At 69.1% G+C, this 54775-nt stretch carries 55 protein-coding genes (2 of these 55 running past the window's edge); 15 read left to right on the top strand and 40 right to left on the bottom strand.

Going from position 1 to position 54775, the window contains the following annotated elements; genetic code table 11:
• The 15 genes from rpsD to rplN form a co-directional block, all read right to left on the bottom strand.
• Window positions 1-147, bottom strand: partial view of a 30S ribosomal protein S4 gene (gene rpsD / locus PGB34_RS21540; protein ID WP_271430156.1) — the start only. Its footprint begins 477 nt before the window's first position; only the first 147 of its 624 coding nucleotides appear in the window; its start codon is at window positions 145-147; its stop codon lies beyond the left edge, outside the window.
• Between the two features lie 141 nt (window positions 148-288).
• The gene (gene rpsK / locus PGB34_RS21535) at window positions 289-693 is read right to left on the bottom strand and encodes a 30S ribosomal protein S11 (RefSeq protein WP_038201952.1); all 405 of its coding nucleotides are present in this window, start codon (window positions 691-693) and stop codon (window positions 289-291) included.
• Between the two features lie 10 nt (window positions 694-703).
• On the bottom strand, window positions 704-1069 hold the full coding sequence (gene rpsM, locus PGB34_RS21530) for a 30S ribosomal protein S13 (protein ID WP_225782625.1): 366 nt from the start codon (window positions 1067-1069) through the stop codon (window positions 704-706).
• A gap of 23 nt (window positions 1070-1092) precedes the next feature.
• A complete protein-coding gene (gene rpmJ, locus PGB34_RS21525) occupies window positions 1093-1206 on the bottom strand; it encodes a 50S ribosomal protein L36 (RefSeq protein WP_038201958.1) in 114 nt (37 codons plus the stop codon).
• A gap of 153 nt (window positions 1207-1359) precedes the next feature.
• Window positions 1360-2697: a preprotein translocase subunit SecY gene (gene secY / locus PGB34_RS21520; protein ID WP_271430155.1), complete on the bottom strand. Its 1338-nt coding sequence runs from the start codon at window positions 2695-2697 to the stop codon at window positions 1360-1362.
• 40 nt (window positions 2698-2737) lie between these two features.
• The gene (gene rplO, locus PGB34_RS21515; protein ID WP_271430154.1) at window positions 2738-3169 is read right to left on the bottom strand and encodes a 50S ribosomal protein L15; all 432 of its coding nucleotides are present in this window, start codon (window positions 3167-3169) and stop codon (window positions 2738-2740) included.
• Window position 3170: 1 nt separating this feature from the next.
• The gene (gene rpmD, locus PGB34_RS21510) at window positions 3171-3356 is read right to left on the bottom strand and encodes a 50S ribosomal protein L30 (RefSeq protein WP_271430153.1); all 186 of its coding nucleotides are present in this window, start codon (window positions 3354-3356) and stop codon (window positions 3171-3173) included.
• Between the two features lie 17 nt (window positions 3357-3373).
• Window positions 3374-3892 carry a 30S ribosomal protein S5 gene (gene rpsE, locus PGB34_RS21505; RefSeq protein ID WP_271430152.1) on the bottom strand — a complete coding sequence of 173 codons (519 nt, stop codon included), beginning with the start codon at window positions 3890-3892 and terminating at the stop codon, window positions 3374-3376.
• Window positions 3893-3918: 26 nt separating this feature from the next.
• The gene (gene rplR, locus PGB34_RS21500; RefSeq protein WP_271430171.1) at window positions 3919-4284 is read right to left on the bottom strand and encodes a 50S ribosomal protein L18; all 366 of its coding nucleotides are present in this window, start codon (window positions 4282-4284) and stop codon (window positions 3919-3921) included.
• A gap of 11 nt (window positions 4285-4295) precedes the next feature.
• A complete protein-coding gene (rplF, locus tag PGB34_RS21495; protein WP_271430151.1) occupies window positions 4296-4829 on the bottom strand; it encodes a 50S ribosomal protein L6 in 534 nt (177 codons plus the stop codon).
• Between the two features lie 16 nt (window positions 4830-4845).
• Window positions 4846-5241: a 30S ribosomal protein S8 gene (gene rpsH / locus PGB34_RS21490; RefSeq protein WP_271430150.1), complete on the bottom strand. Its 396-nt coding sequence runs from the start codon at window positions 5239-5241 to the stop codon at window positions 4846-4848.
• Between the two features lie 20 nt (window positions 5242-5261).
• Entirely contained in the window at window positions 5262-5567 is a 306-nt protein-coding gene (gene rpsN, locus PGB34_RS21485; protein ID WP_271430149.1) for a 30S ribosomal protein S14, read from the bottom strand.
• A gap of 10 nt (window positions 5568-5577) precedes the next feature.
• The gene (rplE, locus tag PGB34_RS21480; protein ID WP_271430148.1) at window positions 5578-6117 is read right to left on the bottom strand and encodes a 50S ribosomal protein L5; all 540 of its coding nucleotides are present in this window, start codon (window positions 6115-6117) and stop codon (window positions 5578-5580) included.
• A gap of 8 nt (window positions 6118-6125) precedes the next feature.
• The gene (gene rplX / locus PGB34_RS21475; RefSeq protein ID WP_271430147.1) at window positions 6126-6443 is read right to left on the bottom strand and encodes a 50S ribosomal protein L24; all 318 of its coding nucleotides are present in this window, start codon (window positions 6441-6443) and stop codon (window positions 6126-6128) included.
• A 12-nt stretch (window positions 6444-6455) separates the two neighbouring features.
• Entirely contained in the window at window positions 6456-6824 is a 369-nt protein-coding gene (gene rplN, locus PGB34_RS21470; protein WP_017760917.1) for a 50S ribosomal protein L14, read from the bottom strand.
• Window positions 6825-7158: 334 nt separating this feature from the next.
• On the opposite strand from rplN, the gene proC reads away from it, so the two are divergent.
• Window positions 7159-8004 carry a pyrroline-5-carboxylate reductase gene (gene proC, locus PGB34_RS21465; RefSeq protein ID WP_271430146.1) on the top strand — a complete coding sequence of 282 codons (846 nt, stop codon included), beginning with the start codon at window positions 7159-7161 and terminating at the stop codon, window positions 8002-8004.
• 23 nt (window positions 8005-8027) lie between these two features.
• Here the strand turns inward: proC and ubiA are convergent, their stop codons facing one another.
• The 3 genes from ubiA to PGB34_RS21450 form a co-directional block, all read right to left on the bottom strand.
• Window positions 8028-8900 (bottom strand): 4-hydroxybenzoate octaprenyltransferase, encoded by an 873-nt coding sequence (ubiA, locus tag PGB34_RS21460; protein WP_271430145.1) that lies wholly within the window; start codon window positions 8898-8900, stop codon window positions 8028-8030.
• 43 nt (window positions 8901-8943) lie between these two features.
• The gene (locus PGB34_RS21455) at window positions 8944-9516 is read right to left on the bottom strand and encodes a Dps family protein (protein ID WP_271430144.1); all 573 of its coding nucleotides are present in this window, start codon (window positions 9514-9516) and stop codon (window positions 8944-8946) included.
• Window positions 9517-9678: 162 nt separating this feature from the next.
• The gene (locus tag PGB34_RS21450; RefSeq protein ID WP_271430143.1) at window positions 9679-10659 is read right to left on the bottom strand and encodes a LysR substrate-binding domain-containing protein; all 981 of its coding nucleotides are present in this window, start codon (window positions 10657-10659) and stop codon (window positions 9679-9681) included.
• Window positions 10660-10778: 119 nt separating this feature from the next.
• On the opposite strand from PGB34_RS21450, the gene PGB34_RS21445 reads away from it, so the two are divergent.
• Window positions 10779-11411, top strand: a complete 633-nt coding sequence (locus PGB34_RS21445; RefSeq protein WP_271430142.1) for a LysE family translocator — start codon at window positions 10779-10781, stop codon at window positions 11409-11411.
• Window positions 11412-11423: 12 nt separating this feature from the next.
• Here PGB34_RS21445 and recG read toward each other — a convergent pair whose 3' ends face one another.
• Window positions 11424-13571: an ATP-dependent DNA helicase RecG gene (gene recG / locus PGB34_RS21440; RefSeq protein WP_271430141.1), complete on the bottom strand. Its 2148-nt coding sequence runs from the start codon at window positions 13569-13571 to the stop codon at window positions 11424-11426.
• Window positions 13572-13621: 50 nt separating this feature from the next.
• Here recG and queA point away from each other — a divergent pair, with 50 nt between their 5' ends.
• Together queA and tgt are read left to right on the top strand one after the other, a co-directional pair.
• Entirely contained in the window at window positions 13622-14677 is a 1056-nt protein-coding gene (queA, locus tag PGB34_RS21435; RefSeq protein ID WP_271430140.1) for a tRNA preQ1(34) S-adenosylmethionine ribosyltransferase-isomerase QueA, read from the top strand.
• 7 nt (window positions 14678-14684) lie between these two features.
• On the top strand, window positions 14685-15857 hold the full coding sequence (gene tgt, locus PGB34_RS21430; RefSeq protein ID WP_271430139.1) for a tRNA guanosine(34) transglycosylase Tgt: 1173 nt from the start codon (window positions 14685-14687) through the stop codon (window positions 15855-15857).
• 86 nt (window positions 15858-15943) lie between these two features.
• Here the strand turns inward: tgt and PGB34_RS21425 are convergent, their stop codons facing one another.
• From PGB34_RS21425 to PGB34_RS21410, 4 genes are all read right to left on the bottom strand, one after another.
• Window positions 15944-16327 carry a DUF3597 domain-containing protein gene (locus PGB34_RS21425; RefSeq protein WP_271430138.1) on the bottom strand — a complete coding sequence of 128 codons (384 nt, stop codon included), beginning with the start codon at window positions 16325-16327 and terminating at the stop codon, window positions 15944-15946.
• Window positions 16328-16450: 123 nt separating this feature from the next.
• Window positions 16451-17575 (bottom strand): serine endopeptidase, encoded by a 1125-nt coding sequence (locus PGB34_RS21420; protein WP_271430137.1) that lies wholly within the window; start codon window positions 17573-17575, stop codon window positions 16451-16453.
• 18 nt (window positions 17576-17593) lie between these two features.
• Window positions 17594-19543, bottom strand: a complete 1950-nt coding sequence (locus PGB34_RS21415; protein ID WP_271430136.1) for an MFS transporter — start codon at window positions 19541-19543, stop codon at window positions 17594-17596.
• A gap of 92 nt (window positions 19544-19635) precedes the next feature.
• Window positions 19636-20496 carry a hypothetical protein gene (locus tag PGB34_RS21410; RefSeq protein WP_271430135.1) on the bottom strand — a complete coding sequence of 287 codons (861 nt, stop codon included), beginning with the start codon at window positions 20494-20496 and terminating at the stop codon, window positions 19636-19638.
• A gap of 121 nt (window positions 20497-20617) precedes the next feature.
• On the opposite strand from PGB34_RS21410, the gene PGB34_RS21405 reads away from it, so the two are divergent.
• On the top strand, window positions 20618-21388 hold the full coding sequence (locus PGB34_RS21405) for a helix-turn-helix domain-containing protein (RefSeq protein ID WP_271430134.1): 771 nt from the start codon (window positions 20618-20620) through the stop codon (window positions 21386-21388).
• Between the two features lie 12 nt (window positions 21389-21400).
• Here the strand turns inward: PGB34_RS21405 and PGB34_RS21400 are convergent, their stop codons facing one another.
• The 3 genes from PGB34_RS21400 to PGB34_RS21390 form a co-directional block, all read right to left on the bottom strand.
• Window positions 21401-22024 carry a glutathione S-transferase family protein gene (locus tag PGB34_RS21400; RefSeq protein WP_271430170.1) on the bottom strand — a complete coding sequence of 208 codons (624 nt, stop codon included), beginning with the start codon at window positions 22022-22024 and terminating at the stop codon, window positions 21401-21403.
• A gap of 100 nt (window positions 22025-22124) precedes the next feature.
• The gene (locus tag PGB34_RS21395) at window positions 22125-23408 is read right to left on the bottom strand and encodes an FIST signal transduction protein (RefSeq protein WP_271430133.1); all 1284 of its coding nucleotides are present in this window, start codon (window positions 23406-23408) and stop codon (window positions 22125-22127) included.
• Window positions 23409-23475: 67 nt separating this feature from the next.
• Window positions 23476-24282, bottom strand: a complete 807-nt coding sequence (locus tag PGB34_RS21390) for a PhaM family polyhydroxyalkanoate granule multifunctional regulatory protein (RefSeq protein WP_271430132.1) — start codon at window positions 24280-24282, stop codon at window positions 23476-23478.
• A gap of 287 nt (window positions 24283-24569) precedes the next feature.
• Here PGB34_RS21390 and gltS point away from each other — a divergent pair, with 287 nt between their 5' ends.
• Complete coding sequence (gene gltS / locus PGB34_RS21385; protein ID WP_271430131.1) at window positions 24570-25775, top strand: sodium/glutamate symporter; 1206 nt, start codon at window positions 24570-24572, stop codon at window positions 25773-25775.
• A gap of 6 nt (window positions 25776-25781) precedes the next feature.
• Here the strand turns inward: gltS and PGB34_RS21380 are convergent, their stop codons facing one another.
• The gene (locus PGB34_RS21380) at window positions 25782-26798 is read right to left on the bottom strand and encodes a TraB/GumN family protein (protein WP_271430130.1); all 1017 of its coding nucleotides are present in this window, start codon (window positions 26796-26798) and stop codon (window positions 25782-25784) included.
• 41 nt (window positions 26799-26839) lie between these two features.
• Here PGB34_RS21380 and PGB34_RS21375 point away from each other — a divergent pair, with 41 nt between their 5' ends.
• Window positions 26840-27256, top strand: a complete 417-nt coding sequence (locus tag PGB34_RS21375; protein ID WP_271430129.1) for a VOC family protein — start codon at window positions 26840-26842, stop codon at window positions 27254-27256.
• Window positions 27257-27542: 286 nt separating this feature from the next.
• Here the strand turns inward: PGB34_RS21375 and PGB34_RS21370 are convergent, their stop codons facing one another.
• The 4 genes from PGB34_RS21370 to PGB34_RS21355 form a co-directional block, all read right to left on the bottom strand.
• The gene (locus PGB34_RS21370) at window positions 27543-30803 is read right to left on the bottom strand and encodes a bifunctional cytochrome P450/NADPH--P450 reductase (protein WP_271430128.1); all 3261 of its coding nucleotides are present in this window, start codon (window positions 30801-30803) and stop codon (window positions 27543-27545) included.
• Between the two features lie 92 nt (window positions 30804-30895).
• Window positions 30896-32143 (bottom strand): branched-chain amino acid ABC transporter substrate-binding protein, encoded by a 1248-nt coding sequence (locus PGB34_RS21365; RefSeq protein WP_271430127.1) that lies wholly within the window; start codon window positions 32141-32143, stop codon window positions 30896-30898.
• A 57-nt stretch (window positions 32144-32200) separates the two neighbouring features.
• Entirely contained in the window at window positions 32201-33178 is a 978-nt protein-coding gene (locus PGB34_RS21360) for a Bug family tripartite tricarboxylate transporter substrate binding protein (protein ID WP_271430126.1), read from the bottom strand.
• A 95-nt stretch (window positions 33179-33273) separates the two neighbouring features.
• Window positions 33274-33969 (bottom strand): TetR/AcrR family transcriptional regulator, encoded by a 696-nt coding sequence (locus PGB34_RS21355; protein ID WP_271430125.1) that lies wholly within the window; start codon window positions 33967-33969, stop codon window positions 33274-33276.
• A gap of 97 nt (window positions 33970-34066) precedes the next feature.
• Here PGB34_RS21355 and PGB34_RS21350 point away from each other — a divergent pair, with 97 nt between their 5' ends.
• From PGB34_RS21350 to PGB34_RS21335, 4 genes are all read left to right on the top strand, one after another.
• Window positions 34067-35689 (top strand): AMP-binding protein, encoded by a 1623-nt coding sequence (locus tag PGB34_RS21350; protein WP_271430124.1) that lies wholly within the window; start codon window positions 34067-34069, stop codon window positions 35687-35689.
• An 8-nt stretch (window positions 35690-35697) separates the two neighbouring features.
• On the top strand, window positions 35698-39006 hold the full coding sequence (locus tag PGB34_RS21345; protein WP_271430123.1) for a carboxyl transferase domain-containing protein: 3309 nt from the start codon (window positions 35698-35700) through the stop codon (window positions 39004-39006).
• Between the two features lie 140 nt (window positions 39007-39146).
• A complete protein-coding gene (locus PGB34_RS21340) occupies window positions 39147-40466 on the top strand; it encodes a GDSL-type esterase/lipase family protein (RefSeq protein WP_271430122.1) in 1320 nt (439 codons plus the stop codon).
• Window positions 40467-40636: 170 nt separating this feature from the next.
• Window positions 40637-41080 (top strand): YXWGXW repeat-containing protein, encoded by a 444-nt coding sequence (locus PGB34_RS21335; RefSeq protein ID WP_271430121.1) that lies wholly within the window; start codon window positions 40637-40639, stop codon window positions 41078-41080.
• A 10-nt stretch (window positions 41081-41090) separates the two neighbouring features.
• Here PGB34_RS21335 and PGB34_RS21330 read toward each other — a convergent pair whose 3' ends face one another.
• The 6 genes from PGB34_RS21330 to PGB34_RS21305 form a co-directional block, all read right to left on the bottom strand.
• Window positions 41091-43286, bottom strand: coding sequence for a TonB-dependent siderophore receptor (locus tag PGB34_RS21330; protein WP_271430120.1), 2196 nt, complete (start codon window positions 43284-43286; stop codon window positions 41091-41093).
• A gap of 230 nt (window positions 43287-43516) precedes the next feature.
• Window positions 43517-44242, bottom strand: a complete 726-nt coding sequence (locus tag PGB34_RS21325; RefSeq protein ID WP_271430119.1) for an LrgB family protein — start codon at window positions 44240-44242, stop codon at window positions 43517-43519.
• Window positions 44235-44609 (bottom strand): CidA/LrgA family protein, encoded by a 375-nt coding sequence (locus tag PGB34_RS21320; RefSeq protein WP_271430118.1) that lies wholly within the window; start codon window positions 44607-44609, stop codon window positions 44235-44237. Before PGB34_RS21320 ends, PGB34_RS21325 begins: the two co-directional genes overlap by 8 nt.
• A gap of 7 nt (window positions 44610-44616) precedes the next feature.
• Window positions 44617-45462, bottom strand: a complete 846-nt coding sequence (purU, locus tag PGB34_RS21315; RefSeq protein ID WP_271430117.1) for a formyltetrahydrofolate deformylase — start codon at window positions 45460-45462, stop codon at window positions 44617-44619.
• A 78-nt stretch (window positions 45463-45540) separates the two neighbouring features.
• Window positions 45541-46302, bottom strand: a complete 762-nt coding sequence (gene lldR, locus PGB34_RS21310) for a transcriptional regulator LldR (protein WP_271430116.1) — start codon at window positions 46300-46302, stop codon at window positions 45541-45543.
• Between the two features lie 55 nt (window positions 46303-46357).
• The gene (locus PGB34_RS21305; RefSeq protein WP_271430115.1) at window positions 46358-48124 is read right to left on the bottom strand and encodes an L-lactate permease; all 1767 of its coding nucleotides are present in this window, start codon (window positions 48122-48124) and stop codon (window positions 46358-46360) included.
• Between the two features lie 289 nt (window positions 48125-48413).
• On the opposite strand from PGB34_RS21305, the gene PGB34_RS21300 reads away from it, so the two are divergent.
• Entirely contained in the window at window positions 48414-49580 is a 1167-nt protein-coding gene (locus PGB34_RS21300) for an alpha-hydroxy acid oxidase (protein ID WP_271430114.1), read from the top strand.
• A 10-nt stretch (window positions 49581-49590) separates the two neighbouring features.
• Here the strand turns inward: PGB34_RS21300 and PGB34_RS21295 are convergent, their stop codons facing one another.
• Entirely contained in the window at window positions 49591-50433 is an 843-nt protein-coding gene (locus PGB34_RS21295; RefSeq protein WP_271430113.1) for a ChaN family lipoprotein, read from the bottom strand.
• 67 nt (window positions 50434-50500) lie between these two features.
• Here PGB34_RS21295 and PGB34_RS21290 point away from each other — a divergent pair, with 67 nt between their 5' ends.
• The gene (locus PGB34_RS21290) at window positions 50501-51622 is read left to right on the top strand and encodes an AbrB family transcriptional regulator (RefSeq protein WP_271430112.1); all 1122 of its coding nucleotides are present in this window, start codon (window positions 50501-50503) and stop codon (window positions 51620-51622) included.
• Between the two features lie 76 nt (window positions 51623-51698).
• Here the strand turns inward: PGB34_RS21290 and PGB34_RS21285 are convergent, their stop codons facing one another.
• Together PGB34_RS21285 and PGB34_RS21280 are read right to left on the bottom strand one after the other, a co-directional pair.
• Window positions 51699-51977, bottom strand: coding sequence for a BTH_I0359 family protein (locus tag PGB34_RS21285; protein ID WP_271430169.1), 279 nt, complete (start codon window positions 51975-51977; stop codon window positions 51699-51701).
• 135 nt (window positions 51978-52112) lie between these two features.
• Window positions 52113-53333: a DUF3108 domain-containing protein gene (locus tag PGB34_RS21280; RefSeq protein WP_271430111.1), complete on the bottom strand. Its 1221-nt coding sequence runs from the start codon at window positions 53331-53333 to the stop codon at window positions 52113-52115.
• Window positions 53334-53502: 169 nt separating this feature from the next.
• Between PGB34_RS21280 and PGB34_RS21275 the strand changes: the two genes are divergently transcribed.
• Together PGB34_RS21275 and loiP are read left to right on the top strand one after the other, a co-directional pair.
• Window positions 53503-54573 (top strand): fumarylacetoacetate hydrolase family protein, encoded by a 1071-nt coding sequence (locus PGB34_RS21275; protein ID WP_271430110.1) that lies wholly within the window; start codon window positions 53503-53505, stop codon window positions 54571-54573.
• A 152-nt stretch (window positions 54574-54725) separates the two neighbouring features.
• Window positions 54726-54775: the 5' portion of a metalloprotease LoiP gene (gene loiP, locus PGB34_RS21270; protein WP_271430109.1), read on the top strand. 721 nt of this gene lie beyond the right edge of the window; 50 of the gene's 771 nt are visible here — the first part of the coding sequence; it begins with the start codon at window positions 54726-54728; its stop codon lies beyond the right edge, outside the window.

Raw genomic sequence — 54775 nt, 5'->3', positions numbered from 1 at the left:
CGTGCGCTGACCCGAGGTGCGGCCATGCTGGCCGGGCTTGGAGTCGAACTTGGCCTTGTCCGCGATGGAGCGACGTGCGCTCTTCAGGAACAGGTCTGTGCCTTCACGGCGGGAGAGCTTGGCCTTGGGGCCGAGATAGCGTGCCACGGTATTTTCCTTGTGTTGCGTCTGCCGCAGCGCCTACTGGCATTGCGGGAGCCATCAGTCCTCGGACGATGGCGGTGGGCTTGAGTGAAAAGCAAAAACGCGCAGCAACCCGCAAAGGGCGCTGCGCTGTCGTGAAGCGCCTTAGATGCGACGGCGCTTCTGGGGACGGCAGCCGTTGTGCGGGACCGGCGTCACGTCGGAGATGGACGTGATGCGGATGCCCAGCGCAGCCAGCGCGCGCACCGACGACTCGCGACCCGGGCCGGGGCCCTTGATCTCGACGTCGAGGTTCTTGATGCCTTGCTCGACCGCTGCACGGCCGGCGACTTCGGATGCCACCTGGGCGGCGAAGGGCGTCGACTTGCGCGAACCCTTGAAGCCCTGACCACCCGACGAGGCCCACGACAGTGCGTTGCCCTGACGGTCGGTGATGGTGATGATGGTGTTGTTGAACGACGCGTGCACGTGCGCGATGCCGTCCGCAACGTTCTTGCGGACCTTCTTGCGAACGCGTTGCGCGGCGTTGTTGGCGGGAGACTTGGCCATGCTTTATTCCTTACTTCTTCAGGGCTTGCGCGGCGCGACGCGGACCCTTGCGGGTACGGGCGTTCGTGCGGGTGCGCTGGCCACGCATCGGCAGGCCGCGACGGTGACGGAAACCGCGGTAGCAACCGATGTCCATCAGACGCTTGATGTTCATCGTCGTTTCGCGACGCAGGTCGCCTTCGATCGTGAACTGGGCGATCTGGTCGCGGATCTTTTCCAGATCGGCGTCCGTCAGGTCCTTGACCTTCTTCGCGTAGTCGATGCCGCAGGCTTCGCAGATCTTGCGAGCGCGCGTGCGGCCGATGCCGAAGATCGCCGTCAGGCCGATCTCGGCGTGCTTGTGCGGCGGAATGTTGATGCCAGCGATACGTGCCATGTTCGTCCTCTAGAACTCTCGATTCAACCCTGGCGCTGCTTGTGGCGCGGGTCGGTGCAGATCACGCGAACCACACCTTTGCGGCGGATGATCTTGCAATTGCGGCAGATGGTTTTGACCGAAGCCGAAACTCTCATTTGATTTCTCCTGAAACTCTGTGGGCTGAACTACCTGCCCCAAAACACAATGTGCGCCAGGCACAGGCCTTTGGCGTCAACTCCACTTTCCAAATCTTCTGATCCGAAGCTCTGAGGGGCCCGGCTCTCGCCCGGCCACCCGATCAGTCCGCATCAACCACCCAGAGACGTCTTGAAATTCGCCTTCTTGAGCAGCGACTCATACTGCTGCGACATCATGTAGTTCTGCACCTGGGCCATGAAGTCCATGGTGACCACCACGATGATCAGCAGCGAGGTCCCTCCGAAGTAGAACGGCACGTTGTATCTGAGGATCAGAAACTCCGGCAGCAAACACACGAAGGTGATGTAGATCGCACCCGCCAAGGTCAGGCGCAACAGGATCTTGTCGATGTAGCGTGCCGTCTGGTCACCGGGACGGATCCCGGGAATGAAGGCACCGCTCTTCTTCAGGTTGTCGGCGGTCTCGCGGCTGTTGAACACGAGGGCCGTGTAGAAGAAGCAGAAGAACACGATCGCACCGGCGTACAGCAGGGTATAGATCGGCTGACCCGGGGCCAGGGTGGACGCTGCGTCGCGCATGAAGCGCGCGAACCAGCCTTCACCGCCGGTGCCCATCCAGCCAACCACCGTTGCCGGCAGCAGGATGATCGAGCTGGCGAAGATCGGCGGGATCACACCGGCCATGTTCAGCTTCAGCGGCAGGTGCGAGGCTTGGCCTCCATACACCTTGTTGCCGACCTGCCGCCGCGCATAGTTGACCAGGATCTTGCGCTGACCGCGTTCCACGAACACCACGAACCAGGTCACCAGGCCAACCAGCACCACGATGAACAGCGCGATCAGCACACTCATCGCACCCGTGCGCACCAGCTCCAGCAGCCCGCCAATGGCGGTGGGGAGACCGGCCACGATGCCCGCGAAGATGATGATCGAGATGCCGTTGCCCAGACCACGCTCGGTGATCTGCTCACCCAGCCACATCAGGAACATGGAACCAGCCGTCAGGCTGAACATGGCCGTGATGCGGAAGCCGAAGCCAGGGTTGTTCACCAGGCCTGCCGAAGACTCCAGCATGGTGGCAATGCTCACCGACTGCACCAGCGCCAGCGCCAGCGCGCCATAGCGCGTGTACTGGGTGATCCTGCGCCGACCCGCCTCGCCTTCCTTCTTCATCTGCTCGAAGGTCGGCACGACGTAGGTCATCAGCTGCATGATGATCGATGCCGAGATGTACGGCATGATCCCCAGCGCAAACACCGTGAAACGCGACAGGGCCCCACCCGAGAACATGTTGAACAGGTTCAGGATGCCGCCCTGCTGGCCCTGGAACAGCTGAGCCAGCTGGTCCGGGTTGATGCCGGGCACGGGGATGTGTGCGCCGATGCGGTAGACCACAAGCGCGAGCAGCAGGAAGACCAGCCGGCGACGCAGGTCGCCGAACTTGCCCGTCTTTGCCAGCCCTGGCTTGGTCAACGCGTTGGTTGCCACGTTCTGGAACTTCCTTGAGTGAGGAAAAGCGGAATGCCGATCAGGCCAGGCTGCCGCCGGCTGCCTCGATGGCCGCCTTGGCACCTTCGGTCGCGCCGATGCCCGTCAGCTTCACAGCCTTGGTCAGTTCGCCCGACTTGATGACCTTCACGACCTTGGCCAGCTGGCCCACGAGGCCGGCTTGCTTGAGCGCGAGCAGATCCACTTCGGCCAGGCCGAGCTTGTCCAGAGCGGTCAGCGAGACCTCGGCGTTGAACTTCAGGCTTTGCGACTTGAAGCCACGCTTGGGCAGGCGACGCTGCAGCGGCATCTGACCGCCTTCGAAGCCCACCTTGTGGAAGCCACCGGCGCGCGACTTCTGGCCCTTGTGGCCACGACCCGCGGTCTTGCCCAGGCCGGAGCCGATACCGCGGCCGACGCGACGCTTGGCGTGCTTGGCGCCCTCTGCGGGCTTGATGGTATTGAGTTCCATGTCAGAGCACCTTCACCAGATAGGCGATCTTGTTGATCATGCCGCGCACGGCGGGCGTGTCCTGCAGCTCGCTCACGCTGTTGAGCTTGCGCAGGCCCAGGCCACGCACGGTGGCGCGGTGCGACTGCTTCGTGCCGATCGGGCTGCGAACCAGCTGGATCTTCACGGTCTGTTGTTGCGTCGTCATTGCAAATGCTCCCGGTCTCAGGCGAAGATGTCTTCGACCGTCAGACCACGCTTGGCTGCGACTTCGGCCGGGGTGGTCGAGTTCTTCAGTGCGTCGAGCGTGGCGCGAACCATGTTGTAGGGGTTCGACGAACCGTGGCTCTTGGCCACGATGTCGGTGATGCCCATCACTTCGAACACGGCGCGCATCGGGCCGCCAGCGATGATGCCGGTACCCTTGGGGGCCGGCGACATCATCACGGTGGAAGCACCGTGGTGACCCGTCACCTGGTGATGCAGCGTGCCGTTCTTGATCGACACCTTCATGAGATTGCGGCGGGCCTCTTCCATGGCCTTCTGCACGGCTGCGGGCACTTCCTTCGACTTGCCCTTGCCCATGCCGACGCGGCCATCGCCGTCACCCACCACGGTGAGTGCTGCGAAACCCAGGATACGACCACCCTTCACCACCTTGGTGACACGGTTGATCGAAATCATCTTCTCGCGCAGACCGTCCTCGGGACCCTCGGCGCTCGTTCTTGCCTGAATCTTTGCCATCTTGAATTCCTGATTCGTGCGCGTTCTTAGAACTGCAGGCCGGCTTCACGCGCGGCTTCTGCCAACGCCTTGACGCGGCCGTGGTATGCGAAGCCGGCGCGATCGAACGCAACCTTCTCCACGCCGGCAGCCTTGGCCCTTTCGGCGATGCGCTTGCCGATCAGTGCGGCGGCGGTGGCATTGCCACCCTTGCCAGCACCACCGAGCGAGCTGCGCACTTCGGCTTCGGCCGTCGAGGCCGAGGCCAGCACCTTGGCGCCGTCGCCGGAAATGACGGTGGCGTAGATGTGCAGGTTGGTACGGTTCACCGTCAGACGGGCAACGCCTTGCGTGGCAATGCGGATACGGGTCTGACGGGCGCGGCGCAGGCGCTGTTCCTTTTTGGTCAACATCATGCAGCCTCTTACTTCTTCTTGGTTTCCTTGATCACGATCTTCTCGTCCGAATAACGGATCCCCTTGCCCTTGTAGGGCTCGGGCGGACGAATAGCGCGGATCTCGGCAGCCACCTGGCCGACACGTTGACGGTCGGCACCCTTGATGACGATTTCGGTCGGGGCCGGAGTGGCCACCGTGATGCCCGCAGGCATTTCCTTGTTGACGGGGTGCGAGTAGCCGACCGCGAGGTTCAGCTTCGTGCCTTGAGCCTGGGCTTTGTAGCCCACGCCGACCAGCGTCAGCTTCTTCTCGAAGCCCTTGCTCACGCCCAGCACCATGTTGTTGACCAGCTGGCGCACGGTGCCGCTCATCGCGTTCGCTTCACGCGACTCGTTGACCGGCTCGAAGCTCAGCTTGCCATCCTTGTTCGACACCTTCACCAGCGCGTTGGCGGTGATGGCCAGCTGGCCACCTGCGCCCTTGACGCTGATCTGGTCGTCCTTGATCGACACGTCCACACCTGCGGGGACGGTGACCGGCATTTTTCCGACTCGGGACATTGCTATTTCCTCCGCGTCAGGCCACGTAGCACAGCACTTCGCCGCCCACGCCATTGGCGCGTGCCTTGCGGTCCGTCATCACGCCCTTGGGGGTGGTGACGATGGCCACGCCCAGGCCGTTCTGGACCTTGGGAATGGAAGTGGCGCCCTTGTAGACGCGCAGGCCGGGACGGCTCACGCGCTCGATGCGCTCGATCACCGGACGGCCGGCGTAGTACTTCAGCGAGATTTCGAGTTCGCTCTTGCCGGCTTCGGTCTTGACCTGGAAGCCGTCGATGTAGCCCTCGTCCTTCAGCACCTGGGCGATGGCGATCTTCACCTTGGAAGACGGCACCGACACGGTGGGTTTCGCGACCATCTGCGCATTGCGGATGCGCGTCAGCAGGTCGGCGATGGGATCACTCATGCTCATAATTCTTGCTCCTGCTGCGCTTACCAGCTGGCCTTGGTCACGCCGGGGATGTCGCCGGCGAAGGCCAGTTCACGCACCTTGGCACGCGCCAGACCGAACTGGCGGAAGGTGCCGCGAGGACGGCCAGTGATTTCGCAGCGGTTGCGCTGACGGGTGGGGTTCGCGTTGCGCGGCAGCTTCTGCAGCGCCAGGCGTGCAACAGCACGCTCTTCGTCGCTCTTCTTGGCGTCGTTCGCGGTCGCCTTCAGCTCTTCGTATTTCTTCGCGTACTTGGCGACCAGCTTGTCGCGCTTGAGTTCGCGCTGGATCAAAGCAACTTTTGCCACAGGGTCACCTTTAGTTCTTGAAGGGGAAACGGAAGCCTTGCAGCAGCGCCTTGGCTTCTTCGTCGGTCTTGGCCGTCGTCGTGATGCTGATATTCAGACCACGCAGCGCATCCACCTTGTCGTACTCGATTTCCGGGAAGATGATCTGTTCCTTGACGCCGATGTTGTAGTTGCCACGGCCGTCGAAGGCGCGACCCGAGATACCACGGAAGTCACGCACGCGGGGCAGGGCCACGGTGACGAAACGGTCCAGGAATTCGTACATCTGCACGCCGCGCAGCGTGACCATGCAGCCGATGGCCTGGCCTTCGCGGATCTTGAAACCGGCGATGGCCTTGCGAGCCTTGGTCACAACAGGCTTCTGGCCGGCGATCTTGGTCAGGTCGCCCACGGCGTTGTCCATGACCTTCTTGTCGGCAACAGCTTCGCTCACGCCCATGTTCAGCGTGATCTTCGTCAGACGGGGAACCTGCATCGGCGACTTGTAGCCGAACTTCTCCGTCAGTTCCTTCGCGATCTTTTCGCGGTAGATTTCTTGCAGTCGAGCCATGGTGTACCTCAGGCAACCTTGATTTCTTCGCCGCTGGACTTGAACACGCGCACGCGCTTGCCGTCCACCAGCTTGATGCCCACGCGGTCGGCCTTGCCGGTTGCCGCGTTGAAGATCGCCACATTCGATTGGTGAATCGGCATGGCCTTTTCCACGATGCCGCCGGTGGTGCCCTTCAGGGGGTTCGGCTTGGCGTGCTTCTTGACGAGGTTGATGCCCTCGATCACCAGATGCGAGTCGTCGGCGCGCAGCGAGACCGTGCCGCGCTTGCCCTTGTCACGGCCCGACAGCACGATGACCTGATCGCCCTTGCGAATCTTGTTCATGACAGCGTGTCCTTAGAGAACTTCGGGAGCCAGCGAGACGATCTTCATGAACTTCTCGGTACGCAGTTCACGCGTCACGGGTCCGAAGATGCGGGTGCCGATCGGCTCCAGCTTGGCGTTGAGCAGCACGGCGGCATTGCCGTCGAACTTGACGAGCGAGCCGTCGCCACGACGGATGCCCTTGGCGGTGCGCACGACGACGGCGTTGTAGATCTCGCCCTTCTTGACGCGACCACGCGGCGCAGCTTCCTTGACGCTGACCTTGATCACGTCACCGACGCTGGCATAGCGACGCTTGGAGCCACCGAGCACCTTGATGCACAGGACGGACTTCGCGCCTGTGTTGTCGGCCACTTCGAGCCGGGATTCAGTCTGGATCATTGCTAGTAGTTCCCAACTTGTATCGTTGCAATCCGCCAGGCGGGCCGCGCCGATCAGTCTTGGGCCCGTCGTCCGAACACCCGGCATCAATCTGTCAAAAGATCGGGGCCTGGCGCCATCCGTCTGGGCGGAATTCCGCTTTAAATTAAAGCGAAGCCCGCGATTGTGGCACCGACTGTCGGCGCTGTCAAACGCCTGCTGTGTGCGGGAATCCAACAGCCGTGGCCGCAAGGGGCGGTCCGGGGCCGGCATGCCGGCCGCCTCATGCCGTGGCCGGACCTGTGTGGACAATCGCCCCGCACGCCATTGCGCAACACCTCTGCCTCCTGCCCCCATGACCCTCTCCTCCACTGCCCACCCCCTTCCTCCCATCGCCTTCATCGGTGGCGGCAACATGGCCGGTGCCATCCTGGGCGGGCTGCGGCGCGCCGGGCTGCCGGCCAGCCAGTTCGAGGTGGTGGAGCCCTTTGCCGCCACGCGCGAACGCCTGGCCGCCGAGCAGGGCGTGCAGGCGCAGGCCACTGCCGGCACCGCCCTGCAGCGCTGCGCGCTGGTGGTCTGGGCCGTGAAGCCGCAGGTGTTTGCGCAGGCCGCGGCGGACACCCGCGCCTTCCTGGCCCCGGGCGCGCTGCACCTGAGCGTGGCCGCCGGCATCCCATCGGACAGCATCGCCCGCTGGCTGGGCAGTGAGCACGTCGTGCGCGCCATGCCCAACACGCCCGCGCTGGTGGGCCAGGGCATGACCGGGCTGTACGCACGCCCCGCGGTCGATGCGCCCGGCCGCGCGCAGGTCGAACAGCTGCTGCAACCCACGGGCCGGCTGCTGTGGGTGGAGGCCGAAAGCGCGCTCGACGCCGTCACGGCCCTGTCCGGTTCTGGGCCGGCCTACGTCTTCTATTTCATTGAATCGATGGTGGCGGCGGGCATCGACATGGGGCTGACGCCCGAGCAGGCCCATGCGCTGGCCGTGGGCACTTTCACGGGCGCCTCGGCGCTGGCAGCGGCCAGCCAGGAGCCCCCGGCCACGCTGCGCGAGCGCGTCACCTCCAAGGGCGGCACCACCCATGCGGCCATCAGCGCGCTGGAAGCAGCCCAGGTCAAGGCCTTGTTCGGCCAGGCCATCCGCGCCGCCGAGCAGCGGGCGCGCGAACTGGCCCAGGAGTTTGGTCAGGCCAGCTAGATAAAGGGAAGCAAGCGCTGCGCTCAGCGCAGCGCGTAGTCCGCCGCCACGCCGGCGAAGACGGCGAAGCCCAGCCAGTGGTTCAGGCGGAAGGCGCGGAAGCAGCCTTCGCGCGTGCGGCCGCGGATCATCTGCCAGTGCCAGACGGCCTGCGCTGCTGCCGCTGCCAGCCCCAGGCCATAGAGCCAGCCAAGGCCGGCGACGCGCAACCCGACCACGGCCCAGATGGCGATGAACAGCGCATAGCAGGCCATGACGATGCCCACATCGGCACGCCCGAAGGTGATGGCCGAGGTCTTCATGCCGATCCTCAGGTCGTCGTCACGGTCGACCATGGCGTACTCGGTGTCGTAGGCCAGCACCCAGAACAGGTTGCCGGCCAGCAGCACCCAGGCCACCGCCGGCACGGCGCCCTGCACGGCCGAGAAGGCCATCGGAATGCCGAAACTGAAGGCGACGCCCAGCACCGCCTGCGGGACCGAGACGATGCGCTTGGCAAAGGGGTAGATGAGCGCGATGGCCAGGGCCGCGAAGGACCACAGCACGGTCGGCCGGTTGGTCGTGAGCACCAGGCAGAAGGCGGCCAGCGCCAGCGCGGCGCCCAGCCACAGGGCCTCGCGCGGCGACACCGCGCCGCTGGTGATGGGGCGCTGGGCCGTGCGCTTGACATGCCGGTCGAAGTCCCGGTCCGCCACGTCGTTGACGCAGCAGCCGGCACTGCGCATGAGGATGGTGCCGAGCGTGAACACCACCAGCAGATGCCAGCCCGGGAAGCCGCCGGCCGCCATCCACAGCGCGGCCAGCGTGGGCCACAGCAGCAGCAGCCAGCCCGCCGGCCGGTCCCAGCGGATCAGGTCCAGGTACAGGGCCAGCCGCCCGCGAGGGGCTTTGGGCATGCCCTGGGGCGCCGGGGGCAAGGTGCTGCTGCTCAAGGCCGGCTCAATCTTCCAGCAGCGAACGCAGCATCCACGCCGTCTGGTCGTGAACCGTGCAGCGGGCCGTCAGCATGTCGGCCGTGGGGGCGTCGCTGGCCTCCTCGGCCACGGGGATGAACTCGCGCGCGATGCGCGAGACCGTTTCGTGGCCCTTGACCAGGATGCGCACCATCTCCAGCGCCTTGGGCGGCGTCTGCGGCACGTCGGGCACGGTCGCGATCTTGCTGAACTCGGCATAGGAGCCGGGCGCATAGTGGCCCAGCGCGCGGATGCGCTCGGCGATCACGTCGGTGGCGTTCCACAGTTCCGTGTACTGCTCCATGAACATGGCATGCAGCGAGTTGAAGTGCGGACCCGTCACGTTCCAGTGGAAGTTGTGGGTGGTCAGGTACAGGGTGTAGGTATCGGCCAGCACGCGCGACAGGCCTTCGGCGATGGCTTCGCGGTCGGCGCGGTCGATACCGATGTTGATCAAGGGCGCGGCACGGCCGCCGGACTCGGGCGCGACCAGCTCGCCGCCCTTGGCGGGCACGGTGCCCTTGCTGCTCTTCTTGATGTCCTTGATCGACTTGGCCATAAGTTACCTCTTGGAAATGACAAACACGATGGGTCCTGATGAGCTGGTGGCGCGCCGCGCCGGCTCAAGCCAATGAACTCTATCGCAGCGATGCGCCATGGCAATGGCACCCGCGTAGGGCGAGACCGCAAAGCGACGCGACCTGGACGCCGCGCCTTCACCTCACGACAGCCGCGCCACACCGGGCAGCTCGCAGGCATAGATGGCGTTGCGCAGCGCTGCGATGGCCTCGTAGCGCGTGAAGCTGCGCCGCCAGGCCAGCACCACGCGCCGCGTGGGCGGCTGGCCGTCCTGCGTGTCGCGGATGGGCAGATAGCGCACGATGGGCTCGAGCTCCCGCGCGCGGCCGCGCGCCGGCTTGCCCTCGCGGGGCGCCAGCGCCTCCTCGGGCACCGACAGGCGCGGCACCAGCGTCACACCCATGCCTGCGGCCACCATGTGCTTGATGGTCTCGAGCGAGGAGCCTTCGAAGCTCTTGCGGATGCCTTCGGCGCTGCTGGAAAAGCGTGCGAACTCGGGGCACACCTCCAGCACATGGTCGCGGAAGCAGTGGCCCGTGCCCAGCAGCAGCATGGTTTCGTTCTTGAGCTCTTCGGTGCTCAGCCACTCGCGGGCGGCCAGCGGGTGGCTGGCCGGCACGGCCGCCAGGAAGGGCTCGTCATACAGCGGTGCCATGGCCAGTCCGGTGTCGGGGAAGGGCTCGGCCATGATCGCGCAGTCGATCTCGCCCGCACGCAGCATTTCCAGCAGCCGCACGGTGAAGTTCTCGTGCAGCATCAGCGGCATCTGGGGCGTGCGCGCGATGTTCTGACGCACCAGGTCGGGCAGCAGATAGGGCCCGATGGTGTAGATCACGCCCAGGTTCAGCGGGCCGGCCAGCGGGTCCTTGCCGCGCTTGGCGATCTCCTTGATGCTGGCCGCCTGGTCCAGCACGGTCTGCGCCTGCTGCACGATCTGCTCGCCCAGCGGCGTCACCGTGACTTCGCCCGCGCTGCGCTCGAAGAGCTTGACTTCCAGTTCGTCTTCCAGCTTCTTGATGGCCACCGACAGCGTGGGCTGCGAGACGTAGCAGGCCTCGGCCGCCTTGCCGAAATGACGTTCGCGCGCGACGGCGACGATGTATTTGAGTTCGGTCAGGGTCATAGCTTTCATCAATTATGAGCCGGTGGCCGGTCGAACGCAGCCTTTTGACCGCGCCGGCGGTCCAGGCAATGCGCGCGCAGCAGGCGCGAGAATCCGCCGATCCCCTCGAAAAGACCGCCATGAGCCTGGCCACCTACCTGCTGTTCCTGCCCGCCTGCTTCGCGCTGAACCTGGCCTTCGGCCCCAACAACCTGCTGTCGGTGGGCAACGGCGCGCGCTGGGGCGTGGGCCCGGCCGTGCTGGCGGCCAGCGGGCGGCTGCTGGCCTTCGCGCTCATGATCGCGGTGGCGGGTGTGGGCATGGGCGCGCTGCTGGCGGCCTCGGCGCTGGCCTTCAACATCGTCAAGTGGCTGGGCGCCGCCTACCTGATCTGGCTGGGCATCAAGCTGCTGCGCGCACCCGCGCCGCAGGGCCTGGCCGAAGCGACCGACGCCGCACGGGCCCCCGACCTGCGCGCGCTGGCGCGCCAGGAGTTCGCCGTCGCCATCGGCAATCCCAAGGCGATTCTGGTCTTCACGGCCTTCTTTCCGCAGTTCGTGGCGCCCGACGCCTATGCGACGAGCTATCTGCTGCTGGGCCTGAGCTTCCTGCTGCTGGAGGTGGTGGCCATCGTGCTGTATGCGCTGCTGGGCGCGCGCGTGCGCCGGCTGGCCAGCGGCGGCGCCGCCATGCGCTGGTTCAACCGCGCCAGCGGCAGCATGATGATCGGCTTCGGCCTGCTGCTGGCGGCCACGCGCCGGCCCGGCACCTGAACCGCGCGCAGATCAGGCCTTGAGGTATTCGGCGCGCGTGCCCAGCCAGCGGTCCACCTGCCGCTGCGCGGCCTGCGGGTGGCGGTCCAGCAGTTGCGGTGCCACGTCGCGCGCCCACTCCAGCAGGCGCGCATCGGTGCTCAGGTCGGCAAAGCGAAGCAGCGGGGCGCCCGACTGCCGCGCGCCCAGGAACTCGCCCGGGCCGCGGATCTCCAGGTCGCGCCGCGCGATCTCGAAGCCGTCGGCCGTCTCCACCATGGCCGTGAGCCGTGCGCGCGCGGCCTCGCCCACGCGCCCGCTGTCGCCGGTGGCATAGAGCAGCACGCAGGCCGAGGCCGCCGCGCCGCGTCCCACGCGCCCGCGCAGCTGGTGCAGTTGCGACAGGCCGAAGCGCTCGGCGTGCTCGATCACCATCAGCGAGGCATTGGGCACGTCCACGCCCACCTCGATCACCGTGGTGCTCACCAGCACATGCAGGGTGCCGGCGCTGAAGTCGGCCATCACGGCCTGCTTCTCGGCCGTGGGCATGCGGGAGTGCAGCAAGCCGACCCTGACCGCGTCCCCCAATGCATCGGCCAGTTCGTCGCGCGTGGCGGTGGCGTTGCGCAGGTCCACGGCCTCGCTTTCCTCGATCAGCGGGCACACCCAGTACATCTGCCGCCCCTGCGCGAGCTGGCCCTGGATGCGGTCGATGACCTCGTCGCGCCGGTGCTCGGCCACCAGCTTGGTCACGATGGGCGTGCGCCCGGGCGGCAGCTCGTCGAGCGTGGACACGTCCAGATCCGCGTAGTAGCTCATGGCCAGGGTGCGCGGGATGGGTGTGGCGCTCATCATCAGCAGATGCGGCTCCAGGGCCTGGCCGGGCTGCGCGGCTTCGCCGGCCTTGCCGCGCAGGGCCAGCCTCTGTGCCACGCCAAAGCGGTGCTGCTCGTCCACGATGGCCAGCGCCAGCCGCGCGAAGCGCACCTTGTCCGAGATCACGGCATGGGTGCCGATGACCAGCGCCGCCTCGCCGCTTTCCACGGCCGCCGTCATGGCCTCGCGCTCCTTCTTCTTCTGGCTGCCGGTGAGCCAGGCCACGCGCAGGCCCTGCGCGGCCAGCAGCGGATCGAGCCAGCCCACCAGCTTGCCGAAGTGCTGGGCCGCGAGGATTTCGGTGGGCGCCATCAGCGCGCACTGGAAGCCCGCGTCGATGCAACGCGCCGCCGCCAGCGCCGCCACCAGGGTCTTGCCCGAGCCCACGTCGCCCTGCAGCAGCCGGTGCATGGGCCGCACGCGGGCCAGGTCGGCCGCGATCTCCTGATCGGCCCGGGCCTGCGCGCCCGTGGGCGCGAAAGGCAGCGCGGCCAGCAAGCGTGCATGCAGCGATTGCGGCTGCGTCGCATCGGCCTGCAGCACGGGCGCGCGCTGGGCCTCGCGCGCGCGGCGCGCCTGCAGCTGCGAGAGCTGCTGCGAGAGCAGCTCATCGGCCTTCACGCGCAACCAGGCCGGGTGGCTGCGATCCTCGAGCGCGGCCATCGCCACATCGGGCGCCGGGTGATGCAGAAAGCGCAGGGCCTCGCGCAGCCCCCAAGCCCCATGCGGACGCAGCGCCTCGGGCAGCAGTTCATCCAGCGGTGCGCGCGCCAGCCCGGCCTGCACCGCGCGCCGCAGCACGGGCTGCGGCAGACCCGCGATGGTGGAGTAGACGGGCGTGAGCGCCAGCGGCAGCGGCGTGCCCGCGGCCTTCACCACCGGCTGCATCATGGTGCGACCGACGAAGCCGCCGCGCACCTCGCCGCGCACGCGCAGGCGCGCACCGGGCGCCAGCTGCTTTTGCTGCGAGGGGTAGAAGTTGAAGAAGCGCAGCTGCACCGTGTCGCTGCCATCGTCCAGCGTGGCGATCAGCTGGCGACGCGCGCGGTAGACCACCTCGCTGTCGACGATCACGCCCTCCACCTGCACGGTATCGCCATCACGTGCATGGGCCAGCTGCTGCAGGCGCGTCTCGTCCTCGTAGCGCATGGGCAGATGCAGCGCGAAGTCGATGTCGCGCACCAGGCCCAGCTTCCTGAGCGCGCGCTGGGTGGCGTTCTCGCCGCTGCCCGGCGGGGCTGCAACGCCGGCGCTCGGCGGCGGCGCGGCATCGGCAGGCTTGTCGGCTTTCTTGCGGGCGGGCATGGGAGAATTCTGCCCTCCTCTTGGCACGGGCTCGTCCAGCCCTCAAGCGCATGCGCTCCTCCTTCACGCTTTCCGATTTCGACTTTTCGCTGCCCCCCGAACTGGTGGCGCAGCACCCGGCCCCCGAACGCAGCGCCTCGCGGCTGCTCGATGGCACCGGCCCAGATCCCCTTCAACCGACCGACCGCATCTTCCGCGAGCTGCCAGACTTGCTGCAGGCGGGCGACCTGCTGGTGTTCAACGACACCCAGGTGGTCAAGGCGCGCCTGTTTGGCGAGAAGCCCACGGGCGGCAAGCTTGAACTGCTGGTCGAGCGCGTGCTGATGGGCCAGGAAGTGGTCTGCCACATGAAGGTCAGCAAGAAGCCCCCGGTGGGCACCGTGCTGAACATGGTCGGTGGCTTCACGGCCACGCTGCTGGGGCGCTGGCCCGAAGAAAACGGCCCGCTGTTCCGCTTTGCCTTTCAAAGCCCGGCCGGCGAAGACCCGTATGCGCTGATGGCGCGCTGCGGCCATGTGCCGCTGCCGCCCTACATTGAACACGGCGATTCCGAAGACGACGAGCGCCGCTACCAGACCGTGTTCGCGCGTGTGCCCGGCGCCGTGGCCGCGCCCACGGCCGCGCTGCATTTCGACGAGGCGCTGCTGGCCCAATTGGAGGCGCGCGGCGTGCAGCGCGCCAGCGTCACCCTGCATGTTGGCGCGGGCACCTTCCAGCCCGTGAAGGCCGAGAACATCGCCGAGCACACCATGCATTCGGAGCGCTACGAAGTGCCCGCGGCCACGCAGCAGGCCATTGCCGACTGCCGCGCGCGCGGCGGCCGCGTGGTGGCGGTGGGCACGACCACCGTGCGCACGCTCGAATCCTGGGCTGCCAGCGGCCAGCCCAGCGGCGACACGCAGATCTTCATCACGCCCGGCTTCGCCTTTGCGCATGTCGACCTGCTGATCACCAACTTCCACCTGCCCAAGAGCACCTTGATGATGCTGGTGAGCGCCCTGGCCGGCTACGAGCGCGTGATGGCGCTGTACGCCCACGCCATCCGCGAGCGCTACCGCTTCTTCAGCTACGGCGACGCCATGCTGCTTGCGCGCGCACACCACTGACCCCACCATGCTGCAATTCGACCTGCTGACCACCGACCCCGACAGCCACGCGCGCCGGGGCACGCTCACGCTCAACCATGGCGTGGTGCAGACCCCCATCTTCATGCCCGTGGGCACCTATGGCACCGTCAAGGGCGTGATGCCGCGCAGCCTGGAAGACATGGGCGCGCAGATCATCCTGGGCAACACCTTCCACCTGTGGATGCGCCCGGGCCTGGACGTGATGCAGTCCTTCGGCGGGCTGCACGGCTTCGAGCAGTGGAACAAGCCCATCCTCACCGACTCGGGCGGCTTCCAGGTCTGGAGCCTGGGCGCGATGCGCAAGATCACCGAGGAAGGCGTGCACTTCCAGAGCCCCGTCAACGGCGACAGGCTCTTCATGTCGCCCGAGGTCAGCATGCAGATCCAGACGATCCTGAACTCGGACATCGTCATGCAACTGGACGAATGCACGCCCTACGAAACCAACGGCAAGAAGACCACCGAAGCCGAGGCGCGCAAGTCCATGGAGATGAGCCGGCGCTGGGCGCTGCGCTCCAAGGCCGAGTTCGAGCGCCTGGGCAACCCCAACGCGCTGTTCGGCATCGTCCAGGGCGGCATGTACACCCACCTGCGCGAGGAATCGCTGGCCGCGCTGGTGGAGATGGACTTCCCGGGCTATGCGGTGGGCGGCGTCTCGGTGGGCGAGCCCAAGGACGAGATGCTGGAGATCATGGCCCACACGCCGCACCTGCTGCCGGCCAACAAGCCGCGCTACCTGATGGGTGTGGGCACGCCCGAAGACCTGGTGCAGGGCGTGGCCGACGGCGTGGACATGTTCGACTGCGTGATGCCCACGCGCAATGCGCGCAACGGCACGATCTTCACGCGTTATGGCGACCTGAAGGTGCGCAACGCGCGCCACAAGACGGACCATCAGCCGCTGGACCCGAGCTGCACCTGCTACGCCTGCGCCGGCACCTCGGGCGTGAGCTGGGAACAGGGCGGGCGTCAGGGCTTCAGCCGCGCCTACCTGCACCACCTGGACCGCTGCGGCGAAATGCTGGGCCCCATGCTGACGACGGTGCACAACCTGCACTACTACCTCAACCTGATGCGCGAGGTGCGTGAGGCGCTGGACGCGGGCAGCTACACGGCCTTTCGCGCGCGCTTCAAGGCCGAGCGGGCGCGCGGGGTCTGAGGCGCGGCCCTCCTCCTTCAAAAGCTCCAAAAGCAACAAACCCGGCCGAGGCCGGGTTTGTTTTTTCAGGGCTCAGAGAAAGACGATCAGTCCTTGAGCTCGGGTGGCAGCGTGCCGCCGTTGGCCGCGATTCGGCTCATAACCTGCTTGTGCAGCCAGATGTTCCAGGCGGCCGAGCCGGGCTCGTCGTTGCCGGTGTAGATCAGCTCGTTGGCCAGTTCCTTGCGCGCGGCCAGGCTGCTGTCCAGGCCCAGCAGCTTGAGCAGATCGACGATGGAGGTGCGCCAGTTCAGGGCCGCTGCGCCGGGCATGGCGTCGAGGATGGGCGCCACGTCCCCCAGCGGGATGGAAGGCGGCGGTGCCGGCACGGCCGGCGCGCCCGCAGCAGCGGGCGCGGGCGGCGCGGCCACCACTTCGGCCGCGTTGGCGGACGGAAAAATCTTGGAAAAAATCTTGCCGAAAAAGCTCATGAATCAACTCCTCGTTGTTCGAGTGGCGGCGCGGCGGATCGCCAGGCCAGCCTCGGACTGCGCGCGGTTGCAGCGCAGGCCGTAGTTCTAACACTCAAGGGCGACGCCTTTGGTAAGCAAGCACTACTGACCGTGCAGAATGCCCACTCCGTCCGGCGATGTGCCGGCCGCCGCGGGCAGCTGGCCGCCGGACTTGGCCGGCTCGCCGCAGTCGGGGCAAAAGCGCGAGAAGGCGCTCTTGCGCGCCTGGCAGTGGCCGCAATGGTCGAACACGCCGATGCCGCAATGCGGGCAGAAGTTGAGCGCGCCGCCGGTGGCCTGGCCCGCCGCGGCAGCCTTCAGGTCCACCGGCCTTTCGCAGCCCGGGCACACGCCCTTGGCCAGGCGCGCCAATGCCGTGTCGTAGCCCAGGGCCTCGCGCCGCTGCTCGGCCGAATGGGCTTCGGCCTCCCGCTGGCGTGCCAGGTAGCGCTGCAGGCCCACGATGGCATAGCGCCCCACCAGCGCCGTGATGAGCAGGCCCACGATGTAGCGCACATAACCGCCGTAGCTGGGCAGGTAGGGCACCAGCTCGACGAAGAAGGCGAAGAGCGCGAACAGGATGAAGCCCCAGACGAAGGGCCACCACGGGCTTTGGCGCTTCTTCGCGAACAGCCAGCCGGCCAGGGCCAGCAGCGGCAGCGTCAGCGCGAGCCGGTACAGGAACACGCGCAGCTCCACGCGGCGGCGCTCGGCCCGCAGTTGCTCGCCGGCCTCGGCCTCAAGGGTCTGCAACTGATGGACGCTGGCTTCGCGGGCCTGGCTCAGGTCCAGCCGCTGGCGGCGCAAGGTGCTCACGCGCGCCTGCGCCTGGGCCTCGGCCGCCTTGAGCGCGTCCAGCGCCTGCGTGCGCTGGATCAGCTCGGTGTCCTGCGCGGGCAGTTGCGTGGCGCGCCGCGTGGACAGCCAGTTCGAGAAGGTCTCGCGCGCATTGCGGCTGCTCTGCTCGGCCGCATCCAGCGCCAGGGCGGCCTGGTCGATCTCGCGCCGCACCTGGTCCAGGCCGGTGTCGGCCTGCTCGATTTCGGCGCGCAGGCGCTCGCCCTCGCCGGCCGGCATGAACTGCGACAACTCCAGCGGCCGCTCCACGCGTGGCAGGTCGCTCACCAGCGTGCCGCCCAGGCCAATCAAGAAGCCCGCGAAGACGAAAGCCACCAGCCACAGGCCGCGGCGGAACCATTTTTCGGAAAGGCGCAGCGATTTGCTCATATGCGATCAAGTCTCCGTTCAGGAGGTCTGTGCCAGCAGGGCCACGCGCTGCTGCATGGCCTGTGGCGCCTGCTCGGCCTGCGGCATGGCCGCGCCGATGTTCAGCCCCACGCGGCTGAAAAAGCCGCGGCGGAAGGGCCGCACCATGGCCACGTTCTGGCCCTCGCGCACCTCGATGCGGCTGAAGAAGGAGCCCCACAGCTGCGTCAGCGCCATGGGCACCACGGGGGCTTGAACGCCTTGGGCGCGCGCCATCTCCAGGATCTTCATCACGCCGCCCTTGAAGGGTTGAAGCTGCCCGTCGCGCGTGATCGCGCCTTCGGGGAAGATGCCCAGCAGATCGCCCTCGCGCAGCACGGCCACGGCTTCGGCAAAAGCCTTCTCGTAGGCCTGCGGGTCGTCCTTCTGCGCGGCGATGGGAATGGCCTTGGCCAGGCGGAACAGCCAGCCCAGCACCGGCACCTTGAAGATGCGGTGGTCCATGATGAAGCGGATCGGGCGCGGGCTGGCGGCCATCAGCAGCACGGCGTCGACAAAACTCACGTGGTTGCACACCAGCACCGCGGGGCCGTCGGTGGGAATGTGCTCGTCGCCGCGCACCTTGTAGCGATACACCAGGCGCGAGGCCACCCAGGCCACGAAGCGCAGCAGGTATTCGGGCACGAGCAGGAAGATGTAGAAGGCCACCAGCGCGTTGGCGATGCCGGTGATCAGGAAGATCTGCGGAATGCTCAGGCCCGCGGCCAGCAGCGCGCCCGCGATCAGCGAGCTGCCGATCATGAACAGCGCATTGAGGATGTTGTTGGCCGCGATGATGCGCGCGCGGTGCGTGGGCTGGCTGCGCAACTGGATCAGCGCGTACATGGGCACGCTGTACAGCCCCGCGAAGAGCGAGAGCAGCGCCAGGTCGGCCATCAGCCGCCAGTGCGCGCTCTGCGCCAGGAAGGTGGCCAGCCCCATCACCGGCGCAGCGGGCAGCGCGCGCGAGGCGAAGTACAGGTCGATGGCGAACACGCTCATGCCGATGGCGCCCAGCGGCACCAGGCCGATCTCCACCTGCCGGCGCGAGAGCACCTCGCACAGCAGCGAACCGATGCCGATGCCCACCGAGAACACCACCAGCAGCAGCGAGGCCACCTGCTCGTTGCCATGCAGCACGTCCTTGGCGAAGGCCGGGAAGTTGGACAGGAACACCGCGCCGAAGAACCACATCCACGAAATGCCCAGCAGCGAGCGAAACACCACGCGGTTGCCATGGGCCAGCCTGAGGTTGCGCCAGGTTTCGCTGACCGGGTTCCAGTTGATGGCCAGGCCCGGGTCGGTGGGCACCGTCAGCGGAATGGCCTGCGCCGTGGCGCGCCCCGCCAGCGCCAGCAGCACGCAGGCCAGCGCCACCACCGTGGGGCCGATGCCCGGCAGCGCCACCAGCAGCCCGCCGGCCACCTGGCCCAGCAGGATGGCCACGAAGGTGCCCATCTCGATCATGCCGTTGCCGCCGGTGAGCTCGCGCGCGTCCAGCACCTGCGGCAGGTAGGCGAACTTCACGGGCCCGAAGAGCGTGGAATGCAGCCCCATGAGGAACACGCAGCCCAGCAGCACCGGCACCTGCGCGGCCCAGAAGCCCCAGGCGGCCAGCACCATGATCGCGATCTCCAGGTTCTTGACGAAGCGGATGATCGCCACCTTCTCGAACTTGTCGGTCAGCTGGCCCGCGGTGGCCGAAAACAGCAGGAAGGGCAGGATGAACAGCGCCCCGATCACCAGCCCGGCCTGCGCAGGCGGCAGCCAGCTCAGTTGCAGCTGGTAGGTCACCATCACGGTGAAGGCGAACTTGAAGAGGTTGTCGTTGGCCGCGCCCGCGAACTGCGTCCAGAAGAAGGGCGCGAAGCGCCGCTGGGCGAGCAGCGCGAACTGGTTGGCGTGCGCGTTGGCCCCCGGTTGCGTCGGGTTCGAAGCCGTGGTGCTCATGGATGACCTTTCCCTCGCGGCGGGGCGCCTGCAGCCGCGCTGCGGCGCCGTGCAATTTCTGGTTGTGGTGGCAGGGGTGCCGGTGAAGCCGGTCAGCGGCCCGGGCATTGTGCAGCAGCCCCCTGGCGGCGCTGGCGTGCCAGCATCTGCAGCACGGGCCAGGCCGCGCCGGCCGCCACCAGGTGCTTGAGCGTATGGCCCGAAATGGCCTGCGCCGTGCATTCGTAGACCGCGTGATCGGCCAGCTCGAAGGCTTTGGCCAGCGCATAGCAGCCGATGACCCAGCCCAGCCGCAGGCCGGCCGCGCCGGGCACGGGCTTCAGCCACGCCAGCCACAGCACCAGCCCCATGCCGCCGAACTGCACCAGCGCCCAGGGCAGCACGTTGCCCGTGTCGGCATGCACGGCAGCCGCCAGCAGGCCGCCAGCCAGCGCGACCCAGGCCGTGGCCCAGCCGGCGCGCAGCGAGACCCTTTCGCACACGGCCAGGCCGATCAGCCCGGCAAAGGCCACGGCCATGCCCGCACGGTCGGCCGCCAGACGCAGCGTGTCGGGCGCCAGGTGGTAGAAGGCCGAGCCGGCGGCCGTGCTCAGCAGGCCAACGAAGAACAGCCACGCACAGTCCAGCGTGCTGCCCGGCACGCGGCCTTCGGGGCCGTCCACATGCCGCAGCTGCCACAGGCCCCACAGCCCCAGCAGCGCGAACGGCAGGTTGCTCAGCACATCCATCGCATGCGGCAGGCTGCGCCAGGCGCGGTCATCGGCAAAGCTGCCCAGCGCCAGAGCCGGCGTGGCCAGCGCCGGGGCCAGCAGCGCCAGCATGAACAGCAGCGCGAAGACGCCGGCCAGCGTGCGTTCGCGGCGGCTCCAGGTGGCGCGCCAGCGGCGCAACAGACGGTAGACCGGGCGGCGCCGACGCGGCGCATGGCTCAGGGCAAGGGACGGGGACGGCATCGGCGCTCTCCTGCAAAACAGTGGCGCGACTGTAGGCAGCACCCCTCTGAAAAGGGCCTACGGATCGATACGGCTGCGAAATTCCGGCTCACTGGTATCGATTTTTTGTACCATCGCCCGCATGAGCACCTCCATCGACCTGGTCCAGGCCATCAAGAACGAACTCAAGTCGGCCCGCATGACCTATGCAGACCTCGCGCGGCTGCTGGGCATGGCCGAGTCCAGCGTCAAGCGCATGCTGGCCAAGGGCGACATGCCGCTGTCGCGCGTGGACGCGATCTGCCGCGCGCTGAAGATGGACTTTGCCGACCTGGCGCGGCGCGTGGCCGACGCGCAGCCGCTGCTCAAGGAACTGTCGGTGGAGCAGGAACGCGCCGTGGTGCGCGACCGCAAGCTGCTGCTGGTGGCCATCAGCGTGCTGAGCCAGTGGACGCTGGAGCAGATCGTGGCGGCCTATCGCATCAGCGAGCCCGAATGCATTGCGTGCCTGGTGCAGCTGGACCGCATCGGCATCATCGAGCTGCGGCCCCTGAACCGCTACCGCCTGAAGCTGGCCAAGACCTTCCGCTGGCGCCCGCACGGCCCGGTGATGGACTTCTTCCGCGAGCATGTGGTGATGGACTACTACCGCGGCGGCTTCGGCGGCCCGGCCGAAGGGCTGCTGCTGGTGCATGGCTCCATCAGCCGCGCGCTGGCGCCGGCCTTTCTGGAGCGGCTGCAGCGCGTGGCGCAGGACTTCGCGCAGCAGCACCAGACCGACCAGAAGCTTTCGCCGCAGGACCGAGAGGGCTACACCCTGCTGCTGGGCATGCGCAACTGGGAGTTCGAGTGGTTCACCCAGTTGCGGCGCACGCAGGCCACGCCGGCGGCGCGCGGCGGCGCCTCGCGCTGAAGCCGCGCGCGCTCAGGAGGCGTGCGGCCAGGCTCTGAAGGCCGCGAGCGATTCCGCCTGGGCCGAGAACGCGGCGGGCAGCGGGAAGGCTTCTTCGGACACCATGCCGGGCAGCAACTGCTGCGTGAAGTGCCAGCTCACGGCCATGCAGATGCCCGCCTGCCCGATGGGCTGGCCGCCCGCGGCGCCGGGCGCGGGCGCCTGCTGCAGCTCGGCCTGCAGCTCGCCCCAGGCCGCGTGCATCTGCGCCTGCACGCGCGACAGCCAGGGTGCATGCTGCTTCTCGGCCGGGCGCAGCTCCCGCTCGTACACCGCCTGCACGGCCTTGTCGCAGGCCGCCAGGGCCAGCCCGGCCAGGCGCAGCGCGCGCGGCTGCTGCGCGGGGTCGGCCGGCCAGAGGCTGCGCGCCGCGCCGGCCCGCGCCTCGGCATGCAGCAGGATCAGGTGCGAATCCATCAGCACCGTGCCGTCCTCCAGCACGAGGGTGGGCGCCTTGATCACCGGGTTGATCGCCGCGAAGGCTTCCATCTGCCTGAACACCGACACGGGCCTGGACGCGAAGGGCAGACCCAGCAGTTCGAGCGAGATGGCCGTGCGCCGCACGTAGGGCGAGTCGAGCATGCCGATCAGTTGCATCATTTTTTCAATCTGGCTTTTGAACAAGAAAAGGGGATCCGCCGCAGCGGGGGGCTTCCGAATCTAGTGGGAAACCACGCCGCTCACCAGCCAACCGGCCCTAATCGCCCCGCTCGTCCACCACGAACACCGTCAGCACGCCGGTGTAGCCATACAGGTGGTGGCGCGCGATCTCGCCGCCGGCGAAAAAGCCGGTCAGCGGCACGTCGCCCAGTGCGTGGCGCACGATCTGCAGCTCGGCGTGGGGGCCGCCGAAGTGCGCGCCGCCGCGGCCCACGCAGCTCACGTACACGGCGCCGGCCATGCGGCGCGCCAGGTGGGGCGCGGCGTCGGCCTCCCCTGCCGCCATGGCCCGGGCCACGTCCAGCGGCTGTTCCTCGGGCTCGAGCTCCTCGCGAATTTCGGCGCAGATGCGCATCAGGTCGGCGCGTGCGGCCTGGGCATTGCGCCGGCACCAGGTCAGGTGCATGCCGGGCTGCACCTCGTCGGCCACGGCCACGCCGCGCCGGTTCGGGTCCAGGCCGATGATGTGGCGCACGCGCGTGTCGTTGCCCAGGCTGCGGGTGCGGTGGGTGTCCTCACCCTCGCCCGGCGACGACAGCCCGGCCAGAGTGGCGCGCACGGCGGCGATCGCCTGCTCGGGCTCTTCCAGCGAGATCTGCAGCGTCTCCAGCAGCCGGTCCAGCGCGGGCTCGCCGTCGAGCGTGAGGATCAGGTTGCCGTCGGCCGCGGTGATCTGCTGCTCCACGCCCAGCGGCTGGCAGCCCTGGGTGACGCGCGAGAGCACGCGCACCTGCGGCCCGAAGGCCACGCCCGAAAGGCCACCGCGCAGCACGCCGCCTGCGGCCCCCTGCCCTTCGCCTGCGGCGAACTGCAGCGCGCCCTGGCGCGCCGACGACAGGCCTCCGAAGAGATAGCCGGTGCCGGTGCGGCCGGCCACCTCGGCCACCAGCTCGGGCAGCTCGGGGCTTTCGCCGTCGGCGTGCACGAGCGCGGTATTCGCACGGAAGCCTGCTGCGGCAGGCCCATCGCCTTCGTTCCCGTGCCCCAGCGGCGCCACACCCGAGAACACGCGGAACTGGCCGGCCGGCAGCGCGCACAGCAGCACGCTCATGGCCGGCTCATCGATGTATTCGACGTTGTTGGCCACCACGCCCAGGCCCACGGTGCCGGCCCAGTCGGTGACTTCGGGCAGCGCTTCGCGCAGGTGGGCGAGGATCTGCTCGGCCTGCGAGGCGTAGTGGTCGGTGATGTAGAGCAGGCCCAGCGTGGGCTGGCTCGCGTAGTCGGGCTGCGCCATCTGGGCGCGCAGCTGGGCCAGCACCAGGCCGGCGGCCATGGGCCACTGCGGATGGGTGGCATGGCCGGAGGGAAAGAGTTTCATCAGGGAGTCATGCAAGGCGCCGCAGCGCCCGTATCAACAGGAATTCATCGCCGGCCGGCCACCGGCGTCAGCGGCGCGGTGCGGCCGGTGACTTGCGCGCGGGCGTGGCGCGCGTGCCGCCCTTGGCCTTCGGCGCGCCGGCGCCCTTGCGCGCAGCAGTGGTGGGCTTGTTGGCAGGCTTGGCCGCGGCGGCCTTCTTCGACGCCGCAGGGCTTGCAGCCGCGGCGGGGGCCACGCCGGGCACGATGGGCATGCGCAGCTGCGCGGCGTCCTGCATCGCGTGGCTGGCGATCTGCTGGAACTGCTGGGTCAGCGAGTTCCACCACTGCAAGGTGTCCACCACGCCGGCAGCGCCGGGCGCCGCCTTGGCGCCGCCCTTCTTCTTCGCGGACGGGGGCTCGACCGCTTCGGCTTCGGGCGCCGGGGCTTCGGCGGCGGCCTCGGCCTCGACCTCGGCTTGAGGCTCGGGCTCGGGCGCCGCGCTGCTTTGCGGGGCCGGAGCCGAAGCAGGGCCGGGGCCGGCGGCCTCGCGCATGGCCGCGGCGGCGCTGGCCGTGCTGCGCGTGAAGGCGTTGGCCAGGTCCTCCATGCGCACGTTCATGCCCTGCAGGGTGGAGAGCGTCATCTTCTGCACCTCCAGCGCCTGGATGGTGGCCTTGAGCGCATGCACGTTCTGCTCCAGCCAGTACTGCACGGTCTTGAGTTCGTGGATGCGCTTGTCCAGCTCTTCCACGCTCAGCGTGGGCGCCACCCAGCTCGACAGCCCGGACAGGCCCGGCACGGCGCCACCGGCCCCTGCGCCCGTGAGGCTGCGCAGGAAATCGAAGCCGGGCACGAACTGCGAAAAGGCGAAGGGCTTGGCGGCATCGGTCATGGCGGGTCTCCTGAAAGTGTGGGACAGGCAGGCAGCTTCCGGGTCTGCGGGCTGCCAGCTTAACGCAGCCGCCGCGCGCCTTTTCCTGCCCGCCCGGGCGGCCCGAACCCACGCGCGCTTGGCACAATGCGGTGTTTCACTGGCGCAGCGCGCGACGCGCAGGCGCGTTTTTTCTTCTTCCCTCGTCATCACCGGGCCTGCATCGCCGCCCGCACGAGCGCGGATGCCCTCCCCCGGGGCGCAACGTGCATCCGGCAGCCAGCAAACCCGTTCCCCGGACGCTTCCCATGCCCGTCATCCAACTGGACATCGCCCAAACCGTCGCCGTCGCAGCCGTGCTGCTGGCCCTGGGCGAATACATCAAGAAGCGCGTGCCGCTGTTCTCGCGCTACTTCATCCCCTCGCCCATCATCGGCGGCCTGCTGTTCTCCATCGTGGCGCTGATCGGGCACCAGTGGGGCCTGTTCAGCTTCCAGTTCTACGAGAACTTCCGCAGCTTCCTGCTGCTGGTGTTCTTCACCACCATCGGCTTTTCGGCCAGCTTCGAGCTGCTCAAGAAGGGCGGCGTGGGCGTGGCCCTGTTCCTGTTCTGTGCCGTGTTGCTGGTGTGCATCCAGAACGCGGTGGGCACGGCGCTGGCGCAGGCGCTGGGCGCGCATCCGCTGATCGGCCTGGCGGCGGGCTCCATCTCGCTGACCGGCGGCCACGGCACCTCGGCAGCCTTCGGTCCGCTGCTGGAGCAGGCCGGCGCGCTGGGCGCGCTGCCCGCGGCCATTGCCGCATCGACCTACGGCCTGGTGGCCGGCTGCGTGATCGGCGGCCCGGTGGGCACGCTGCTGCTGCGCCGCCATGGGCTGCAGGGCCCGCGCCATGCACCGGCCGAGGACGCGCCGGCACAGGCGCTCATCGAAACCGCGGCGCCAGCGCAGGGCGATGCCGACGACACCATCCTGCGAGCCGTGATCCTGCTGATGGTGGCCATCGGCCTGGGCACGCTGCTGGTGAACTGGCTCAAGGCGCTGGGCCTGACGCTGCCCGCCTACCTCGGCCCGATGCTGATGGCCGCGCTGATGCGCAACCTCATCGACTGGCGCAACTGGCAGTTGCCGGGCCGCCAGTTCGAGGTGGTGGGCAACGTGTCGCTGGCCTTCTTCCTGACCATGGCCCTGATGTCGATGAAGCTGTGGGAGCTGGCGGCGGTGGCCGGGCCGCTGCTGGTCATCCTGCTAGTGCAGACGGCCATCATGTTCGCCTTCGCGTACTTCGTGACCTTCCGCGTGATGGGCCGCGATTACGACGCGGCCGTGATCGCCGCCGGGCATTGCGGCTTCGGCCTGGGCGCCACGCCCAACGCCATGGCCAACATGCAGGCCTTCGCGCGCGCCAACGGCCCTTCGTTCAAGGCCTTCTTCGTGATTCCGCTGGTGGGCTCGCTGTTCATCGACTTCTTCAACGCGGTGATCATCACCAGCTTCATGGGCTTTCTCAAATAGCCGGGCTCAGCGCGCCGCCGCCGCGGCGGCAGTCGCCGCCGGCAGCACCGGCGTGAGCACGAAGCCGCGCTGCGCCAGCAAGGCGGGCAGGCCCTGCGGCCCCACCATGTGCAGCGCGCCCACGGCCGCGAACACGCGCTGGCCGCCCGCATGCAGGGCCTCGATGCCCTCGGCCAGCACGGGGTTGCGTTCGTCGAGCAGGCGATGCATCTGCGCGCGCTCGGAAGGCGTGTCCAGGCATTCGCACCACTGCTCGTAGGCCTGCAGCCGCGGCCAGTCGCTGCGCGCCCACATGGCCGCCAGCTCGCCCATGCGGTGGCGCAGGCGCCCGCTTTCCAGCTCGCCCAGCGCCTCGTCGATCTGCTCGGCCTCTTCCCTGGCGCTGTCGGCGGTGAACAGCGCGAGCTGGCTCTGGGCCGTCTCCAGCGTCACCAGCGGCAGGCGGGCGTGGCGCGCATAGCCGGCCAGCACCAGGTCGATGGCGAAGTCGGTGTACAGGCCATCTCGCTGGGCCGACTGCGCGGCCAGCACCGTGACCTGCAGCAGCGGCTGCAGTCGCTGCTGGGCGCTGCCGCCATCGGGGGCGCAGGCGGCCTGCCACTGGCGCTGCAGGCGCTGCAGCCGTTCCTGCGTCAGCACCTGGGCGCGGCGCACCGGATCGCCGGGCGCGAAGAGGGGCTTCATGGCCTCGAGGTCGAGCGGGTCGATCTCCAGCGCCAGCGTGTCGCTGGCGCGCAGCGCGGCCGCCAGTTGCGGCCCGGGCACCACCCAGGCCGCGCGGCCCAGGTGCAGCGTGCCATACAGCCACGAGCTGCGGCCGTCGCGCTCCAGGCGCCACAAAAAGCCGCGGTCCTGCGGCTGGCGCTGCGCGGCCTGCAGCGCACGCGGCGTGAGCAGCGACTGTGCGGCCGGCGGGCAGGCCGCATCGGGCGCAGCGGCCCACAGCGGGGGAAGCGCGAGGGCGGCGCACCAGCCCATGGCCAGCAGGTGCCAGGCGCGGCGCAGAAAGCGAAGTGCAGACATGGCCCTGATTCTTGCAGCGTCAGGGCTGCCCATAATCGCGCATGCCAAGCATCTTCCATTTCGCCTTCAACGTCCGTGACCTCGACACCGCGCGCCGCTTCTACGGCGGCGTGCTGGGCTGCGCCGAGGGCCGCAGCACCGACACCTGGGTCGACTTCGACTTCTTCGGCCACCAGATCTCATTGCACCTGGGCGAGCCCTTCGCCACCGCGCGCACCGGCCATGTGGGCGACGCGCTGGTGCCCATGCCGCACTTCGGTCTGATCCTGGAGCTGCCGCAGTGGCAGGCGATGGCCGAGCGCCTGCAGGCAGCGGGCACCGACTTCGTGCTCAAGCCCCAGGTGCGCTTCGAAGGCCAGAGCGGCGAGCAGTGGACCATGTTCTTTCTCGACCCCTTCGGCAATCCGATCGAGGTCAAGGGCTTCCGCTCGCTGGACGCCGTGTACGCCAGGCAGTGAGGCGCACACAGTCTTTTTCTAGGGCCTGCTAACACTATTTCAGGGGTCGCGAAGCTCATCCCAGCCCGCCCATCAAGGCGCGCGACGCCGTGCGTGCATGGGCACGCACAAGGAGCGCAACGCCGAGGGGCGGGCTGCGATGAGTTTCCCTTCGGGTTGCGCCGGGAAGGGGCCGTCTGCGGCGTTGCCCACGCTTGCAAGGCACCAGCCTTGGCTAGCGCGCGGGCGCCTTGCATCCAGCCCCTTCCCGGCACAACGCGATCCCCTGAAATAGCGTTAACAGGCCCTAATTTCCCGCCCACACGTCCAGCACGTAGCGCTGGTCGTCGATCATCTTCGCCATCCACGCCTGGGCGTCTTCGCCATGCGTGCGGGCGATGTCCGCCAGCGTGCGGCGCACGTCGGGCTCCATGCGCGAGCCGTCCCCGCAGACGTAGATGTGCGCGCCCTGCTGCAGCAGCTGCCACACGGCATCGGCCTGTTCGCGCAGGCGGTCCTGCACATAGGTTTTCTGGGGCCCGCTGCCGCCGCCCGGGCGCGAGAAGGCGGTGTGCAGCGTCACCAGGCCGGCCTGCGCCCAGGCCTTGAGTTCGTCTTCGTAGAGGAAGTCCTGCGCCGGATGGCGGCAGCCGAAGAAGAGCAGCGCCTTGCCCTGGGCCAGCCCCTGCGCCTGGCGCGCGGCGCGCTCCTGCAGAAAACCGCGGAAGGGTGCAAGGCCCGTGCCGGGGCCGATCATGATCAGCGGCGTGGCCGGGTCTTCGGGCAGGCCGAAGCCTTCGGCGGTGGTGGCGCGCACGAAGCCATGCACCGTGTCGCCGGCCTGCGCGCGCGCGAGGAAGTTCGAGCACACGCCTTCGAACTCGCCGCCGCGGCCCGACCGCGCCGGCCCCTTGACCACGCCCACCGTCACGCTGGCGCGGCCTGCCTCCACGGCCGGCGAAGACGAGATGGAGTAGTAGCGCGGCGACAGCGGCGAGAGCATCTCCAGGTACAGGGCGAAGGGCAGCTCCACGGCCGGGAAGGCCTCCAGCAGGTCGAGCACCGACTGGCGCTTTGCGAGCACCTCGGTCTTGTAGCGCGCGGCCGCGTCCTCATCAGTGCCCAGCCAGGCGCCGAGCGACTTCTGCGTGAAGGGGCAGCGCGTGTGCGCGGCCAGCACGCCGATCTGGCGCCGCGTGGCCACGTCCTGCAGCTCCACGTAGTCCGACAGCAGCCGCTCCACCGACTGCGCCTCGCCCACCGGCAGCAGCGCCTTGCGCCCCGGCGCGGCGGCCAGGCGCACATGCGCGTCGCGCGCCAGGCCGAAGCGCTGCATGGCGCGCGCCACCACCGCGGCGCTGTTGCGCGGCACGATGCTCAGGTGGTCGCCGGCGCGGTAGTGAACGCCTTCGGGCAGCAGCAGCTCGATGTGGCGCGTGGAGCGCTCGGGCGCGGCATCGCCTTCGCCGCGCTGCAGCTCGCGGTTGACGGCCACGCGCAGCGGCACCGCGCCCAGCGCATCAACCGGGCCGCCGGCCTGCGGCGGCGGCACCTCCTCGACGGTGTACAGCGGCACGGCGGCTTCGGGCTGGCTGGCCTCGAGCTTGAGCTGGAAGTGCTGCGCCAGCGCCGGCCACAGGCCTTCGGCCCAGGCCTGGAAGGCGCCGTCCATGTCCTCGCGCGCATCGCCTTCGCCGCGCGGGTGCACGCGCGCGGCACCCAGGTCAGAGAGCCGTTCGTCGATGTGGCGCGGCACGGCCTGGTAGGTGGAGGCCCAGTCGGTGTTGCCGCAGCCGAAGACGCTGTAGTTCACGCCGTTCAATGCGTCGTTGGCATCTTCGAGCCAGCGCCAGAACTCCACGGCGTTGTCAGGCGGCGCGCCGTTGTACGAAGCGCTGACGATGGCCACGGCGCCGGCCGCGGGCAGGCGCTGCGCATAGTCGTCGAGCGACGCCATCTGCACCGAGTAGCCGCGCAGCTGGCCGGCCTCGGCCAGCTGGCGGGCCAGGTCTTCGGCGCTGCCCAGGTTGGAGCCGTGCAGCACCAGCAGCGAGGTGCCGTGCCGCGCAGCCGATGGCGCGGCAGGCGCGGCGCCGGCTGCGCCTTCGGCCTGGGCCGCGCCGGGGCCCGCGGCGCGGGCTGTGACAGGCTGCGCGGCGCGCATCGCGGCCGGATCGCGCGGCGCCACCTTGATCCTGAAGCCCTCGGGCTTGATGGTCAGGGCCTCCTTGACCTTGAGCTGGTAGTTGGCGTGGTCGATCAGCCTGAAGCGCTGGACCACCATCGCCAGCGTGAGCATGGCCTCCTGCAGCGCGAACTGGCGGCCGATGCAGGCGCGCTGGCCGGTGCCGAAGGGCTTGTAGGCGTTGGGCGGCAGCGCGCGCTCGGCCTCGCGCGAGAAATGCTCGGGGTTGAACTCGTCGGCATCCTCGCCCCACACGCGCTTGTCGCGGTGCATGGCCAGCGCATGCAGGATGATCATGTTGCGCTTGTGCAGCGTGTACTTGCCGTTCTCGCCGATCTGCGTGTTGGCCAGCGCGCGCTTGGCCACGGCCGGCGCCGTGGGGTACATGCGCAGCGCTTCCTTCAGGATCTGCAGGATGTACTGCAGCCGGTTGACCTGCGCATAGGTGGGCCGCTGCGAGAGGTCGGTGCCGAACACGCTGTCCACCTCGGCCTGCGCCTTGGCCAGGATGGCCGGGTTCTTGAGCAGGTAATAGATGGCGAAGGACAGCAGGCCGCTGGTCGTCTCGTGCCCCGCGATGAGGAATTCGATGCACTCGTCGCGGATCATCCGGTCGTCGAGCTTCTCGCCGCTCTTCTTGTCGACCCCCGCGATCATGTAGCTCAGCAGGTCGGGCTTGGTGGCGATGTCGGCGCCGCTGGCGCGTCGCTCACGAATGATGTCCTCCACCATCGTGTGCATGAACCTGATGTCCTTGCGCTGCTGGGCCAGCTGCTTCTTCATCATCAGCTCTTCCAGCGGCAGGCCGCGGCGGTCCTGCACCGTCTCGAGCGTGCGCACCATCGCATCGACGAAGGGATGAAAGTTCTCGCGGTAGAAGGAGTTGAAGCGGTAGCCGAAGCCGCACAGGCCGATGGTGTCGAGCGTGAGCGCGGTCATGTCGCGCGTGACGTCCACCTCGTCGTCGAAGTTCAGCCGCTCCCACTTGGTCACCAGTTGCTCGGCGATGTCCAGCATCATCGGGTGGTAGGCCTGCATGGCCCGCTGGCTGAAGTTGGCCAGCAGGATGTTGTGCGGCTTGCTCCAGGTGGGCTCGTGCGTGTCGGAGGTGAACAGGCCGTGCGAGGCCGCACGCAGCCGGCGCAGCGCGCCGTTGGTGCTCTTGTCGAAGCGCTTTTCGTCCACCAGCTCGTTGACCAACTCGTGGTCCGAGATCACGACCACCGGCATGCCCGGCATGTCCAGCCAGTAGATGCCGCCCAGGTCCTGCGCGATCTTCCACATGTCCAGCACCGGCGAGTCGGACCCGATGGACAGCAGGTTGCCCACGATGGGCTTGCGCGCCGGGTGGGGAATGGGGTGCAACGGATTCTTGCCGGCCATGGTGCGACTCGCGGGATGGGGAGCGGCCAGTATCCCGAGCGCCTGGGGAGGGCCCGGGCAGGGATATTCCCTGATAGGGCCTTCCCGGCGGCTCAAGGCCGCTGCATCTTGCACTCCGTCCCTTGCGCCACCTCGTTGCCGCTGTAGGCCGCATCGGTCTGGAAGCCGTAGTCCGTGCCTTCCCAGCCCACGGTCACGGTCTTGCCGTCCACCTTGGCGATGGTGTTGACCACCTGCGGGATCAGCAGCTGGTGGTCTTCGGCGCGCATGCGCACCTTGCCCACCACGGAGTCGAACTCCAGGTTTTCCATCGCGCGCGCCACCTTCAGGCTTTCGAGGCTGCCGGCCTTGTTGATGGCCGCGGCCAGGATGCGCGGCGTCATGTCGATGCGCGGCGCCAGGAAGTCCTTGCCCGTGCGCGCCTTGTAGGCTTTGGCCAGCGCCTCGGCCTTGGGCACGCCGGCCTGGCCCGGGTGCCATTCGGCCACCCAGGTCACGCGGCCCATCTTGGCCTGCGACACGGCCGTCACCGTCCCCGGGGCGCCGCCTGCGCTGTGGTTGAAGTAGCGCAGGTCGTAGCCGGCATCGCCCGCGGCCTTGAGCATCAGGGCCAGGTCCTGGCCCCAGTTGCCGGTGATCACCGAATCGGCGCCCGATTGGCGGATGTTGGCGATGTAGGGCGCGAAGTCCTTCACGCGGCCCATGGGGTGCAGCGTCTCGCCCACGAACTGGATGTCGGGCCGCGCCAGGCCCACCAGCTGGCGGCCGTAGCTGGCCCACTGCTTGCCGTGCGCGTAGTCCTGGTTCAGCAAAAAGACCTTCTTCACCTCGGGCGTCTTCTTGATGTAGTTGGCGATGGCCTTCATCTTCATGGCCGTGTTCGCCTCGGTCTGGAAGTGCCAGAAGTTGCAGCTCTTGCCCGTGAGCTCGGGGTCGATGGAGGAGTGATTCATGATCACGATCTCCTTGCCCGGGTTGCGCGAATTCCAGCGGTTGACCGACTGCACCAGCGCCGCCACCACCGACGAACCCGAGCCGCCCGTGATCACGGCCTGCACGCCCTGGTCGATGGCCGCCTGCAGCGCGCTCTGGCTTTCCTGGGCCGAGAGCTTGCTGTCGAACTGCAGCAGCTGCATCTTGGTGCCGCCCAGCACGCCGCCCTTGGCGTTGATGTCCTCCACCGCGTACTGCACGTGGGTGAGCATGATCTCGCCCACGTTGGCAAAGGGGCCCGACAGCATGTCGATGTAGGCGACCTTGTAGGTGTTCTGTGCAACGGCCTGCGTGGCGCCCAGAACGGACAGGCTGGCCAGGAGGGTGGTCGAGATCAGTGAACGCATGATTGAAAGTCTTCTTGAAGGTGCCTCAGGGGCGTGAAGGAAGGGGGCGGCGCGCGCTCAGTCGAGCGTGATGCCCAGGCTGCGGATCAGGGGCTGCCAGCGTGCGTTCTCGGCAGCAATGAGCTGGGTGAAGGCCTGCGGCGTGTTGCCCACGGGTTCCAGCCCCACGTCGGTGTAGCGGCTGCGCACCGAAGGGTCGGCCAGCGCCTGGGCGATGTACTTCTGCAGCGCATCCACCGCCGCATCTGGCGTGTTCGCGCGCACGGCCACGCCAACCAACGCCGTCGCTTCCACGCCCGGCAGGCCCAGCTCGGTGAAGGTCGGCACATCGGGCAGGCGCGGGTGGCGCTTGCTGTCGGCAATGGCAAGCGCGCGCAGCTTGCCCGATTGCAGGAAGCCGCCCGCGGCCGCGTAGTCGCTCATCAGCGCCGGGATCTGGCCGCCCGCCAGGTCGCCCAGGGCGGGCGCGGAGCCCTTGTAGGGAATGTGGGTCATGCGCAGCCCGGCCTGGTGCATGAGCATTTCCATGGCCATGTGCTGCGGCGTGCCCGCGCCGGCAGAACCGAAGTTCAGCGCGCCCGGCTGGCTGCGCGCCTGGGCCAGGAACTCCTTCACGTCCCTGGCCGGATGGTTGGGGCCGACCACCAGGATCATGGGCGCGCGCGCCAGCAGGCTCACGAGCCGCAGGTCCTTGTCGGGCGCATAGCCCAGCTTGCGGTAGAGCACCGGGTTGAAGACCAGCGTGCCGTTGTCGACGTTGATCATCGTGTGGCCGTCCGGCGCGGCGCGCAGCACGTCGGCCACCGCGATGGCGCCGTTGCCGCCGGGCTTGTTGTCGACCACCACGCCCTGCCCCGCGAGCACCGACAGCGGCTGGCCCACCACGCGCGCCATGAAGTCGGAGCCGCCACCGGCCGGATAGGGCACCACCCAGCGCAGGGGCCGGGACGGATAGGACGTGGCCGCCCGTGCGGCGGCGCCCAGGCCCAGCGTGGTGCCGGCCAGCATCGCCAGTGCGGTGCGTCGATTCTGCATGTCGGGTTCCTTGAGTCTGACGGTTCGAAAAAAGCAGGCCGGCGGCGGCTGCGCAGGCGCGCCGCGCCGGACGAAAGCAAAGGCAGCAGAAGGGCTCAGGCGGCCGAGGCACCCTCCTGCCTGGCGCCCTGGCGCAGCCCGATGACGCGGGCCGCCAGCTGCGTCAGCTCCGCGGCCACTTCGTCGGGCGACAGCTTGCCGTCGGGCTGGTACCAGCTGTAGAGAAAGCCCGGCAGGCTGCAGGCGGCCAGCGCCGTGATCTTGGTCTCGTTGAAGTCCAGGTCGCCATCGCGGCGCGCCTGCTCCAGCAGCGGGCAGAGCTTGTCGTAGAAGTGGCGCGCCAGCTTCTTCACGGCCGCGATGTACTCGGGCCGGTAGACCTGCGGCTCCCGGTAGGGGAAGAAGGCCACCGGGTGATGCGAGATGGTGGCGCGGATCAGCCGCCCCAGCCCGTCGATGACCTTCTCGCTCGCGCGCCGCGGGTCGGTGTCGGCGAAGTCCAGCGCGGTGAAGCAGTCCACCGAAGGACGCCATGACAGGGTCTCGAAGATCTCCTGCTTGTCGCGAAAGTAGTAGTAGACGAAGGGCTTGGTCACGCCCAGCTCACGTGCCATCTGGTCGATGGTCGTGATCGCGTAGCCCTGCGCCGCGAACAGGCGCGCCGCCACCTCCAGGATGCGGTCGCGCTGCGCCTCGGTGCTGGCGGTGTTGGCCTTCTGGCGGCCCGTGCCCTGAGGGCGGTGCGCATTGGCCGCTGGGGGTTTATGCGCTGTCTCCAAAGTTCTACCCATCGGTAGGATTGTTGGAGCACCATCGCTGCATGGCAAGCGCCAGCGGCCTGCCGGCAGCTATCGATAACCCTCAGAACCAGACACCCAAGAGACACCCATGCACACGCCCCAGCTTCCCGAGCGGCCCCAGCAGCCGCTGCACGACTACCTGCGCGACAACGCGCGCCAGCGCCCCGACCACCCGGCCTGCATCTGGTACGGCAGCACGCTGAGCTGGGCCGAACTCGACCGCGCCAGCGATGCCTTCGGCGCGCGGCTGCAGGCCCTGGGCGTGGGCAAGGGCGAGCCCGTGGTGCTCTTTCTCAACAACTGCCCGCAGTACCTCGTGGCGCACTATGGCATCCAGAAGATCGGCGCCATCGTGTGCCCGAGCGGGCCGCTGAACAAGGAGCATGAGCTGGCCTACCAGGTGAACGACCTGAAGGCGCGCGTGATCGTCGCGGCCTCGCCGCTGCTGCCGGTGGTCGAGCAGGTGCGCCCCGCAAGCTCGCTCGCGCATGTGTTCGTCGTCCACTACGCCGACCTGCTGCCCACGGGCGATGCCACGCTGGACCTGCCGGCCGAGCTGGTCGCCGCGCGCGAAGAGGCGCGCAGCGTGCCCGCGGGCTGCGAGGACTTCCTGGCCGCGATGCGCAGCGATGCGAAGCCTGCACCGGTGGACATCTCGCTCGACGACGTGGCGCTGATGACCTACACCTCGGGCACCACGGGCCTGCCCAAGGGCGCCATGCTCAGCTACGGCAACGCGCTCTTCAAGACCCAGCTGTGCGCCGACTGCAATGCCGTGCAGCCCGCCGACGTGCTGCTGTCCGTCGCGCCGCTGTACCACATCGCCGGCATGCTGATGGGCGTGAACGTGCCCGTCATCACGGGCGCCACCAGCGTGCTGCTGCACCGCTTCGACCCGCATGCGGTGCTGCAGGCCATCGCCCGCTACAAGGTCAGCTGGTGGTATTCCATCGCGCCCATGAACGTGGCCTGCATGCAGCAACCGGACATCGCCAGCTTCGACCTGTCCAGCCTCAAGATGAACCCGGTGACCAGCTTCGGCATCGCCTTCACCGAGCCCCTGGCGCAGCAGTGGCGGCAGTTCGCGCCCAACAGCGTGTCGCAGGAAGCCGCGTACGGCCTGTCGGAGACGCACACCTGCGACACCTACACGCCGCCGGGCAAGGCCAAGTGGGGCACGCAGGGCATCCCGATGCCGGGCGTGACCATCCGCATCATCGACCCCGAGACCGGCGCCGACCTGCCCGCGGGCCAGCTCGGCGAGATCATCCTGCGCAGCAAGGGCACCTTCAAGGGCTACTGGAACAAGCCCGAAGCCACGGCCGCCACCTTGCGCGACGGCTGGGTGCACACGGGCGACATGGGCAAGTTCGATGAAGAGGGCTACCTCTGCTTCACGGGCCGCTTCAAGGAAATGATCAAGGTCTCGGGCTACAGCGTGTTCCCCGAAGAGGTGGAGACCATCCTGATCAAGCACCCGGCCGTGGCGCAGGCGGCCGTGCTGGCCCACCCCGACGCCGACAAGGGCGAGGTGGTGAAGGCCTTCATCGTGAAGAAGCCCGGCGCCGAGCTGACGGCCGATGCGCTGATCGCCTGGTCGCGCGAGAACATGGCGCCCTACAAGACCCCCAGGCATGTGCGCTTCATCGACGCCCTGCCCGCCACCGGTGCCGGCAAGGTGCTGCGCCGGCTGCTGAAAGACGTGGAGTGAACCCGCACATGAGTTTCAACAAAGTACTGATCGCCAACCGCGGCGAGATCGCCGTGCGCCTGGTGCGCGCGCTGCAGGATGCAGGCATTGCCAGCGTGGCCGTGCATTCGCGCGACGACGCGCAGGCGCTGCATGCCCAGCTGGCCGACACGGCCGTGGCGCTGCAGGCCACCGGTCCCTCGGCCTACCTCGACATCGCCGCGCTGCTGGCCGTTGCCAAGGCCCAGGGCTGCGATGCCGTGCACCCGGGCTACGGCTTCCTGTCCGAGCGTGCCGACTTCGCGCAGGCCTGCGCCGACGCGGGCCTGGTCTTCATCGGCCCCACGCCCGGGCAGCTCTCGCTCTTTGGCGACAAGGCCGCCGCGCGCGCGCTGGCCCAGCAGTGCGACGTGCCCGTGATGCCCGGCAGCCCCGGCGCCGTGACCCTGGGTGAGGCGCAAGCCTTCTTCGCCGAGCAGGCCAAGGACGGCGCCGGCGTGATGGTCAAGGCGATTGGCGGCGGCGGCGGGCGCGGCATGCGCGCGGTGCTGCGCGCCGAAGACCTGGCCGAGGCCCACGCGCGCTGCATGTCCGAAGCGCGTGCCGCCTTCGGCGTGGAAGGCGTGTACGTGGAGCGGTTGATGAAGCAGGCGCGCCACATCGAGATCCAGGTGCTGGGCGACGGCACGTCGGTGGCCAGCCTGGGCGAGCGCGAATGCACCCTGCAGCGCCGCTTCCAGAAGCTGGTGGAGATCGCCCCCAGCCCCACGCTGCCGGCCGCGCTGCGCGACACCATCACGCGCGCGGCGCTGCGCATGGCGCAGCAGGTGGGCTATCGCGGCCTGGGCACCTTCGAGTTCCTGGTGGACGAGCACTCGGCCACCTTGCCTTTCGTGTTCATCGAAGCCAACCCGCGCCTGCAGGTGGAGCACACGGTGACCGAAGCGGTGACGGGGCTGGACCTCGTGCAGCTGCAGATCGGCGTGGCCTCGGGCCAGTCGCTGGCCGATCTGGGCGTGGCGGCCAACACCACGGCATCGCAAAAAGGCTTCGCGATCCAGTGGCGCATCAACGCCGAGACGCTGGACGCGCAGGGCAACGCGCGCCCCGCCAGCGGCGCCCTCACGCGCTTCGACCTGCCCACCGGCCCGGGCGTGCGCGTCGATACGCAGGGCTATGCGGGCCTGGCGCCTTCGCCGCACTACGACACGCTGCTGGCCAAGCTGATCGTCAGCAGCCCCTCGCCGCGCTTTGCCGACGCGCAGCGCCGCAGCCTGCGCGCGCTGGCCGAATGCCGCATCGAGGGCCTGGCCACCAACCTCGCGCTGCTGCGCGCCATCGGCTCGCGGCCCGAGTTCGACACCCAGGCCGTGCACACGCGCTTCGTCGAAGAGCAGCTGCAGCCGCTGCTCGATGCAGCGAGCGCCTTCGAGGCCGCGGCGCCGCGCACCGGCGCGCCGGCCGCCCCCGCATCCACCGCCGCAGCCGCTCCCCATGACGACGGCGACAGCCGCCCCGCCGTGCGCGCGCCCATGCCCGCGCGGCTGGTTCAGTTCGAAGTCGAGGTGGGCGACGTGGTGCCGGCCGGCGCGCAGGTGGGCGTGCTCGAAGCCATGAAGATGGAGCACCTGCTGCACGCGCCCACGGCCGGCCGCGTGGTGGCCCTGCTGGCTGCGCCCGGCGACTACCTGGTCGAAGGCCAGGCCCTGCTTCGGCTGGAGCCCGTGGGCGCCGACCAGGTGCAGGCCCAGGCGCAGGTGGCGGTGGACCTGGACGCCATCCGGCCCGACCTGCAGCGCGTCATCGACCGCCATGCCTTCACGCTCGACGAGAACCGCGACAAGGCCGTGACCAAGCGCCATGGCCAGGGCGGGCGCACCGCGCGCGAGAACGTGGCCGACCTGTGCGCGCTGGATCAGAACCCCGGCAACTTCATCGAGTACGGCCAGCTGGCCGTGGCCGCGCAGACGCGCCGGCGCTCGCTGGAAGACCTGATCGCCAACACGCCGGCCGACGGCATCGTCACCGGCATCGGCAGCGTCAACGCCGAGCAGTTCGGCGCCGAGGATTCGCGCTGCGTGGTGATGGCCTACGACTACACGGTGCTGGCCGGCACGCAGGGCCTGCGCAACCACCAGAAGCAGGACCGCATGCTGGCGCTGGCGCACCAGCTCAAGCTGCCCATGGTGCTGTTCGCCGAAGGCGGCGGCGGGCGACCGGGCGACACCGACATGCCCATCGTGGCCGGCCTGAACAACCACACCTTCAGCCAGTTCGCGGCGCTCTCGGGCAAGGTGCCCGTGGTGGGCGTGGTGCACGGGCGCTGCTTCGCGGGCAATGCGGCGCTGCTGGGCTGCTGCGACGTGATCATCGCCACGCGCGCCAGCAACATCGGCATGAGCGGCCCGGCCATGATCGAAGGCGGCGGCCTGGGCACCTACACGCCCGAGCAGATCGGCCCCAGCAGCGTGCAGTCGGCCAACGGCGTGATCGACGTGCTGGTGGAGGATGAAGCCGAGGCCGTGAAGATCGCGAAGCAATACCTCTCGTACTTCCAGGGCGCGACGAAGGACTGGCAGTGCGCCGACCCGCGCGTGCTGCGCCATGCGGTGCCCGAGAACCGGCTGCGCGTGTACGACGTGCGGGCCGTGATGCAGGGCCTGTTCGACAGCGGCTCGGTGCTGGAACTGCGCGCGGGCTTCGGCGCCGGCATGGTGACGGCGCTGGCACGCATCGAGGGCCGGCCCGTGGGCGTGATCGCCAACAACCCGCACCACCTGGGCGGCGCCATCGACGCGCCGGCCGCCGACAAGGCCGCGCGCTTCATGCAGCTGTGCAACGCGCATGGCCTGCCCATCGTCTCGCTGTGCGACACGCCGGGCTTCATGGTGGGACCCGACATCGAGGCCCAGGCGCAGGTGCGCCACGTGTGCCGCATGTTCATGATCGAAGCGCACCTGCGCGTGCCCTACTTCACCGTGGTGCTGCGCAAGGGCTACGGCCTGGGCGCGCAGGCCATGGCAGCGGGCGGCTTCGACGCGCCGGTGTTCACCGTGGCCTGGCCCACGGGCGAGTTCGGCGCCATGGGCCTGGAAGGCGCGGTGCGACTGGGCTACCGCAAGGAGCTGGAAGCCGTGCCGCTCGGCCCCGAACGCGACAAGCTCTTCCAGGAACTGGTGGCGCGCCAGTACGCGGACGGCGAAGCCATGCACATGGCGCAGACGCTGGAGATCGATGCCGTGATCGACCCGGCCGACACGCGCGCCTGGCTGCTGCGCGGCCTGCAGTCCTCCACCCGCGCGGTGGACGCGCCGGTGGCCTACGTCGACACCTGGTAGGCACCGGCGCGCCGCAGGGCGGCCACGCGGCATGCTGCGAGCCTTGGCACGGCGACCGTGCCGCCCCGCGCCCCTCTATGCCCGCCGCCCGCGCATCTTCTGCCTCGTCGTCGTCCCCTTCCCCGGTTCTTCCCTGCTCTTTGCCCGGCCACGCGCCCACGCGGCGCGCCTGGCTGCTGGGCCAGCTCGGGCTGATGTTCGGCTTCGGCGCCGGCACGGGCGCGCTGGCCCAGCCCGGCCCCAGCCTCGCCCCCGCGCCGTCGGCCGGCGCGGCCAATGGCCCGCGCTGGCTTGCGGCCTGGGCAGTGGCCGAGCGCGACTACCGGCGCCAGATGGTGGCGCCGGGCCTGCCCACCCGAGCGCCGCGCGTGTTCAACGACCAGACCGTGCGCCTGCGCATCTCGCCCGCCCTGGGCGGGCGCCAGTGGCGCGTGCGCCTGTCCAACCGCTGGGCGCTGGAGCCGCTGCTGATCGACCAGGCCAGCCTGGCGCTGGCCACCGGCGGCGCCGCGCTGTCGCCGCGCACCGTGGTGCCACTGCGCTTCGGCGGTCAGCCCGGCCTCACGCTGGCCCCTGGCGCCACGGCCTGGAGCAATGCCGTGCAGTTGCCGGCCCGCGCGGGCCAGACGCTGGCGCTGAGTTTTCACATCGCACGCCCTTTCTCCGTGGCGGCCGGCTACCCCGTGCAGCGCGAGGGCGGCGCCTGCTGGCTGCTGCCGGGCAACCAGTGCCTGCAGCCCCGGCCCCAGGGCGCCCAGGCGCAGGACTGGGCGCCGGCCCTGAGCGCGCTGGACGTGATGGCCCCGCGCGACGCGCGGCTGCTGGTGGCTTTTGGCGACTCGCTGACCGAGGGCGGCGGCGCCGCCGACACCACCGAACTGGGCAGCTACCCGCAGCGCCTGGCCGTGCGGTTGCGCGACCAGCGCCCGAGCGTGTCGGTGGTCAACACCGGCCTGGGCGGCAACCGGCTGCTGCGCGAAGGCGTGGGCGACAGCGCGCTGCAGCGCTTCGAGCGCGAGGTGCTGCAGCAAAGCGGCGTGACCCACGCGCTGGTGCTGATCGGCATCAACGACCTCGGCTTCGGCACCGCGAACGGCGAGCGCTCGCCGCTGGCGCCGGCCGCCCAGCTGGCCGACGCGCCGCAGCTCATTGCAGGTCTGCAGAAACTGCAGGCCGCGGCCCAGGCCCGCGGCGTGAAATTGTTGCTGGGCACGCTGATGCCCTTTGGTGGCGCCCCGACCTGGAGCGAACACAATGAAGCGCAGCGTCAGGCCGTCAACCGCTGGATCCGGGGCCGGCAGGACGTGGCTGGCGTGGTGGACTTCGATGCCGCCACGCGCGACGCGGCCCACCCGCTGCGCCTGCGGCCAGCCTTCGACAGCGGAGACCACCTGCACCTCAATGCCGCGGGCCTGGCAGCCATGGCCGATGCGGTGGACCTGGAGGAACTGCGCGAATGAATGCCTGAGAAAAACCCGTTCACGGTTGCAGACGGCCACGGCAGAAACATCCGCTGCCGGCCTTTGTTGCCAATTCGCTACCCACGCGCACAAGACTTCGCCGCAGCTTGACGCGCGCTTCACACGGCGGCCGGAGCATGAAGGCTCCTGAAACCCAAAAGGATTTCGTCATGAGCACGCTTTCGCGCATCACCTTGAGCACCGCCGCCGCAGCCCTGCTGTCGCTGGGCGGATTCGCCCTGCCGACCGCGGCACAGGCGCAAGCCGTGATCAACGTCCAGATCGGCCAGGCCCCGCCGCCGCCGCGCTTCGAGCGCGTGCCGCCGCCGCGCCGCGGCTATGTGTGGGCGCCCGGCCACTGGGAATGGCAACGCGGCGGCCATGTCTGGGTGGGCGGCACCTGGCTGCGGGCCCGCCCCGGCTACGCCTACCACGCGCCCCAATGGGTGGAGCGCGACGGCCGCTGGGACTACCGCGCCGGCCGCTGGGACCGCAGTGGTGGCGGCGGCGACCGCGACCATGACGGCGTCCGCAACCGCCACGACCGGGACCGCGACGGCGACGGCGTGCCCAACCGCTACGACCGCAAGCCGAACAACCGCAACCGCCACTGATCGGCGACCTTCAGAACTTCGCGCGTAGCGTCAGCATGGCGCTGCGCGGGTCGGCGTAGTTGCCGTAGTCCAGGTTCGCCCAGTACTTGCGGTTGGTCACGTTGTTGATGGCCAGCGTGGCGCTCAGGCGGTCGTTGAACTGCCAGGTCGCGTGCAGGTTGAGCACGGTCTGCGGCTTCTGCGTGACGGTGGTGGTGCCCAGCAGCGGATGCGGGATGTTGAAGCCCTGGATCTCGTCCTGCCACAGCAGGCTGCCGCCCAGCGACAGCGGCGCCAGCGCGCCGTCGAAGCGGTACTGCGTCCAAAGCTGCACCTGGTATTCGGGCAGGTTGGCGTAGATCAGGTCGCTGGCGTTGCGCACCACCTTGGCCCGCGTGAGGCCGGCCTTGGCGTACCAGCGCGGCGTGATCTGGCCGCCCAGCTCGGCCTCGAAGCCATAGGCGCGGGTGCCGTCGACGGCGCGGTAGGCCGTGCTGCCGTCGGGCAGGCTGGACGGCGGCACGCTGCTGTCGACCACGCCGAAGTTGTCCTGCTTGGTTTCGAAGACGGCGAAGTGCCCGTTGAGGCGGCCGTTCATCCATTGGCCCTTCAGCCCCAGCTCCGCGTTGCTGCCCTGCGCCGGCGCCAGCGGCTCGTTGTTGCGGTCCTTGTAGTTCTGCGGGTTGAAGATCTTGCCGTAGCTGCCGTAGGCGCTCAGCTCGGGCGTGATGTCGTAGACCACGCCCACGAAGGGCGTCGCCTTGCGGTCCACGCTCTGCACCGCGGTGGTGTTGATGTAGAAGCCGCGCACGTTGTAGTTGTCGGTCTGGCGGTCCCAGTTGGTCACGCGCACGCCGGTGAGCACCGACAGCGCGTCCGTCAGTCGCCAGCGGGCCGAGCCGTACAGGCCCAGCTGCTCGGTGGTCTGGTTGCGCCAGGCGCCGGTGCGGTAGTAGATGGGCATGGGCGCATAGCCGTTCCATGCATAGATGTTCGGGATGTCGTAGCGCCAGCCGGGCTGGATGTAGTAGCCGTCGGTGCGCGCCACGGTGCGCTGCTGGCTTGCGCCCAGCACCAGGTCGTGGCTGCGGCCAAAGAGGTTGAAGCGGCCGTTGAGGTAGACGTCCAGCGTGTTCTGCACTTCGTCGCCGCCGCCCACCGAGGCGTACAGCGTGGTGCCCGCGCCGCTCAGGCGGTTGACGTAGGGCGCCAAGGCCGTGGTGCGGCCGTAGCCGTAGGTGCGCAGGCTGAAGGTGTCGCCCTCGGTGCGCGCCAGGCTGGTCTTGAGGCTCCAGTTGTCGTTGAACTGGTGCTCCAGCGTGGCGTACAGCGTGGCGGAGGTGCGGTCCCAGCGCGTCCACGAGGGCGAGAAGCTGGTGGAGGTGGGCAGGTCGATCTCGGTGCCGTCGGTGGCAAAGCGCGGGATGGTGCCCCAGATCGGCGCCTCGGGGTCGTTCTTCTGGCGCTGATAGCCCAAGGAGACCACCGTGCGCTCGCCCAGGTCGGCCTCGACCACGGCCAGCAGGGCCGTCTTGTCTTCCTTGTAGCGGTCGCGAAAGCTGTCCTTCTTCTGCGGCGCGATCACGAAACGGCTGCGCACGCTGCCGTCGGCCGTCAGCGGCACGTTCAGGTCCACCTCGCCGCGGTACAGGTTCCACGAGCCGGCCGACAGCGCCACGGAGCCGCCGAACTGCCGCTTGGGCCGCTTGCGGATCATGTTGACCGTGGCCGAAGGCACGCCCACGCCGGTCAGGATGCCGTTGGCGCCGCGCACCACGTCGATGCGCTCGTACAGCGCCGTGTCGAACTCCTGGCTGGTGGAGCCGCTGTAGCTGGGCAGTCCGTCGATCTGGAAATCGGTGATCTGGAAGCCGCGCGCGTAGTAAAGCGGGCGCTGGGTGTCGTAGAAGCTCACCGACACGCCGGTCACGTTGCGCAGCACGGCGTCGACGCTGGTCAGGCTCTGGCTCTCGATCTGCGTGCGGTCCACGGTGCTGAGCGACTGCGGCGTCTCGCGCGCGGTCAGCGGCAGCCGCGTGGTGGCGCTTTCACGGGCGCCCTGGATGGTCACGGCGTCCAGCTCCCGCGGCGCGGGGGCGGCGGGGCTGGCGCTGGTGGGCGTGGCAGTGGCGCCGGGTTCCGCAGCGGGCGCCGTTTGCGCGCGCGCTGCACCCTGGAGGGTGAACACAAAAAGGGCGGCGGCCAGCGCCAGGGGGGTCGGCGACATGCCGACCCGATGCCGATTCGAAGGCATGGATGCTCCTGCAGGGGGACAAGGGATGAAGCTGGCTTGCAGCGCTCATCCCGCAGGAGGCACGGCTGGCTGAGGGTCACGGCAGGGGCTGACGGCCCTCTTGCGTGACGAAAGCGCGGATTTTCGTTCTATTTGACAAAGATGGACAAACTGTGGCGTCGGCTCGACGCCACAGCCTGCGCCATGGCGAGCCGAAGCGGCCCTCAGAACAGCCGGAAGGCCAGCGGCATCAGCAGCGCGGCCAGCACCACCTGCAGGCCCAGCGCCAAGCCGGCGTAGGCGCCGGCATCGGCATCGACCTGCAAGGCGCGCGCCGCGCCGATGCCGTGCGAGGCCGTGCCCAGTGCAAAGCCGCGCGCCGTCCAGCCCGCTCCGGCGGCCGGCACGCGCAGCAGGTCGAACAGGTATTTGCCCGTGAGCGCGCCCACCATGCCCGTGAGCACGGCGAACACCGCCGACAGCGCGGGCACGCCGCCGATCTTGTCGGCAATGCCCATGGCCACGGGCGCGGTGACCGACTTCGGCGCCATCGACAGCACCACCTCGGGCGGCAGCCCGAAAGCCCAGGCCAGGCCCACGGCCGACACGCTGGCCGCGCCGCCGCCCAGCAAGGCCGCCAGCAGCACGCGTGCGCCGCGCGCGCGCAGCTCGGCGCGGCGCTGCCACAGCGGCCAGGCCAGGGCCACCACGGCCGGCCCCAGCAGGAAGTGGATGAACTGCGCGCCCGAGAAGTAGCTGGGGTAGCTCACGCCCGTGGCCGTCAGCAGCACTGCCAGCGTGACGACCGACCAGAGCACCGGATTGGCCCAGGGCGCCGCGCCCATGCGCACGTAGAAGGCCTGCGCCAGCAGGTACACCACCAGCGTGGCGGTGAGGCCGAACAGCGGCGTGGCCGAGAGGTAGACCCAGAGTTCGACGAAATCAGCCATGGGGGCCTCCCGTGCCCGGCAGGGGCCGGCTGCGGCCAGGCCAGCCGTAGAGCACCAGCGCCGTCACGCCCAGGCCGATCCAGGTCGACAGCGCGATCACCAGCAGGATGCGCAGGCCGTACTGCGTGAGCAGCGCCAGGTGGGTCATCACGCCCACGCCCACCGGCACGAACAGCAAGGAAAGGTGGGTGAGCAGGAAGCCCGCGCACTCGGCCACGGGCTCGCGCACCAGCGGCCAGCGCAACCCGGCCCACAGCAGCACCAGCCCCAGCACGGGCCCCGGCAGCGGCAGGTGAAAGCCGCGCGAGAGCAGCTCGCCCGCGCACTGGAAGGCCAGCAGCCAGGCGAGGCCGCGCAGGCCGTTCATGCGCGCCTTACCTGAACACCACCGTGCGGTGGCCGTTCAGCAGCACGCGATGCTCGCTGTGCCACTTGACGGCGCGCGCCAGCACCTGGCTTTCGGTGTCGCGGCCGCGCGCCGTGAGGTCTTCCACGGTGTCGGTGTGGTCGGCGCGCGCCACGTCCTGCTCGATGATCGGGCCTTCGTCGAGGTCGGCCGTCACGTAGTGCGCGGTGGCGCCGATCAGCTTCACGCCGCGGTCATGCGCCTGGTAGTAGGGCTTGGCGCCCTTGAAGCTGGGCAGGAAGGAATGGTGGATGTTGATCGCGCGGCCTTCGAGCCTGCGGCACAGGTCGTTCGACAGAATCTGCATGTAGCGCGCCAGCACCACCAGCTCGGCCCCTTCGGCCTCGATGATTTCCAGCTGCCTGGCCTCGGCCTGGGCCTTGGTCGCGGCCGTCACCGGGATGTGGTGGAAGGGCACGTTGTAGCTGGCGGCCAGCTGGTAGAAGTCGCGGTGGTTGCTGATGATGGCGCGGATGTCGACCGGCAGCAGGCCGCTCTTCCAGCGGAACAGCAGGTCGTTGAGGCAGTGGCCTTCCTTGCTGACCAGCAGCACGGTCTTCATCGGCGTGTGGGCCGCATGCAGGCGCCAGCTCATGCCGAAGCCGCCGGCCAGCTCGCCCAGCTCGGTGCGCAGTTGCGCCTCGGGCACCTGCTCGCAGGCAAAACGCACGCGCATGAAGAACAGGCCCGTGCCGTGGTCGTTGTACTGGGCGGCTTCTTCGATGTTGCCGCCGCGCTCCAGCAGGAAACCGGAAACGGCATGCACGATGCCCACTCGGTCGGGGCAGGACAGGGTCAGGATGTAGGCGCTCATAGAGGGGGGCGATTGTCGCAGCGTGGCCATCGGTGCGCTGGCGCAGGGCCGGCGCAGCCCCTCGCGCCGGACGCAGCCTCAGCCCGGCGCCCGATGGGCCGCGGCCAGCCGCCCCAGGCGCGCCTGCCGCGCCGCGTCCGCGTCGGACTGCACCAGCTTCTGGTGCACGTAGGCCAGATGCTCGTCCATCACGCTTTGGGCCCGGTCCGCATCGCCAGCCAGGATGGCCTGCACCAGGTCGTGGTGCTGACGCGTGAGCTGCTCCAGCGAGCGCGGATCTTCATGGTTGAACATGATGCGCCGGTTGTCCGCCACCGACACCGTCACCAGTTCGAAGAGACTGCGCATCACCTGCACCATGACCACGTTGTGCGAAGCCTCGGCAATGGCCAGGTGGAACTGGGCGTCGGCGCGCGCAGACAGGTCGGTTTCGCCGCGCTGCTGGTGGCCCACCATCTGCTCGAAGCAACGGCGGATGCGGTCGCGCTCCTGCGCGGTGGCGCGCAGTGCGGCATGCCGCGCGGTGCTGCGCTCCAGCGCGGCGCGCGTCTCCAGCACGTCGTAGCGGTATTCAGGGTCTTCGCGCATCAGCGGCACCAGGGGCGCGGTGGCCTGCGTGTGCCAATGAGGCGCCTGTTCGCACAGGTAGGTGCCCGAGCCCGCCCGGCTTTGCACCACGCCCTGGCCGGCCAGCCGGTGGATGGCCTCGCGCAGCGCCGTGCGCGAGACACCCAGCTCCAGCGCCAGCTGGCGCTCGGCCGGCAGCCGCTGGCCCGGCTGCCATTGCCGCTGCTGCACCAGGGCCTGCAGCTTCTCGATCACGGGGTCCGACGCTCGCATGCGCAGCTCAGCAAAAGTGGGGTTCGCGAAGGCTGGCAATGATGCGCCGGCGGTCTCAGGCCGTTGCCAGGGGTTTGCCCTTCATCGCACCCAGCACCCCAAAGACCAGCACCAGCCACACGACTGCCGCTGCCCACCACAGCACGCTGCCGGTGATCAGCGCCTGGCCGATCAGGCCGGCCTGCACGCAGTAGTAGGCCATGGGAACCAGCGTCTTGCGGATCACCTCGCCCTCTCGGTTCATCATGCCCACCACGGCGCCCGCGGCCACCACGTTGTGCACGCAGATCATGTTGCCGGCAGCGCCACCCACCGCCTGCAGCGCCACGACGATGGCCGACTGGTCGATGTTCAGGCCGATCTGCTGGGCCGTGGAGAACTGGAAGTACGCGAACATCATGTTGCTCACGGTGTTGGAGCCGGCGATGAAGGCGCCCAGGCTGCCCACCCAGGGCGAGACATTCGGCCAGGCGTCACCGGCCAGCGCCGCGGCGCCCTGGGCCAGCATCAGCGGCATGCTGATCATCGAACCATCGGCCGAGGCCGAGTTGACGAACACCTGCACCATCGGCACGGCCAGCAGCAGCGCGGGCGCGGCTTCGACCATGGTGTGGGCCGAGGCCTTCACGGCGCGGCCGTACTGGCCCTGCTGCATGCGGAAAATGAAGAGGCAGGCCAGCGAAGCCAGGATCAGGATGAAGCCGGGCGAGTACAGGAACTGCGCCGACGGCGAGATGCTTGTGCCGAACAGCGCTGGCAGCTTGATCGTGGTCAGCGGCCCGGTCAGGAAGGCCTTGAGCGGCGCCACGGTACGCGTGAGGATCAGCAGCCCCACCACCAGCACATAAGGCGAGAAGGCGCGCAGCACCGAGAACTTCGGCGCCGTGGCGGTACCGTCGTCGGCGTCGTCGGCCACAGTGCCCAGCCACTTCTTTTCCCAGGCGGCGCGCGGCGGAAAGTCGAAGTTCTCGCGCGGCACCAGAAAGCCCTTCTTCGCTGCGCTCACGATCACCACCAGGCCCACCAGCGCGCCGACCATCGAGGGGAACTCGGGGCCCAGCACGCGCGCGATCAGGTAGTAGGGAACGGTGAAGGCCAGGCCCGCGAACAGCGCGAACTTCCAGGCCTTCAGCCCCTCGGTGAAGGACTGGCGCGCGCCGAAGAAGCGCGTGAGCATGCCGCACAGGATCAGCGGAATCACGAAACCGACCACGGCGTGCACGAAGGCCACATGGGTGACGATCTGCAGCAGATAGTCCATGGGCTGCAGGGGCGCGATCAGTTGCGCCACATCAGCCTTGTTGTCGATTCCCGAGCGCACGCCCACCAGCATGGGGGTGCCCACCGCGCCGAAGGACACCGGCGTGGACTGGATCACCAGCACCGACATCACCGCCGCCATGGCTGGAAAGCCCAGGGCCAGCAGCAGCGGCGCGCCCACGGCCGAAGGTGTGCCGAAGCCGGAGGAGCCTTCGATCAGCGAACCGAAGAGCCAGGCCACGATGATGACCTGCACGCGCCGGTCGGGCGACACGTCCATGAAACCCTGACGAATGGCCCGCAGCGCGCCGCTTTCCTTGAGCGTGTTCAGCAGCAGCACCGCACCGAAGACGATGAACAGCAGCGTGATGGCGGTGACGATGCCGTTGACGGTGGCGGCCGCCACCATGGCCCCCGGCGCCTGCCAGACGAACAGCGCCAGCGCCGCCGTGACCACATAGGCCGAACTCATGGACAGCTTGGCCGAACGCCCCAGCACCACCATCAGAAGAAAAACCACCGCGATCGGGGCCAAGGCCAAGAGCGTGTACCCAAGGTTCATCCGTCATGTCTCCAAAGAGGAAGGTCGCAGGTTTGAGCCACGACGCGCCCCCTGGGCACCCCGCACAACCGATCCTGACGAGCCAAAATCGGTATTATCAGTTCACAATTGCTGATCCTTCCAGCATTAACTCTGCTCAAAATGCAGGGAAAATACGTCAGTTAAGTAGTTTCCCCAGTGATTTGGTAATACCAATTTAGGCCGGAAGCCGGCCATGCCGGCCGGGGCTGCGCCATACTCCGGCGCAAATCCGCGCGCTCGCGCGTATGCGCCCGTCCAAGAACAAGCCATGACCACCAACCTTTCCAAGATCACCAACATCGAAGACCTGCGCGTGCTGGCTGAAAAGCGCGTGCCGCGCATGTTCTATGACTACGCCGATTCGGGCTCGTGGACCGAGGGCACCTACCGCGCCAACGAAGCGGATTTCCAGCGCATCAAGCTGCGCCAGCGCGTAGCCGTGAACATGGAAAACCGCAGCACGGCCACGACGATGGTCGGCCAGGCCGCGAAGATGCCGGTGGCCATCGCGCCCGTGGGCCTGACGGGCATGCAGCATGCCGACGGCGAGATCCACGCCGCGCGCGCGGCCGAGAAGTTCGGCATCCCGTTCACGCTCTCGACCATGAGCATCTGCTCCATCGAGGACATCGCGCAGAACACCAGCGCGCCCTTCTGGTTCCAGCTCTACATGATGCGCGACCGTGAATCGATGGCCCGCATGATCCAGCGCTGCAAGGACGCCAAATGCTCCGCGCTGGTGCTGACGCTGGACCTGCAGGTGATTGGCCAGCGCCACAAGGATTTGAAGAACGGCCTGACGGCGCCGCCGCGGCCCACGCTCAGGAACATCATCAACCTGGCGACCAAGCCGCGCTGGTGCCTGGGCATGCTGGGCACGCAGCGCCGCACCTTCCGCAACCTGGTGGGCCATGTGAAGGGCGTGAGCGACATGAGCTCGCTGGCAGCCTGGACCAACGAGCAGTTCGACCCGCGCCTGTCCTGGGCCGACATCGCCTGGGTCAAGGAACAGTGGGGCGGCAAGCTGATCCTCAAGGGCATCATGGTGCCCGAGGACGCCGAGCTGGCCGCACAGGCCGGCGCCGACGCCATCGTGGTCAGCAACCACGGCGGGCGCCAGCTCGACGGCGCACCCAGCTCCATCGAGGCGCTGCCGGCCATCGTCGACGCCGTGGGCAGCAAGCTTGAGGTGTGGATGGACGGCGGCATCCGCAGCGGCCAGGACGTGCTCAAGGCCTGGGCGCTGGGCGCGCGCGGCACCATGATCGGCCGCGCCATGGCCTACGGCCTGGGCGCCATGGGCGAAGCCGGCGTGAGCCGCGCACTGCAGATCATCCACAAGGAGCTGGACGTGACCATGGCCTTCTGCGGCCACACCCAGTTGCAGCAGGTGGACCGCAGCATTCTGGTGCCGGGCAGCTACCCCACGGCCTGAGCCCACGCGCTCACGCGCCGGGCTTCTCGCCCGCGCGCAGGCTGGCGCAGTAGTCCTTGGGCGGCAGCGCGGGCGTGCGCCACCGCGCATCGAACGAATCCGTGCGCTGCGCATCGCCGGCCACCAGGCCCACGCTGCGCACGCGCAGCTCGGTGGGCAGGTGCTGCGGCACGCCCAGTGCCTTGTCGGCGTGGGCGCTGCCCATCAGCAGCAGCACGGTGCGGCCCGGCGCCACGGCCTGGGCCGCGGTGTGGGCCATGGCACGGTCGCGCGCGATCTGGATGCGCGTCATCGGCGCGATCTGCGCTTCGGGCAACAGGCCGCAGTGGCCGTCGCGCACGGCCGCCTGCTGCGCGGCCAGGGCTTTTTCATTGAGCTGCACGTCGAGCGACACGTCGCTCATCGCGTCCTTCATGCGCGCGCGCGGCAGGTTGGCGCCCAGCACCGGCACGCCCGCGCGCACCGCGTCCATCACCACCGGGCCATAGGCCTGCCAGGGCCAGCCCTTGTCGTTCCAGGCCAGGGCCGTGCGCACCTGCGCCTCGCTGGCCGTGGTGCCCAGCCTGGCCGTGCTGCGGCCGCTTTCGGCCATCTCCAGCGCCAGCGCGGCCAGTTGCCCCTTGGCCGTGAGCGCGAGCACGGCTTCGCGCTGCAGCGCCTGGTGCTCGGCCGCGTCGTGCTGTTCGCCCAGCAGCAGCACGTCGGCGGGCAAGAGGGCTTCGATGCGCTCGGGCACGGGTGCATCTGCGCGGCTGGCGCAGCCGGCGGCCAGCGCGATGAGCGCGGCCAGCCCCAGGGCCAGGCGTGGTGGCGAATGGCCGACTGCAAGCATGGGCGGATGAGGATGAGCCATGATCCCTATCCTATGCCGCCAGCGCAGCGCTGCGGCAGGGCCGCCTGACAACCAGGCGCCCGTTGCCTTGTCCGCCGTCATCCCGTTCGTGTCTTCCCGCCTGCCTTCCTCCCCATTCCGAAGCCGCTACCCCCTGCGCGTGATCGCCACCCTGGCCCTGGCCTGGGCTTCGGCCCAGTTGTGCCTGTGGCTGCACACGCCGCTGCCGTGGATGATCGGGCCGCTGCTGGCGGTTTCGCTGGCCTCCATCGCCGGACTGCCCACGGCCAGCCTCGCGCCGCTGCGCAACGGCGGCCAATGGGTGATTGGCGCCGCGCTGGGCCTTTACTTCACGCCCCAGGTGACGGCCCTGGTGGCCAGCCTGTGGTGGGCCATTGCGCTGGCCATCGTCTGGGCGCTGCTGCTGGGCACGGGCTTCGGCCACTGGCTGTACCGCAGCCATGCGGCGCGCATGCCCCAGGTGCCGGCGCCGGCCATGCGGGCCACGGCCTACTTCGCGGGCGCCATCGGCGGCGCGTCGGAAATGACGCTGATGGCCGAGCGCGCGGGCGCGCGCACCGACCTGGTGGCCGCGGCCCACAGCCTGCGGCTGATGGTGGTGACGGTGAGCATTCCCTTTGCCATGCAGTGGAGCGGCCTGCACGGGCTGGACAACCTGCCGCCCGCGCTGCGCGAGGTGAACTGGGGCGGGCTGTTGCTGCTGGCCGCCTGCTCGGGCGTGGGCGCACTGCTGATGCAGCGCGTGGGCCGCACCAACCCGTGGTTCCTGGGGCCGCTGCTGGTGGCCATGGCCTTCACGATGAGCGGCAACGCGCCTTCGGCCGTGCCGCTGTGGCTGAGCAACGCGGCGCAGTTGGTGATCGCGATCAGCCTGGGCGTGCGCTTTTCGCGCGAGTTTTTGCACACGGCGCCGCGCTGGCTGGCCTCGGTGGCGCTGGGCACGCTGGCCATGATCATCGTCTGCGCGGGCTTCGCGGCGCTGCTGAGCCAGGCCACGGGCATCCACTGGGCGACGATGGTGCTGGGCACTTCGCCCGGCGGCATTGCCGAGATGGCCATCACGGCCAAGGTGCTGCAGCTGGGCGTGCCGGTGGTCACGGCCTTCCAGGTCTGCCGGCTGGTGGCGGTGCTCCTGCTGACCGGCCCCCTCTTCCACCGGCTGTACGGCCCGCGCGCAGGCGTCGGCTAGAAAGCGAACGCCTAAAAAACAAAAGCCCCGCGCCGGGGCGCAGGGCTTTGAGCGATGAGGCCGGTGCCGCGCGTGTTCAGTGCAGCACCACCGGCGTCTGCGCCAGCTCCGCATAGCCTTCGAGCGTGTCCTCCACCTCTTCCTGCGTGGGCGTGTTCAGCTGCCAGGCCGCGATCTGCTGCTGGAACAGCTCGGCCCAGGAACCGTCGAGGTAGACCTCCTTGCCGGAACGCTTGTCCACGATTTCAAAACCGTCGCGAGCCAGCACGGGGAGGTTCGGGGCGACGGGCGCCTGATCCTCGGTCGGCTGCACGTGGACGACGACGAAGGAGTCGGAGTCATAGAGCATGCGCATGGCGGGGTGCTTCAGGGAGTCGATGAGGGACATGGTCGTTACTTAGCAATCAACGCGCCAGTTTCAAGAGGCGCCGACACACTGTAGGCGAAGCGGCTGTGGGTTCTGCGCCACAGGGCCTTTGCGCGGCAGGGCTCAGGGGGGGGCAAAGGCGCGCAGCTGCATGTCCGCGAAGTCGCCGTTCGCCTGCGTCTGGCGGATGCGCACCGGCAGCCAGCCCAGCTCGGGCGCCAGCCACAGCTCGATCTTCTGGTCGTAGTCCTTGCGCGGCAGGCGCACGAGCCGGCGCGTGAGGTAGCTGCCCGCGGGCGTTTCCAGCTGCTCCTCGCCCTCGACGCTGAAGCGCCAGGTCTCGGCATCGCGCGCGCCGGCGGTCTGGATGCTGAAGCTGCTGCCCGGCGGATGGCGATCCGGGTCACCGGCCATCAGCGCCGCCAGTTGCAGGATCACGCTGAGCCGGTCCTGCGCGCCGGGCATCAAGGGCGCGGGCGTGGTGGTGCTGCTGAACACGATCTGGCCGGATTCGCGCACGAAATGGGTGGCCACCTCGCTGCGGCGCGCGTCGGAAAAGCGGCGCGGCTCGATACCCGCCGCGCTCAAGGCCCCCACGCTGGTCTGCGTGCGGATGGTGCGAAAGAGCACGCGCAGCGCCAGCCGCGCGTTGTAGCTGCTGCCGTCCTGCAGCCAGATCAGCTCGCCGAACACGCCCGACATGGGCTGCATGCCCTGCTGCCCGGTGACGGCAAAGTCCAAGCGCACCGAGCCCGGCACCTTGAGCGGCTCGCGCGCACCGGGCGTGCCGGCGCCCGCGCCAGCGCCAGTCCCAGCCCCCTCGCCGCGGCCCTGGCCCGAAGCCGGCGCCGCGGCCTGGCCCTGGCCGCCTTCGGCAGGTGCGGCAGGTGCGGCTGGCGCGGGCTCGGGCGGCCCGGCGGGCTCGGCGGGGGGCGGGGCCGCCGGCTCCGCGGCCTCGGGCATCGGCGCTTCGGCCACCGGCGTGGGCGGCGGCAGCACGGGCTCGGGTGGCGGCGCCTCCTGCGGGGCCGGGGCAGGTTCCGGGCTGGGCACGGCCGGCCTGGGGGGTGGCGGCGCCGGGCGCGGCTTGTCGCGCAGCCGTGCGGTGGGCGCGGCGCTCGCCGGCGGGGCCGCGCGTGCAGCCGGCGCTGCCGCGGGCGCGCCGCCGCCGGTGGCCGCAGGCGGCGCGATGACGATGGTGCGCGTGCTGAAGCGCTGGGCCAGCGGAAGCGCTTCGGGCTCGCCCCCCATCGGCAGCCAGCCCAGCAGCAGCAGATGCAGCAGCGCCACCAGCATCGTGAGCCCCAGCAGGCTGCGCCAGGGCAGGCGCGGCCAGGAGGGCATGGAGGGACGGGATGGGCGCAAGAGAAGGCCTCGGGGGGCGGCGCGCGCGGCCGCGATGGCATCCGGCCAGGGCGCGCAAAACGGCTCGCTACACTGCCGGCCTGCTTCCAGTTTAGTGGGGCCGCCGCCGCACGCGGGTGCGACGCCGCCTTCCCCGCGCCGCCAGCCCATGAAACTCGCCACCCTCAAGGACGGCTCGCGCGACGGCCAGCTGGTCGTCGTCTCGCGCGACCTCTCGCACGCCCACTACGCCACCGGCATCGCCCACCGCCTGCAGCAGGTGCTGGACGACTGGGCCTTCCTGAGTCCGCAGCTGCAGGACCTCTACACCCAGCTCAACCATGGCCGCGCGCGCCATGCCTTTCCCTTCAACCCCGCGCAGTGCATGGCGCCGCTGCCGCGCGCCTACCAGTGGGCCGACGGCTCGGCCTACCTGAACCATGTGGAACTGGTGCGCCAGGCGCGCGGCGCCGAGGTGCCGGCCAGCTTCTACACCGACCCGCTGATGTACCAGGGCGGCAGCGATGACTTCATCGGCCCCTGCGACGACATCGTGGTGCCCAGCGAAGCCATGGGCATCGACTTCGAGGCCGAGCTGGCCGTGGTGACCGGCGACGTGAAGATGGGCACGGGGCCCGAGGAGGCGCTGGATGCCGTTCGCCTGCTGATGCTGGTCAACGACGTGAGCCTGCGCAACCTGATCCCGGCCGAGCTGGCCAAGGGCTTCGGCTTCTTCCAGAGCAAGCCCGCCACTGCCTTCGGCCCCGTGGCCGTCACGCCCGACGAGCTGGGCCCGGCCTGGCAGGACGGGCGCGTGAACCTGGCGCTGCACGTGGCCTGGAATGGCCGCCGCGTGGGCCTGACCGATGCAGGCCCCGACATGAGCTTCCACTTCGGCCAGCTCATCGCCCACATCGCCAAGACCCGCAACGTGCGCGCCGGCGCCATCGTGGGCAGCGGCACCGTGAGCAACCCCGGCGTCGAAAAGAACGGCCGCATGGAATGGCCCAGGGGTTATGCCTGCATCGCCGAAAAGCGCAGCATGGAAACCATCCAGGACGGCGCGCCCAAGACCGAGTTCATGAAGTTCGGCGACACCGTGCACATCGAGGTCAAGGGCCTGGACGGCAAGTCGCTCTTCGGCGCCATCGAGCAGGAGGTGGTGCAGGTGGGCGCCACGCGCCGCTCCAGCGCGCCCGAGCCTGCGGCGGTGGCAGAAGAAGGCGGCCCGGAGGACTGAGACCGTGAACCCGCTCTGAGACCCAGGAAGGGCTGTTGTCCTATGCAAGGCAGGCACAACACCTTCTATCATCCGCGCCGCCGCCCGGGCCCCAGGCCGCAAGCGCAAGGGCCGCGGCATTCATTGATGGGTGTATCAAAGGAGGAGATCCCATGCTTCGTTTTCGTCTGGCCGCTTTGGCGGCCGTGGCTGCCACTGTCGC

It is taken from the genome of Xenophilus arseniciresistens, from assembly GCF_028023875.1.
Lineage (GTDB): Bacteria > Pseudomonadota > Gammaproteobacteria > Burkholderiales > Burkholderiaceae_C > Xenophilus > Xenophilus arseniciresistens.
Note: the sequence above shows the minus strand (reverse complement) of the source record. Positions and strands in the feature narration are given on the sequence as shown.

Bases quoted from the DNA above. Each gene is read 5' to 3' on its own strand.
- rpsK (WP_038201952.1), bottom strand. From the start codon at position 693: ATGGCCAAGTCTCCCGCCAACAACGCCGCGCAACGCGTTCGCAAGAAG.
- PGB34_RS21330 (WP_271430120.1), bottom strand. From the start codon at position 43,286: ATGTCGCCGACCCCCCTGGCGCTGGCCGCCGCCCTTTTTGTGTTCACC.
- PGB34_RS21400 (WP_271430170.1), bottom strand. From the start codon at position 22,024: ATGCAACTGATCGGCATGCTCGACTCGCCCTACGTGCGGCGCACGGCC.
- PGB34_RS21390 (WP_271430132.1), bottom strand. From the start codon at position 24,282: ATGACCGATGCCGCCAAGCCCTTCGCCTTTTCGCAGTTCGTGCCCGGC.
- recG (WP_271430141.1), bottom strand. From the start codon at position 13,571: ATGCCCGCCCGCAAGAAAGCCGACAAGCCTGCCGATGCCGCGCCGCCG.
- rplE (WP_271430148.1), bottom strand. From the start codon at position 6,117: ATGGCTCGACTGCAAGAAATCTACCGCGAAAAGATCGCGAAGGAACTG.
- PGB34_RS21455 (WP_271430144.1), bottom strand. From the start codon at position 9,516: ATGGCCAAGTCGATCAAGGACATCAAGAAGAGCAGCAAGGGCACCGTG.
- PGB34_RS21280 (WP_271430111.1), bottom strand. From the start codon at position 53,333: ATGCCCTCCTGGCCGCGCCTGCCCTGGCGCAGCCTGCTGGGGCTCACG.
- PGB34_RS21375 (WP_271430129.1), top strand. From the start codon at position 26,840: ATGCCAAGCATCTTCCATTTCGCCTTCAACGTCCGTGACCTCGACACC.
- rpsH (WP_271430150.1), bottom strand. From the start codon at position 5,241: ATGAGCATGAGTGATCCCATCGCCGACCTGCTGACGCGCATCCGCAAT.
- rpmD (WP_271430153.1), bottom strand. From the start codon at position 3,356: ATGACGACGCAACAACAGACCGTGAAGATCCAGCTGGTTCGCAGCCCG.
- PGB34_RS21415 (WP_271430136.1), bottom strand. From the start codon at position 19,543: ATGAGCACCACGGCTTCGAACCCGACGCAACCGGGGGCCAACGCGCAC.
- queA (WP_271430140.1), top strand. From the start codon at position 13,622: ATGCGCTCCTCCTTCACGCTTTCCGATTTCGACTTTTCGCTGCCCCCC.
- PGB34_RS21275 (WP_271430110.1), top strand. From the start codon at position 53,503: ATGAAACTCGCCACCCTCAAGGACGGCTCGCGCGACGGCCAGCTGGTC.
- PGB34_RS21420 (WP_271430137.1), bottom strand. From the start codon at position 17,575: ATGAGCAAATCGCTGCGCCTTTCCGAAAAATGGTTCCGCCGCGGCCTG.
- purU (WP_271430117.1), bottom strand. From the start codon at position 45,462: ATGAGCGCCTACATCCTGACCCTGTCCTGCCCCGACCGAGTGGGCATC.
- rplX (WP_271430147.1), bottom strand. From the start codon at position 6,443: ATGAACAAGATTCGCAAGGGCGATCAGGTCATCGTGCTGTCGGGCCGT.
- rplN (WP_017760917.1), bottom strand. From the start codon at position 6,824: ATGATCCAGACTGAATCCCGGCTCGAAGTGGCCGACAACACAGGCGCG.
- rplR (WP_271430171.1), bottom strand. From the start codon at position 4,284: ATGTTGACCAAAAAGGAACAGCGCCTGCGCCGCGCCCGTCAGACCCGT.
- PGB34_RS21335 (WP_271430121.1), top strand. From the start codon at position 40,637: ATGAGCACGCTTTCGCGCATCACCTTGAGCACCGCCGCCGCAGCCCTG.
- PGB34_RS21325 (WP_271430119.1), bottom strand. From the start codon at position 44,242: ATGGCTGATTTCGTCGAACTCTGGGTCTACCTCTCGGCCACGCCGCTG.
- PGB34_RS21345 (WP_271430123.1), top strand. From the start codon at position 35,698: ATGAGTTTCAACAAAGTACTGATCGCCAACCGCGGCGAGATCGCCGTG.
- rpsM (WP_225782625.1), bottom strand. From the start codon at position 1,069: ATGGCACGTATCGCTGGCATCAACATTCCGCCGCACAAGCACGCCGAG.
- PGB34_RS21300 (WP_271430114.1), top strand. From the start codon at position 48,414: ATGACCACCAACCTTTCCAAGATCACCAACATCGAAGACCTGCGCGTG.
- PGB34_RS21350 (WP_271430124.1), top strand. From the start codon at position 34,067: ATGCACACGCCCCAGCTTCCCGAGCGGCCCCAGCAGCCGCTGCACGAC.
- PGB34_RS21405 (WP_271430134.1), top strand. From the start codon at position 20,618: ATGAGCACCTCCATCGACCTGGTCCAGGCCATCAAGAACGAACTCAAG.
- rpsE (WP_271430152.1), bottom strand. From the start codon at position 3,892: ATGGCAAAGATTCAGGCAAGAACGAGCGCCGAGGGTCCCGAGGACGGT.
- PGB34_RS21360 (WP_271430126.1), bottom strand. From the start codon at position 33,178: ATGCAGAATCGACGCACCGCACTGGCGATGCTGGCCGGCACCACGCTG.
- PGB34_RS21410 (WP_271430135.1), bottom strand. From the start codon at position 20,496: ATGCCGTCCCCGTCCCTTGCCCTGAGCCATGCGCCGCGTCGGCGCCGC.
- gltS (WP_271430131.1), top strand. From the start codon at position 24,570: ATGCCCGTCATCCAACTGGACATCGCCCAAACCGTCGCCGTCGCAGCC.
- PGB34_RS21380 (WP_271430130.1), bottom strand. From the start codon at position 26,798: ATGTCTGCACTTCGCTTTCTGCGCCGCGCCTGGCACCTGCTGGCCATG.
- ubiA (WP_271430145.1), bottom strand. From the start codon at position 8,900: ATGCCCAAAGCCCCTCGCGGGCGGCTGGCCCTGTACCTGGACCTGATC.
- rplO (WP_271430154.1), bottom strand. From the start codon at position 3,169: ATGGAACTCAATACCATCAAGCCCGCAGAGGGCGCCAAGCACGCCAAG.
- proC (WP_271430146.1), top strand. From the start codon at position 7,159: ATGACCCTCTCCTCCACTGCCCACCCCCTTCCTCCCATCGCCTTCATC.
- PGB34_RS21355 (WP_271430125.1), bottom strand. From the start codon at position 33,969: ATGGGTAGAACTTTGGAGACAGCGCATAAACCCCCAGCGGCCAATGCG.
- PGB34_RS21395 (WP_271430133.1), bottom strand. From the start codon at position 23,408: ATGAAACTCTTTCCCTCCGGCCATGCCACCCATCCGCAGTGGCCCATG.
- rpmJ (WP_038201958.1), bottom strand. From the start codon at position 1,206: ATGAGAGTTTCGGCTTCGGTCAAAACCATCTGCCGCAATTGCAAGATC.
- rplF (WP_271430151.1), bottom strand. From the start codon at position 4,829: ATGTCCCGAGTCGGAAAAATGCCGGTCACCGTCCCCGCAGGTGTGGAC.
- PGB34_RS21425 (WP_271430138.1), bottom strand. From the start codon at position 16,327: ATGAGCTTTTTCGGCAAGATTTTTTCCAAGATTTTTCCGTCCGCCAAC.
- PGB34_RS21285 (WP_271430169.1), bottom strand. From the start codon at position 51,977: ATGCGCATGCTCTATGACTCCGACTCCTTCGTCGTCGTCCACGTGCAG.
- PGB34_RS21370 (WP_271430128.1), bottom strand. From the start codon at position 30,803: ATGGCCGGCAAGAATCCGTTGCACCCCATTCCCCACCCGGCGCGCAAG.
- PGB34_RS21320 (WP_271430118.1), bottom strand. From the start codon at position 44,609: ATGAACGGCCTGCGCGGCCTCGCCTGGCTGCTGGCCTTCCAGTGCGCG.
- PGB34_RS21295 (WP_271430113.1), bottom strand. From the start codon at position 50,433: ATGGCTCATCCTCATCCGCCCATGCTTGCAGTCGGCCATTCGCCACCA.
- PGB34_RS21450 (WP_271430143.1), bottom strand. From the start codon at position 10,659: ATGACCCTGACCGAACTCAAATACATCGTCGCCGTCGCGCGCGAACGT.
- PGB34_RS21445 (WP_271430142.1), top strand. From the start codon at position 10,779: ATGAGCCTGGCCACCTACCTGCTGTTCCTGCCCGCCTGCTTCGCGCTG.
- PGB34_RS21365 (WP_271430127.1), bottom strand. From the start codon at position 32,143: ATGCGTTCACTGATCTCGACCACCCTCCTGGCCAGCCTGTCCGTTCTG.
- lldR (WP_271430116.1), bottom strand. From the start codon at position 46,302: ATGCGAGCGTCGGACCCCGTGATCGAGAAGCTGCAGGCCCTGGTGCAG.
- PGB34_RS21305 (WP_271430115.1), bottom strand. From the start codon at position 48,124: ATGAACCTTGGGTACACGCTCTTGGCCTTGGCCCCGATCGCGGTGGTT.
- tgt (WP_271430139.1), top strand. From the start codon at position 14,685: ATGCTGCAATTCGACCTGCTGACCACCGACCCCGACAGCCACGCGCGC.